Annotated in this window: 51 protein-coding genes, 1 tRNA gene, 2 rRNA genes and 1 pseudogene (1 of these 55 cut by a window edge); 27 read left to right on the top strand and 28 right to left on the bottom strand. The window is 62.5% G+C overall.

Translation table 11 applies throughout. From position 1 onward, the window contains the following. The 5 genes from def to KW825_RS17140 form a co-directional block, all read left to right on the top strand. Positions 1–295 carry the 3' portion of a peptide deformylase gene (def, locus tag KW825_RS17160; protein ID WP_218292507.1) on the top strand. The gene continues 218 nt to the left of window position 1, outside the view, so only the last 295 of its 513 coding nucleotides appear in the window; its start codon lies beyond the left edge, outside the window; it ends in the stop codon at positions 293–295. Positions 296–307: 12 nt separating this feature from the next. Beyond that, positions 308–1,252 (top strand): methionyl-tRNA formyltransferase, encoded by a 945-nt coding sequence (gene fmt, locus KW825_RS17155; RefSeq protein WP_218329899.1) that lies wholly within the window; start codon positions 308–310, stop codon positions 1,250–1,252. A gap of 51 nt (positions 1,253–1,303) precedes the next feature. Further along, positions 1,304–2,596 carry a 16S rRNA (cytosine(967)-C(5))-methyltransferase RsmB gene (gene rsmB / locus KW825_RS17150; RefSeq protein ID WP_218329898.1) on the top strand — a complete coding sequence of 431 codons (1,293 nt, stop codon included), beginning with the start codon at positions 1,304–1,306 and terminating at the stop codon, positions 2,594–2,596. Between the two features lie 160 nt (positions 2,597–2,756). Further along, positions 2,757–4,133, top strand: a complete 1,377-nt coding sequence (gene trkA, locus KW825_RS17145; RefSeq protein ID WP_042652919.1) for a Trk system potassium transporter TrkA — start codon at positions 2,757–2,759, stop codon at positions 4,131–4,133. Positions 4,134–4,226: 93 nt separating this feature from the next. Next, a complete protein-coding gene (locus KW825_RS17140) occupies positions 4,227–5,669 on the top strand; it encodes a TrkH family potassium uptake protein (protein WP_042652920.1) in 1,443 nt (480 codons plus the stop codon). A gap of 72 nt (positions 5,670–5,741) precedes the next feature. On the opposite strand, the gene rmuC is transcribed toward KW825_RS17140, so the two are convergent. Together rmuC and KW825_RS17130 are read right to left on the bottom strand one after the other, a co-directional pair. Further along, a complete protein-coding gene (gene rmuC / locus KW825_RS17135; RefSeq protein WP_218329897.1) occupies positions 5,742–7,073 on the bottom strand; it encodes a DNA recombination protein RmuC in 1,332 nt (443 codons plus the stop codon). Beyond that, positions 7,070–7,285, bottom strand: coding sequence for a hypothetical protein (locus tag KW825_RS17130; protein WP_218329896.1), 216 nt, complete (start codon positions 7,283–7,285; stop codon positions 7,070–7,072). Before KW825_RS17130 ends, rmuC begins: the two co-directional genes overlap by 4 nt. Before the next feature lie 138 nt (positions 7,286–7,423). Here KW825_RS17130 and KW825_RS17125 point away from each other — a divergent pair, with 138 nt between their 5' ends. After that, positions 7,424–7,936, top strand: coding sequence for a ferredoxin-type protein NapF (locus tag KW825_RS17125; RefSeq protein WP_042652923.1), 513 nt, complete (start codon positions 7,424–7,426; stop codon positions 7,934–7,936). Positions 7,937–8,003: 67 nt separating this feature from the next. On the opposite strand, the gene KW825_RS17120 is transcribed toward KW825_RS17125, so the two are convergent. The 6 genes from KW825_RS17120 to KW825_RS17095 all read right to left on the bottom strand — a co-directional run bounded on the left by KW825_RS17120 (position 8,004) and on the right by KW825_RS17095 (position 14,521). Then, a complete protein-coding gene (locus tag KW825_RS17120; protein WP_042652924.1) occupies positions 8,004–8,456 on the bottom strand; it encodes an Rrf2 family transcriptional regulator in 453 nt (150 codons plus the stop codon). Between the two features lie 288 nt (positions 8,457–8,744). Beyond that, the gene (locus tag KW825_RS17115; RefSeq protein ID WP_218292501.1) at positions 8,745–9,584 is read right to left on the bottom strand and encodes a PfkB family carbohydrate kinase; all 840 of its coding nucleotides are present in this window, start codon (positions 9,582–9,584) and stop codon (positions 8,745–8,747) included. Between the two features lie 62 nt (positions 9,585–9,646). Then, positions 9,647–10,618 carry a LysR substrate-binding domain-containing protein gene (locus KW825_RS17110; RefSeq protein WP_042652926.1) on the bottom strand — a complete coding sequence of 324 codons (972 nt, stop codon included), beginning with the start codon at positions 10,616–10,618 and terminating at the stop codon, positions 9,647–9,649. Positions 10,619–10,772: 154 nt separating this feature from the next. Beyond that, positions 10,773–11,501, bottom strand: coding sequence for a glutamine amidotransferase (locus tag KW825_RS17105; protein WP_042652927.1), 729 nt, complete (start codon positions 11,499–11,501; stop codon positions 10,773–10,775). An 83-nt stretch (positions 11,502–11,584) separates the two neighbouring features. Then, complete coding sequence (locus KW825_RS17100) at positions 11,585–13,081, bottom strand: CoA-acylating methylmalonate-semialdehyde dehydrogenase (protein WP_218329895.1); 1,497 nt, start codon at positions 13,079–13,081, stop codon at positions 11,585–11,587. A gap of 108 nt (positions 13,082–13,189) precedes the next feature. Continuing rightward, on the bottom strand, positions 13,190–14,521 hold the full coding sequence (locus KW825_RS17095) for an aspartate aminotransferase family protein (RefSeq protein ID WP_218329894.1): 1,332 nt from the start codon (positions 14,519–14,521) through the stop codon (positions 13,190–13,192). A gap of 173 nt (positions 14,522–14,694) precedes the next feature. On the opposite strand from KW825_RS17095, the gene KW825_RS17090 reads away from it, so the two are divergent. From KW825_RS17090 to KW825_RS17060, 7 genes are all read left to right on the top strand, one after another. Continuing rightward, entirely contained in the window at positions 14,695–15,237 is a 543-nt protein-coding gene (locus KW825_RS17090) for a cupin domain-containing protein (protein ID WP_042652930.1), read from the top strand. Between the two features lie 180 nt (positions 15,238–15,417). Then, positions 15,418–16,914, top strand: a complete 1,497-nt coding sequence (locus KW825_RS17085) for an aldehyde dehydrogenase (protein WP_042652931.1) — start codon at positions 15,418–15,420, stop codon at positions 16,912–16,914. A gap of 125 nt (positions 16,915–17,039) precedes the next feature. Beyond that, positions 17,040–17,213, top strand: coding sequence for a hypothetical protein (locus tag KW825_RS17080; protein WP_170176021.1), 174 nt, complete (start codon positions 17,040–17,042; stop codon positions 17,211–17,213). 120 nt (positions 17,214–17,333) lie between these two features. Continuing rightward, entirely contained in the window at positions 17,334–18,230 is an 897-nt protein-coding gene (gene rarD, locus KW825_RS17075) for an EamA family transporter RarD (RefSeq protein ID WP_218329893.1), read from the top strand. Positions 18,231–18,301: 71 nt separating this feature from the next. Continuing rightward, positions 18,302–19,120, top strand: coding sequence for an AraC family transcriptional regulator (locus tag KW825_RS17070; protein ID WP_218329892.1), 819 nt, complete (start codon positions 18,302–18,304; stop codon positions 19,118–19,120). 293 nt (positions 19,121–19,413) lie between these two features. After that, positions 19,414–20,055 (top strand): LysE family translocator, encoded by a 642-nt coding sequence (locus tag KW825_RS17065; RefSeq protein ID WP_042652934.1) that lies wholly within the window; start codon positions 19,414–19,416, stop codon positions 20,053–20,055. Between the two features lie 103 nt (positions 20,056–20,158). After that, on the top strand, positions 20,159–21,268 hold the full coding sequence (locus KW825_RS17060; protein WP_232018886.1) for a YeeE/YedE thiosulfate transporter family protein: 1,110 nt from the start codon (positions 20,159–20,161) through the stop codon (positions 21,266–21,268). Positions 21,269–21,362: 94 nt separating this feature from the next. Here the strand turns inward: KW825_RS17060 and KW825_RS17055 are convergent, their stop codons facing one another. Further along, entirely contained in the window at positions 21,363–21,983 is a 621-nt protein-coding gene (locus KW825_RS17055; protein WP_218329891.1) for a LysE family translocator, read from the bottom strand. 101 nt (positions 21,984–22,084) lie between these two features. On the opposite strand from KW825_RS17055, the gene KW825_RS17050 reads away from it, so the two are divergent. Further along, on the top strand, positions 22,085–22,981 hold the full coding sequence (locus KW825_RS17050) for a LysR family transcriptional regulator (RefSeq protein ID WP_218329890.1): 897 nt from the start codon (positions 22,085–22,087) through the stop codon (positions 22,979–22,981). A 15-nt stretch (positions 22,982–22,996) separates the two neighbouring features. Here KW825_RS17050 and KW825_RS17045 read toward each other — a convergent pair whose 3' ends face one another. After that, positions 22,997–23,665, bottom strand: coding sequence for a chromophore lyase CpcT/CpeT (locus KW825_RS17045; protein ID WP_218329889.1), 669 nt, complete (start codon positions 23,663–23,665; stop codon positions 22,997–22,999). 144 nt (positions 23,666–23,809) lie between these two features. After that, positions 23,810–24,304, bottom strand: a complete 495-nt coding sequence (locus KW825_RS17040; protein WP_218329888.1) for a GNAT family N-acetyltransferase — start codon at positions 24,302–24,304, stop codon at positions 23,810–23,812. A gap of 303 nt (positions 24,305–24,607) precedes the next feature. Between KW825_RS17040 and KW825_RS17035 the strand changes: the two genes are divergently transcribed. Together KW825_RS17035 and KW825_RS17030 are read left to right on the top strand one after the other, a co-directional pair. Next, on the top strand, positions 24,608–25,264 hold the full coding sequence (locus tag KW825_RS17035) for a hypothetical protein (RefSeq protein ID WP_042652938.1): 657 nt from the start codon (positions 24,608–24,610) through the stop codon (positions 25,262–25,264). Positions 25,265–25,396: 132 nt separating this feature from the next. Continuing rightward, positions 25,397–25,843 carry an SRPBCC family protein gene (locus tag KW825_RS17030; protein ID WP_218292492.1) on the top strand — a complete coding sequence of 149 codons (447 nt, stop codon included), beginning with the start codon at positions 25,397–25,399 and terminating at the stop codon, positions 25,841–25,843. 187 nt (positions 25,844–26,030) lie between these two features. On the opposite strand, the gene KW825_RS17025 is transcribed toward KW825_RS17030, so the two are convergent. Beyond that, entirely contained in the window at positions 26,031–26,531 is a 501-nt protein-coding gene (locus KW825_RS17025) for a DUF1993 domain-containing protein (protein WP_218292491.1), read from the bottom strand. 262 nt (positions 26,532–26,793) lie between these two features. Between KW825_RS17025 and KW825_RS17020 the strand changes: the two genes are divergently transcribed. Together KW825_RS17020 and fabF are read left to right on the top strand one after the other, a co-directional pair. Beyond that, complete coding sequence (locus tag KW825_RS17020) at positions 26,794–27,321, top strand: helix-turn-helix domain-containing protein (protein ID WP_218329887.1); 528 nt, start codon at positions 26,794–26,796, stop codon at positions 27,319–27,321. Continuing rightward, on the top strand, positions 27,318–28,595 hold the full coding sequence (gene fabF / locus KW825_RS17015; protein WP_218329886.1) for a beta-ketoacyl-ACP synthase II: 1,278 nt from the start codon (positions 27,318–27,320) through the stop codon (positions 28,593–28,595). The genes KW825_RS17020 and fabF overlap by 4 nt, the downstream gene beginning before the upstream one ends. Positions 28,596–28,794: 199 nt before the next feature. On the opposite strand, the gene KW825_RS17010 is transcribed toward fabF, so the two are convergent. After that, positions 28,795–29,307: a hypothetical protein gene (locus tag KW825_RS17010; protein WP_218329885.1), complete on the bottom strand. Its 513-nt coding sequence runs from the start codon at positions 29,305–29,307 to the stop codon at positions 28,795–28,797. A 186-nt stretch (positions 29,308–29,493) separates the two neighbouring features. Between KW825_RS17010 and KW825_RS20760 the strand changes: the two are divergent. After that, positions 29,494–29,681: pseudogene (locus KW825_RS20760) on the top strand (hypothetical protein); the annotation flags it as partial. Positions 29,682–29,763: 82 nt separating this feature from the next. On the opposite strand, the gene KW825_RS17000 reads toward KW825_RS20760, so the two are convergent. The 3 genes from KW825_RS17000 to uvrD form a co-directional block, all read right to left on the bottom strand. Further along, complete coding sequence (locus KW825_RS17000; RefSeq protein WP_218329884.1) at positions 29,764–30,708, bottom strand: sce7725 family protein; 945 nt, start codon at positions 30,706–30,708, stop codon at positions 29,764–29,766. A 24-nt stretch (positions 30,709–30,732) separates the two neighbouring features. Continuing rightward, positions 30,733–31,599 (bottom strand): sce7726 family protein, encoded by an 867-nt coding sequence (locus tag KW825_RS16995; RefSeq protein ID WP_218329883.1) that lies wholly within the window; start codon positions 31,597–31,599, stop codon positions 30,733–30,735. 321 nt (positions 31,600–31,920) lie between these two features. Then, positions 31,921–34,092, bottom strand: coding sequence for a DNA helicase II (gene uvrD / locus KW825_RS16990; RefSeq protein ID WP_218329882.1), 2,172 nt, complete (start codon positions 34,090–34,092; stop codon positions 31,921–31,923). Positions 34,093–34,502: 410 nt separating this feature from the next. Here uvrD and KW825_RS16985 point away from each other — a divergent pair, with 410 nt between their 5' ends. From KW825_RS16985 to KW825_RS16970, 4 genes are all read left to right on the top strand, one after another. Then, positions 34,503–35,501, top strand: coding sequence for a BMP family protein (locus KW825_RS16985; protein ID WP_042652944.1), 999 nt, complete (start codon positions 34,503–34,505; stop codon positions 35,499–35,501). A gap of 86 nt (positions 35,502–35,587) precedes the next feature. Continuing rightward, positions 35,588–37,156 carry an ABC transporter ATP-binding protein gene (locus KW825_RS16980; protein ID WP_042652968.1) on the top strand — a complete coding sequence of 523 codons (1,569 nt, stop codon included), beginning with the start codon at positions 35,588–35,590 and terminating at the stop codon, positions 37,154–37,156. Beyond that, entirely contained in the window at positions 37,153–38,271 is a 1,119-nt protein-coding gene (locus KW825_RS16975; RefSeq protein WP_042652945.1) for an ABC transporter permease, read from the top strand. The genes KW825_RS16980 and KW825_RS16975 overlap by 4 nt, the downstream gene beginning before the upstream one ends. A gap of 2 nt (positions 38,272–38,273) precedes the next feature. Continuing rightward, a complete protein-coding gene (locus KW825_RS16970) occupies positions 38,274–39,239 on the top strand; it encodes an ABC transporter permease (RefSeq protein WP_042652946.1) in 966 nt (321 codons plus the stop codon). 72 nt (positions 39,240–39,311) lie between these two features. Here KW825_RS16970 and KW825_RS16965 read toward each other — a convergent pair whose 3' ends face one another. Then, entirely contained in the window at positions 39,312–40,217 is a 906-nt protein-coding gene (locus KW825_RS16965; RefSeq protein ID WP_218329881.1) for a LysR substrate-binding domain-containing protein, read from the bottom strand. A gap of 118 nt (positions 40,218–40,335) precedes the next feature. Between KW825_RS16965 and KW825_RS16960 the strand changes: the two genes are divergently transcribed. The 3 genes from KW825_RS16960 to KW825_RS16950 are packed head-to-tail and all read left to right on the top strand — an operon-like array spanning position 40,336 to position 42,928. Further along, entirely contained in the window at positions 40,336–41,463 is a 1,128-nt protein-coding gene (locus KW825_RS16960; protein WP_218329880.1) for an S-(hydroxymethyl)glutathione dehydrogenase/class III alcohol dehydrogenase, read from the top strand. A 50-nt stretch (positions 41,464–41,513) separates the two neighbouring features. Next, positions 41,514–42,362: an S-formylglutathione hydrolase gene (fghA, locus tag KW825_RS16955; RefSeq protein WP_218329879.1), complete on the top strand. Its 849-nt coding sequence runs from the start codon at positions 41,514–41,516 to the stop codon at positions 42,360–42,362. Between the two features lie 59 nt (positions 42,363–42,421). After that, positions 42,422–42,928 carry a DinB family protein gene (locus KW825_RS16950; protein ID WP_218329878.1) on the top strand — a complete coding sequence of 169 codons (507 nt, stop codon included), beginning with the start codon at positions 42,422–42,424 and terminating at the stop codon, positions 42,926–42,928. A 64-nt stretch (positions 42,929–42,992) separates the two neighbouring features. Here KW825_RS16950 and KW825_RS16945 read toward each other — a convergent pair whose 3' ends face one another. Continuing rightward, positions 42,993–43,715, bottom strand: coding sequence for a head GIN domain-containing protein (locus tag KW825_RS16945; RefSeq protein WP_218329877.1), 723 nt, complete (start codon positions 43,713–43,715; stop codon positions 42,993–42,995). 362 nt (positions 43,716–44,077) lie between these two features. On the opposite strand from KW825_RS16945, the gene ovoA reads away from it, so the two are divergent. Continuing rightward, positions 44,078–46,228, top strand: a complete 2,151-nt coding sequence (gene ovoA / locus KW825_RS16940; RefSeq protein WP_218329876.1) for a 5-histidylcysteine sulfoxide synthase — start codon at positions 44,078–44,080, stop codon at positions 46,226–46,228. A gap of 66 nt (positions 46,229–46,294) precedes the next feature. Here ovoA and KW825_RS16935 read toward each other — a convergent pair whose 3' ends face one another. The 10 genes from KW825_RS16935 to rrf (KW825_RS16890) all read right to left on the bottom strand — a co-directional run bounded on the left by KW825_RS16935 (position 46,295) and on the right by rrf (KW825_RS16890) (position 56,533). Beyond that, the gene (locus tag KW825_RS16935; protein WP_218329875.1) at positions 46,295–47,272 is read right to left on the bottom strand and encodes a bile acid:sodium symporter family protein; all 978 of its coding nucleotides are present in this window, start codon (positions 47,270–47,272) and stop codon (positions 46,295–46,297) included. A gap of 279 nt (positions 47,273–47,551) precedes the next feature. Next, positions 47,552–48,994 carry an amino acid permease gene (locus tag KW825_RS16930; RefSeq protein ID WP_218329874.1) on the bottom strand — a complete coding sequence of 481 codons (1,443 nt, stop codon included), beginning with the start codon at positions 48,992–48,994 and terminating at the stop codon, positions 47,552–47,554. A gap of 148 nt (positions 48,995–49,142) precedes the next feature. Next, positions 49,143–49,481 (bottom strand): tRNA-binding protein, encoded by a 339-nt coding sequence (locus KW825_RS16925; protein ID WP_042652955.1) that lies wholly within the window; start codon positions 49,479–49,481, stop codon positions 49,143–49,145. A gap of 98 nt (positions 49,482–49,579) precedes the next feature. Continuing rightward, complete coding sequence (locus KW825_RS16920; protein ID WP_218329873.1) at positions 49,580–51,025, bottom strand: amino acid permease; 1,446 nt, start codon at positions 51,023–51,025, stop codon at positions 49,580–49,582. Between the two features lie 103 nt (positions 51,026–51,128). Beyond that, the gene (locus KW825_RS16915; RefSeq protein ID WP_218329872.1) at positions 51,129–51,584 is read right to left on the bottom strand and encodes a beta-galactosidase subunit beta; all 456 of its coding nucleotides are present in this window, start codon (positions 51,582–51,584) and stop codon (positions 51,129–51,131) included. Beyond that, the gene (gene ebgA, locus KW825_RS16910) at positions 51,581–54,655 is read right to left on the bottom strand and encodes a beta-galactosidase subunit alpha (RefSeq protein ID WP_218329871.1); all 3,075 of its coding nucleotides are present in this window, start codon (positions 54,653–54,655) and stop codon (positions 51,581–51,583) included. Before ebgA ends, KW825_RS16915 begins: the two co-directional genes overlap by 4 nt. Positions 54,656–54,974: 319 nt before the next feature. After that, the gene (gene ebgR / locus KW825_RS16905) at positions 54,975–55,940 is read right to left on the bottom strand and encodes a transcriptional regulator EbgR (protein WP_042652959.1); all 966 of its coding nucleotides are present in this window, start codon (positions 55,938–55,940) and stop codon (positions 54,975–54,977) included. A gap of 156 nt (positions 55,941–56,096) precedes the next feature. Then, positions 56,097–56,211 (bottom strand): 5S ribosomal RNA (gene rrf, locus KW825_RS16900). Positions 56,212–56,237: 26 nt separating this feature from the next. Further along, positions 56,238–56,313, bottom strand: a tRNA-Thr gene (locus KW825_RS16895). A gap of 105 nt (positions 56,314–56,418) precedes the next feature. Continuing rightward, positions 56,419–56,533: ribosomal RNA gene (rrf, locus tag KW825_RS16890) — 5S ribosomal RNA — on the bottom strand. Positions 56,534–56,536 lie beyond the last annotated feature (3 nt).

Genomic DNA, 56,536 nt, shown 5'->3' with positions numbered 1-56,536 from the left:
GATCAACCCGGAGATCCTCGAGCAGTCGGGCAGCACCGGCATCGAAGAGGGTTGCCTCTCCGTCCCCGGCAGCCGCGCTCTGGTGCCGCGCGCCGAGTGGGTCAAGGTGCGGGCGCTGGATCGCAACGGCAAGCCGTTCGAGCTGGAAGCGGACGATCTGCTCGCTATCTGCATACAGCATGAGATGGATCATCTGGTCGGCAAGCTGTTTGTGGATTACTTGTCCCCGCTCAAGCGCCAGCGCATCCGTCAGAAGCTGGAAAAGATGGCTCGTGAAGATCGCAAAGCCCTCTGAGGATCTGCCCCATTGAATAAGCTGAAACTGATTTTTGCCGGTACTCCCGACTTCGCCGCCCGTCACCTGGCGGCGTTGTTGTCTTCCGACCACGAGGTCGTCGCCGTTTATACCCAGCCCGACAAGCCGGCGGGCCGTGGTCAGAAGCTCAGCGCCAGCCCGGTCAAGGAGCTGGCCCTCGCCCACAGCCTGCCGGTCTACCAACCCGCATCCCTGCGCAACGAAGCCGCCCAGGCCGAGCTGGCCGCCCTCGGCGCCGATCTCATGGTGGTGGTGGCCTACGGCCTGATCCTGCCCAAGGCGGTACTCGACACCCCACGGCTGGGTTGCATCAACGTGCACGGCTCCCTGCTGCCACGCTGGCGCGGCGCGGCTCCTATCCAGCGTGCCATCTGGGCGGGCGATGCCGAAACAGGCGTGACCATCATGCAGATGGATGTGGGGCTGGATACCGGCGCCATGATCCGCAAGGTGAGCTGCCCCATCGCCTTTGATGAGACCTCTGCCAGCCTCTATGACAAGCTGGCCGAGCTGGGACCGCAGGCGCTGGTCGAAACCCTCAACGCCATGGCCGCCGGTGATACCGCCGCCGAGGCGCAGGACGATGCCCTGGCCAACTACGCCCAGAAGCTCTCCAAGGAAGAGGCCCGCATCGACTGGTCCATGGAGGCCGTCGCCATCGAGCGCTGCATTCGCGCCTTCAATCCCTGGCCCATCAGCTGGTTCGAGGTGGCGGAGCAGACCATCAAGGTCTGGCGGGCCGAGGTGCTCGAGCAGGAACATGGCCAGGCGGCCGGTACTCTGCTCAAGGCCGACAAGCAGGGGATCGACGTCGCCACCGGCAAGGGGGTGCTGCGTCTGCTGACCCTGCAACCGCCAGGCAAGAAGGCCATGTCCGTCCCGGATCTGCTCAACTCTCGCCGCGACTGGTTTGCACCCGGCACGCAATTGAACTGAATTGACACAAGGCGGGGCCCGGGCCCCGACTTGCGCATCTAAGGTAACTCTATGAAAACACGTGCACAGGCCGCTCTCGTTATTCAACAGGTGCTGGATCAGGGCCAATCCCTCTCCGCTGTTCTGCCTGCTGCCCAGGAGAAGGTGGCGCCTCGCGACCGCGCCCTCCTGCAAGAACTCTGCTACGGCACCCTGCGCTGGCTGCCCCGCCTCGATGCAGCGGTGAGCGAGATGATGGACAAGCCGCTCAAGAACAAGAGCCGCATCTTCCACTATCTGATCCTGGTCGGTCTCTATCAGCTCATCTACACCCGCATTCCGGCGCACGCCGCGGTGGCCGAGACCGTCAACGCCGTCAAGCTGCTCAAAGGCACCTCCCTGCGCGGCCTGATCAACGGCGTGCTGCGCAACTTCCAGCGCAGCGCCGAAGTCATACTGCTGCGCATCGACCGCGTCCCCAGCATCCGGCTCGGCCACCCAGAGTGGCTCACCAAGCGGCTGCGTCAGGCCTATCCCGAGGATTGGGAGTTCATCATGGAGGCCAACAACCAGCGCCCCCCCATGTGGATCCGCAATAACGGCCAGCGCCAGAGCCGCGAGCAGATGCTGGCCCGCATGGCCGAGGTCGGCATCAATGCGGTGGCTGGCGAGGAAGGGGACGACTGCATCCTGCTGGAGCGCCCCTGCGACGTGACCAAACTACCCGGCTTCGAGCAGGGCGACTGCTCGGTACAGGACGGTGCCGCCCAGCAGGCCGCCCGCCTGCTCGACCCGCAACCGGGTGAATGGGTGCTGGATGCCTGCGCCGCCCCCGGTGGCAAGACGGCTCACCTGCTGGAGTTGCAACCCGCCCTCGCCGGCGTCATCGCCGTCGATGCGGACGAGAACCGCCTCAAGCGGGTGCAGGAGAACCTGGATCGCATCGGCATCAAGGCCCGGGTGATCCATGGCGATGCCAGTACGCCGGACCAGTGGTGGCCACAGGGTCAGTTCGATCGCATCCTGCTCGATGCCCCCTGCTCCGCCACCGGCGTCATCCGTCGTCACCCCGACATCAAGTGGTTGCGCCGGGATCAGGACATCCGCGAGCTGGCCGAGCTGCAGCGCCGCATCCTCAACGCCCTCTGGGCCAAGCTGAAGAGCGGCGGCACCCTGCTCTACGCCACCTGCTCGGTGCTGCCGGAAGAGAACCGCGACCAGATCCGTGCCTTCCTGGCCGACACCAGGGACGCCAGGCTGGTGCCCCTGCACGAGCAGGACACCCCGGCTTGCCCGGGTCGCCAGTTCCTGCCGGGCGAGGCCGAGATGGACGGCTTCTATTATGCCAAGCTGATCAAGCAGTAAGCAGCAACTGTCGAGGCTGTATCCGGGCGCCCTCCCGCTGGCTGGCGCCCTCTCTTCGAAGCAACAGCGTTGAGTAAGATTTCCCTATGCAGATCATCATGTCGGGCATCAGACTGGCTGGCCACCTCAGTAACGGAACAACCTTGGGTAAGATCTCCCTATGAAAATCATCATTCTGGGTGCGGGTCAGGTCGGCGGCACGCTAGCCGAGAACCTCGCGGGTGAAAACAACGACATCACCATAGTCGATACCGACAGCGACCGTCTGCGGGAGCTGCAGGACAAGTTCGATCTGCGGGTGGTGAACGGTCACGGCGCCCACCCCAGGGTGCTGCGCGAAGCGGGCGCCCAGGATGCCGACATGCTGGTGGCGGTCACCAACAGCGACGAGACCAACATGATCGCCTGCCAGGTGGCCTACTCCCTGTTCAACACCCCGAACAAGGTGGCGCGCATTCGCTCCCCGGCCTATCTGGTGGAGCGGGATCGGCTGTTCCTGCCGGAATCCGTGCCGGTGGATCATCTGATCGCCCCCGAGCAGTTGGTAACCGACTACGTGCGTCGGCTGATCGAATACCCGGGTGCGCTGCAGGTGGTGGACTTCGCCGGTGGCAAGGTGGGGCTGGTGGCGGTCAAGGCCTACTACGGCGGTCCCCTGGTGGGCAATGCGCTCTCCACCCTGCGGGATCACATGCCCAACATCGAGACCCGGGTAGCTGCCATCTTCCGTCAGGGCCGCTCCATCCGCCCCCAGGGCACCACCATCATAGAGGCGGATGACGAGGTGTTCTTCGTCGCCGCCGCCGGCCATATCCGCGCCGTGATGTCGGAGCTGCAGCGGCTCGAGAGCCCCTACCGCCGCATCATGATAGTCGGGGGTGGCAACATAGGTGCCGGCCTCGCCCGCCAGCTGGAGAAGCGCTACAGCGTCAAGCTCATAGAGCGCAACCAGAAGCGGGCGGAGCAGCTGTCGGAGCTGCTGGAGAACACCATCGTCTTCTGCGGCGACGCGGCGGATCAGGAGCTGCTGGCGGAGGAGCACATCGATCAGATCGACGTCTTCATCGCGGTGACCAACGAGGACGAGTCCAACATCATGTCGGCCCTGCTCGCCAAGAAGATGGGCGCCAAGAAGACCATGGTGCTGATCCAGCGCAGCGCCTACGTGGATCTGGTGCAGGGCGGCTCCATCGACATCGCCATCTCGCCCCAGCAGGCCACCATCTCGGCCCTGCTGACCCACGTGCGCCGGGCGGATATCGCCAACGTCTACAGCCTGCGCCGCGGCGCGGCCGAGGCCATCGAGGCCATAGCCCACGGGGACGAGAACACCTCCAAGGTGGTGGGCAAGACGGTGGGTGAGCTCAAGCTGCCGCCGGGTACCACCATAGGCGCCGTGGTGCGCGGCGACGAGGTGCTGATCGCCCACGATCGCACCCAGATCCAGCAGGATGACCACGTGGTGATGTTCCTGGTGGACAAGAAGTACATTCCGGAAGTGGAACGCCTGTTCCAGCCAAGTCCCTTCTTCCTGTAACCTGCCCATGCATCAGGCGACAGCATCCAGACCCGGACCTTTCTCCAAGGAATCGTCCGGGTCTTTTGTTAATCAACGACCAGGTTATCTCCCATGATCAAGCTGCGTCCCATCGTCTTCACCCTCGGGCTGGTGCTCTCCAAGCTGGCCCTGTTCATGTGGTTGCCCACCCTGCTGGCGCTGCTCACCGGTTCCGAGGGCTTCGTCGAATTTCTCAAGTCCGTGCTGATCACCCACGGCGCCGCCCTGCTCTGCCTGCACTACGGACGCAAGGCGGAATTTCACCTCGGGGTGCGGGAGATGTTCCTGCTCACCACCTCGGTCTGGGTGGTGGCCTGCATCTTCGGCGCCCTGCCCTTCTTCTTCATCAACCACATCGACTTCACCGACGCCTACTTCGAGACCATGTCCGGCGTCACCACCACGGGTTCCACAGTGCTGTCCGGGCTGGACGGCATGGCCCACAGCATACTGCTGTGGCGCTCCATCCTGCAGTGGCTGGGGGGCGTGGGCTTCATCGTGATGGCGGTGGCCGTGCTGCCCTACCTCAACGTAGGCGGCATGAAGCTGTTCCAGACCGAGAGCTCGGATTGGTCCGACAAGAGCGCGCCGCGCGCCAAGACGGTGGCCAACAACATAGTGGTGGTCTACCTGGTGCTCTCCATGCTCTGCTTCCTCGCCTACTGGGTGAGCGGCATGACGCTGTTCGAGGCGGTCAACCACTCCATGACGACGCTGAGCACCGGCGGCTACTCCACCTCGGATCAGTCCATGTCCCACTTCTCCAACTCGGCGCACTGGATCGGCACCCTGTTCATGTTCCTCGGCGGCCTGCCCTTCCTGCTCTACATCCAGAGCCTGAACCGGCGCGACAACAGCCTGCTCAAGGATGCCCAGGTGCAGGGCTTCTTCTGGCTGGTGGTCTGGGTGACCGTCATCGTCACCTTCTATCTCTGGGTCAGGGACATCTACGGCTTCATGGATGCCCTGCGCATCAGCAGCTTCAACATAGTCTCTGTGCTGACCACCACCGGCTTCGGCCTCGGTGACTTCGGTACCTGGGGGCCGCTCACCAGCATCATCTTCATCATTTTGCTGGCTCTTGGCGCCTGCTCCGGCTCCACCGCCGGAGGGCTCAAGATCTTCCGGGTGCAGGTGGCCTTCGCCCTGTTCAAGAAGCAGATGCGCCAGCTGATGCACCCCTCCGCCGTCTTCCCCCAGAAGTACAACGGCCGCCCGGTCAACGACGCCATCATCCGCTCCATGATCTCCTTCGTGCTGGCCTATTTCGCCATCATCTTGCTGATCGCCGCCCTGCTCGCCGCCATCGGCCTGGATCCGCTGACCGCCATCTCCGGCTCCATCACGGCGGTGGCCAACGTGGGTCCCGGCATGGGCCCCATCATAGGACCCAGCACCAACTTCGCCACCCTGCCGGATGCGGCCAAGTGGATCCTCTCCTTCGGCATGCTGCTGGGTCGACTCGAGATCCTGACCGTCGCGGTGATCTTCTTCCCCTCCTTCTGGCGGCAGTAAGGCCGGAGCGGCGGATCCTGATGACAAAAAGGGCAGCCTATGGGCTGCCCTTTCCATCTGCTTTCGACCATCTCAGTCGGCGGAATCTTCCCGCTCCAGCGCACGGTTGATCAGCGGCTCCGGCAGCGGCTTGGTCACCTCCACCCCCAGCTCGCGAAAGCGCTCGGCCTGGGCGATCAGGTTGCCGCGGCCGTTGACCAGCCGACCCATCGCCTTGTCGTAGCTCTCCTGCGCCTTGTGCAGGCTGCCCCCCATCTGCTGCATCTCCTCCACGAACAACCGCAGCTTCTCGTACAGCCGTCCGGCCCGCTCGGCGATCTGGCGCGAGTTCTGGTTCTGACGCTCGTAGCGCCACAGGTTCTCTATGGTGCGCAGCGCCACCATCAGGTTGGTGGGGCTGACCAGCAGGATGTTGTGATCCAGCCCGTATCGCACCAGGGAGGGATCGGCCTCCAGCGCGGTCAGGAACGCCGGCTCCACCGCCACGAACATCAGCACATAGTCCAGGGTGCGTACCCCGGGCAGTTGCTGGTAATCCTTGCGGCCCAGCTCGCGGATGTGGTTGCGCACCGAGGCGATGTGCTCCTTGAGCGCCACCGCCTTCTCCAGCGTGTCGTCGCTGTTGTACCAGCGCTCGTACGCGGTCAGCGACACCTTGGCATCGATGATGATGTCTTTCTCTTGCGGCAGGTGGACGATCACGTCCGGCTGGTAGCGCTTGCCCTTGTCCACCTCGATATTGACCTGAGTGTGGTACTCGTGCCCCTCGCGCAGGCCGCATTCGGAGAGGATCCGGGCCAGCACCACCTCACCCCAGTTGCCCTGCTGCTTGCTGTCGCCCTTGAGGGCCCGGGTGAGCGCCGCGGCCTCCTCGGTCATGCGGGCGTTGAGCTCGGCGAGGCGCTCCAGCTCGAACTTGAGGCTGTGGCGCTGGGCCGTCTCCTGGGCGTGGGTCTCTCCCACCTGGCGGCGGAATCCCTCCAGCTGCTCCTTGAGCGGGGTCAGCAACAGATCCAGGCTGTGCTGGTTCAGCTCGCGGAAGTTGCCGGAGTTCTGCTCGAAGATGCGGTTCGCCAGGTTCTCGAACTGCTGGCTGAGACGGGCCTCGGCCTGCTGCTGCAGCTGCAGCTTCTCGGCGCTGGCGATGCGCTCGCTGCGCAGGGTGGCTTCGGCATCCTTGAGGCGGGCGGTGAGCTTGAGCAGCAGGCTCTGCTGCTGCTCCAGCTTCTGCTGGCCCAGCATCTTCTCGTCCTGCAGCTCGTCGAACCTGTCTTGCAGCGCCTGATGGCGCTCCTCGGTCAGCAGCGTCTCCTCCCGGGCCGCGCGGCGGCCCACCAGCCAGCCGAGCCCCAGGGCGAGCAGACCCGCCAGCAACACAGGCAGCCAGCTCGTCATCGGGATCATCGCCGACTCCGCTGGCGCAGGAAGAGTTCGAGGTAGCGGTTGAGCAGCAGCCAGAGCAGGACATAGATGAGGTAGGCGGCCAGCACCACCCACTTGTGGCTATTGACCCCGGTGTCGAGCTCGGCGAACTCGATATCCTTGATGCGGCAATAGGCCCACATCAGCAACGGGAAGACATAGAGCAGGGAGGCACGCCAGAGAAATAACCACATGTGTATGTTCGACCACGCAAAAAGATCTGCCTAGCTTACACAAGGCCAACCCGGCTTGCGATCCTGCGCCACGCTATTCTCTGGCTTGCCGGCGGAAATCTGGCTAAAATTAACCCCTAATAGGTATTCGGGGTAGGCATGACTCACTTTTTCTGTCGCTGGTTGATGCACGCACTGGGAAGCCCCGCCAAACCGGCCGTGGCTTGCCATGAGGCACGCCCGCCCTGGGCCATAGAGGAATCCCAATACCTCGCCCTCTGCAACCGTTGCGGTGAATGCTTCAAGGCCTGCCCCAACGGCCTGCTCAAACCGGCCGATCAGCCGGAATACGACGGCACCCCCATCGCCGGCACCCCGGTGCTGGATCTCGCCTGCGGCCAGTGCAGCTACTGCGGCAGTTGCGCCAGAGCCTGCCCCACGGGGGCGCTGGATCTGCGGCTCGGCCGCCAGGTGCAGACCCGGGTCAGGATCGAGGCGAGCTGCCAGGCCCGCCAGGGCTTCTACTGCCTGCTGTGCGAGGATGCCTGCCCCCAGCAGGCGATCAAGGCCAGCAGCGAGGGGGTGAGCGTCAACATGGCGGCCTGCGACGGCTGTGGCGCCTGTGGCCTCGCCTGCCTGCATGGCGCCATCACCCTGATCCCGCAACCCTAGCCCGCACAACCCCCGGATGCCAGAAAGCACAGAGGGGCCCTTGGGCCCCTCTTGGTCTGCCTCGGCCTTATGCCATGGCCAAGACGTTGTCCTGCTCTATCCCCAGCAGGTGGCAGAGCCGGGTCGGATCCCGCACCGCATCGGCCAGGGTGTATTCCCCCAGCACCTCGAGGAAGGCATTCATGGCGCGGCGCAGTATGCCCTGGATGCGGCAGCCGCCGGAGAGGCGGCAGTTCTCGCGCTTGCAGTCCACCGGACAGAGCACGTGCTCCATGTCCATCACCACGTCGCGCAGGTTGATGGAGACCGCGGAGCGACCGAGGCGGATGCCGCCGTGCTTGCCACGGATCGTCTCGATGTAACCCTTGATGCCGAGCTGATGCACTATCTTGACCACGTGGTTGCGGGAGATGGCGAAGGTGTCGGCCACCTCGGTGATGGTCGACAGGCGATCTCCCGGCTGGATTGCCAGAAAAGTCAGGGTCCGCAGGGCATAGTCGGTAAATCGTGTCAGTTGCATGGTCGCACTTGCCTCTTACTACAAGCCAGAAATCAGGACGACAACCAGGGGCCAAGGGACGGGGATGGTGCGTGCGCCCGCACAGGATCCGCATCTTGAGCCGAGTCGTGGAGTGACAAGGTTAAGAGCAGCCCGGACGGGTGTCGACGAAGATGTACATAAATCGGCACTTTCTTTGATTGATCGCAAACTTGCCGGCTTGGAGCGGGGTTTCGGCCATTTCTGGTGGCTAAATCCCAGCGGCCGGCGCGGGGTCAAAGACGGGAGAATCTGGTCGGAACCTCACCCTCAGTGGGGCTGTCTCAGCCAGTTTTTCAGGGCCTGGGAGGGGATGGAGCTCTCCGACGCCACCGCGAAGGCGCCCCAGTCCACCGCGCACTGCAGAGCATCCTGGATCGCCATGCCGCGGGCCAGGCCGTGGATGAGGCCACCGGCGAAGGCATCCCCCGCCCCCGTGGTATCCACCACCGACACCGGCCGCGCCGCGACCCGGATCTCCTCCTCGCCGTGGATGGCCACGGCCCCCGCCTTGCCCTCGGTCAGCACCAGCCACTCCAGCTGCTCCCCCGCCAGGCCGCGGGCATGCAGCCAGGGATCGGCCACCTCGGCGAGATCCGCGCGGGAGGCCACCAGCACATGGCAGGGACGGCGGGCCTGGCCGCCCTTGGGGTACTGGGCCACCACGAAGCTCTTGCCGAGCATCTGGCGCATGTAACCTATGATGGCGGTGCCGGGGTAGTTGACGTAGAGACAATCCACCCCCTCCACCGGCAAGTCGCCGGGCAGATCGGGGCGACGGGGACGGCGCAAGATGGTGCGCTCGCCGGTGGAGTCCACCAGGATCAGCAGCTCGCCGGTCTCGCCACCGAAGCGCTCCACCTGGCTGCAATCCAGACCATGGCTCGCCGCCTGCTCCAGCAGCCAGTCACCAGTCTCGTCCAGCCCGATGCGCGAGGCAATGCGCACCTCGTGCCCCGCCCACACCAGGCCGATGCCGGTGTTGGCGGCGCCGCCCCCCAGCCTGCGCCCCTGATCCAGGTACTGCAGACGGGCCCCCGCCACCAGCGGTTCGCCCAGGGAGAGCACATGGTCACAGTTGAGGTTGGCGAGCAGCAGGATGCGGGACATGGGTACCTCTAAGACAGGAGGACATGACGGCATCATCGGCCGGGGCCGATGATGCGAGAGGGTCAGTAGACGGGTAGTTCCACCCCGGTCATCAGCTCGTCGATGCGCGCCTGGGTCGGCTGCTGCATGACGTTCTGGATCACCTCCTTGGTGAGGTGCGGCGAGAAGGAGCTGATGAAGTCATACATGTAGTTCTGCAGCAGTATGCTCTTGCTGAAGCAGAGCTGGGCCGGGCAGGGCGCGAACAGGTACTCCAGGTTGATGGCCACCAGGCCGGGGGCATCGGTGTCGTCGGCCACCAGCGACGAGATGATGCCGATGCCGAAGCCCAGCTCCACGTAGCGCTTGATGACGCCGGCATCCATCACCGTCATGTAGTAGTTGGGGGTGAGACCGGCGGCCTGGAACACCTGATCCTGCACCTGACGCCCGGTGGCGCCACTCTCGTAGCTGAGGATGGGGTACTGACAGAGCTGCTCCAGGCTCGGCTTCTTCACCTTGGCCAGCGGGTGATCCTGCGGCACCACCAGCGACAGGGTCCAGAGGTAGGCGGGCAGCGCGATCAGCTCCTTGTCGAAGCCGATCTCGTGGGCCACGATGGAGAAATCGGAGTAGCCCTTGCTGATCTGCTCCTTGTTGGCCGACATCACCGGGTGCAGATGGAACGAGATCTTGGGGTACTTCTTGGTGAAATAGGTGACGCTCTTGGGCAGCAGGTAGCGCGCTATGGTGTGGGTGGTGTGGATGTTGAGCGTGCCCACGGTCGGATCCAGGTACTCGCGGGAGATGGCCTTGATCTTGCCCTCGATGTTGAGCATCGCCTCGGCACACCTGATGATCTCCTCGCCCACCGGGGTGATGCGATGCAGGTGCTTGCCGCGGCGCTCGAAGATACGCACCCCCAGCTCGCTCTCCAGCAAGCCGATCTGCTTGCTCACCCCAGGCTGGCTGGTATAGAGCGCATCGGAAGCGACGGAAACATTGAGATTGTGGTCCCGCACCGCGATCAGATACTTCAACTGCTGTAGTTTCAAGGCTTCACCCTCACAGGCTGGCGCGGCTGTCATTGGATGGACAAGGCCGCCACAAATGGCGGCCAGTGTATCATCCGAACTTGGCATATCACCGCTTGATCCTTCATTTTGCTACAAAATCTAGCATCTGCAGGGGTTATATGACAAACGGGGTTCAGCGCACGGCGGGCCCGACCGGCAGCATGCCGAGAAACTGCAGCAGCCACTGCATCATGGTGGCCGAATCGACCTCCCCTTCCAGCGAGGAGAGGCTGCTCTGGTAGTGCTCATCGGGCAGCCGATCCCGTCGCCGCTCGATCAGCGCCCGGTTGTACTCCACTGAGAACTCGGGGTGGCCCTGAATCGCGACTATGTGATCCCCCTGCAGGAACATGAAGTTCGGGCAGAAGTCGTTGCCCGCCAGCAGGGTCGCCCCCGGCGGCAGCTGCTCCACCTGATCCTGGTGGCTGGCCAGGATCCGGATCGTGTCCAGGCCGGGCTGCATCCAGGGCTTCGCCTCCTGCATGGGGTGGACGGAGACGCCGAGCCCCCAGCCCTTGGTGGACTTCATCACCTCCCCCCCCAGCGCCTGGGCGATCACCTGATGGCCGAAGCAGATCCCGGCCAGCTTGACGTTCTGATCGTGGGCGCGCCGGATCCAGTCGCGCAGCGCCAGGATCCAGGGCAGATCGCTGTAAGCATCGTGGCGCGAGCCGGTGATGAGCCAGGCATCGCATTCGTTCAGGTCGGCCGGCAGCTCGCCATCGAGCGCCGACCAGACCCGGTATTCCAGCGCCGGGGCCAGCGCCCGGAAGCCCTTGATAAACATCTCGGAGTAAACGGGGCCAAAACTCCCCGCCAAATCGGGGTCCAGCCGGTCACAATCGAGAATTCCCAGTCGCATCTGTCACTCCTTCACAGGGATAGCGGGGCACTCCGGCGGATCCCTCCGCCGGGCCATGCCTGGGCTAGCTACTGCATGGTTGGTCATTTCATGGTCGGCATGGAGAACTCGGCGCCGGCCCGCAGGCTCTGTGGCCAGCGCGCGGTGACTGTCTTCATCCGGGTATAGAAGCGTACCCCATCCGGCCCGTGCATGTTGAGCGGCCCGAAGATGGACCGTTTCCAGCCACCGAAGCTGTGAAACGCCATGGGCACCGGGATGGGAACGTTCACCCCTACCATACCGACCTGAACCCGGGTGGTGAAGTCCCTTGCGGTATCGCCGTCGCAGGTAAAGATGGCGGTGCCATTGCCGTACTCGTGATCGTTGATGAGCCCGAGCGCGGTTTCATAGTCCGGCGCCCGCACTATGGCGAGCACCGGCCCGAAGATCTCCTCCCGGTAGATGCGCATCTCGGGGGTCACCCGATCGAACAGGCTGCCGCCGATGAAGTAGCCTTCGCCATGGCTGACGCCACGCCCATCCACCCGCAGCTGGGCCCCCTCGGCCACCCCCTGATCCACGTAGCCGCGCACCTTGGCCAGGTGCTCACGGCTGATGAGCGGCCCCATCTCGTTCTCCGGGCTCGCGCCCAGACCCGGGCCGACCCGCAGCGCCTCCACCAGCGGTGTCAGCTTGGCCACTAGGGCATCGGCGGTGACCTCGCCGACCACCACGGCCACCGAGATCGCCATGCAGCGCTCGCCGGCCGCACCGTAAGCCGCTCCCATCAGGGCGGAGACCGCCTGCTCGAGATCCGCATCCGGCATCACCAGCATGTGGTTCTTGGCGCCGCCCAGCGCCTGCACCCGCTTGCCGTGGGCCGAGGCGGTGGCATAGATGTATTCGGCGATGGGGGTGGAGCCGACGAAGGAGATCGCGGCCACCCGCGGATCGGTCAGCAGCACGTCCACCACCTCCTTGTCACCATTGACCACGTTGAGCACCCCGTCCGGCAGACCGGCCTGCTTGAGCAGCTCGGCCATGCGCAGGGAGAGCGAGGGATCCTTCTCGGACGGCTTGAGGATGAAGCTGTTGCCGCAGGCCAGCGCCACCGGGAACATCCACAGCGGCACCATGGCCGGGAAGTTGAACGGCGTGATGCCGGCGCAGACCCCCACCGGCTGCATCATGGAGTGGCTGTCCACCCCGCGGCCCACGTTGAGGGAGTGCTCCCCCTTGAGCAGATGGGGGATGCCGCAGGCAAACTCCACCACCTCCAGCCCCCGGGTCAGTTCGCCCTGGGCATCGGAGAACACCTTGCCATGCTCGCGGCTGATGAGCCGGGCCAGCTCGTCGCGATGCTCCTCCATCAGCTCCTTGAAGCGAAACATCACCCGCGCCCGGACCAGCGGCGGAGTCTGGGACCAGTCGGCGAAGGCCTGCTCGGCGATGGCGATGGCCTCGGCGCACTCGGCGGCGGTGCTGAGCACCACCTGACCCTGCTGCTGGCCGGTGGCCGGATCGAAGATGGCGCCGAAGCGCTCGCTGTGGCTCTCTTTCGTCTCACCGCCGATGAAGTTGCTAACCCGGTATGTCATATATCCTCCTTGATGGGTAATTCGTCTCAATCCTGCGTGGCGTCATGAGATCGGCGCGCAGGAAGATGGCGCCCGCAGCGCGGGCACCATGAAAAATAAGGTGAAAAATCAGTCCTGTGCCTGCAGGGCATCCTGCAGCAGGGTGAAGAGATCGTCGATCTGGCTGCGCTCTATGATGAGGGGTGGCGACAGGGCGATGATGTCGCCGGTGACGCGGACCAGCGCCCCCTTCTCGAAGCAGCGCACGAACACCTCGTAGCCACGCTTGCCCGGTGCATCCGGCATGGATTCCAGCTCGATGCCCGCCACCAGACCGTAGTTGCGCACATCCTTCACATGCTTGCAGCCCTTGAGGGAATGGGCCGCCTCCTCCCAGTAGCCCGCCAGATCGGCGGCGCGATTGAGCAGATTCTCGTTGCGGTAGATCTCCAGGGTTGCCAGACCGGCGGCGGCGGCCACCGGGTGACCCGAGTAGGTATAGCCGTGGAACAGCTCTATGGCCCCCTTGCCCGCCGCTATCATGTCGTCATAGATGTGGTTCTGCACCAGCACGGCCCCCATGGGGATGGCGCCGTTGGTGAGCCCCTTGGCACAGGTGATCATGTCGGGCATGACATCGAACTCCTGGGCGGCGAAGGGGGCACCCAGTCGGCCGAAGCCGGTGATCACCTCGTCGAAGATCAGCAGGATGCCGTGCCTGGTGCAGATCTCCCGCAGCCGCTTGAGGTAGCCCTTGGGCGGCATGATGACGCCGGTGCTGCCGGCAATGGGTTCGACGATGACGGCGGCTATGTTGCTGGCGTCATGGAGGAAGACGATCTTCTCCAGCTCGTCGGCCAGGCTGAGATCCTCCTCGGGCAGGCCCTTGGTGAAGGCATTCCTGGCGATGTTGAGGGTATGGGGCAGATGATCCACCCCGGTCAGCAGGGAGCCGAACCACTTGCGGTTGCCGGGGATGCCGCCGACCGAGATGCCGCCGAAGCCGACGCCGTGATACCCACGCTCGCGGCCGATGAGGCGGGTGCGGCTCCCCTGGCCGCGCGCCCGCTGCCAGGCCAGCGCTATCTTCAGCGCCGTATCGACGGCCTCAGAGCCAGAGTTGGTATAGAAGACGTGGCCGAATCCCTTGGGGGCTATCTCCACCAGCTGGTTGGCCAGCTCGAACGGCAGAGGGTGGCCCATCTGGAACGTAGGGGCGAAATCGAGGTGGGAGATCTGCTGGGAGACCGCCTCGGCAATCTCGCGCCGACCATGGCCCGCGTTGCAACACCAGAGCCCGGCGGTGCCATCCAGTATCTTGCGGCCATCCTCTGAGTGATAATACATCCCCTCTGCCGACTTCAGGATACGCGGCGCCGCCTTGAACTGCTGGTTGGCGGTGAAGGGCATCCAGAAGGCGGACATGTCGGAGGGAGTATTGATGTCGCTTATCGGTTTCATGGTCACCTCATCCTTAAGGCGTTTAGTAACGCTTGGCTTGTGCCTATTAAATTAAACACCTGAATCCATAAAAAAGGGCCATTTATCGCCCCTGCTTGGTGTCACCCTCTTGGGGTGGTATAAGATATTTAACACAATTTTAATAATAGTAAACAGTCAAGGAGTGTCTATCGATGGATATCGGTCACCGCCTCAAGGCGGTTCGCACCAAGGCGGCCCTCTCCCAGCGCGAGCTGGCCAAGCGCTCCGGTGTGACCAACGGCTTTATCTCCCAGATCGAGAAAAATCAGGTGAGCCCGTCCGTGGCCTCGCTGCGCAAGGTGCTGGAAGGCATTCCCATGTCGCTCGCCAGCTTCTTCACCGATGAGACGGAGATGGATTCCGAGGTGATCTTCCGTGCGGACGACATGCCGGATCTCGGCACCCACCCCATCAGCTACCGGCTGGTGGGTCACAGCCGTGCCAACCGCGCCATCGGCATGATGCAGGAGATCCTCCCCCCCGGGGCCGACACCGGCGACGACATGCTGAGCCACGAAGGGGAAGAGTGCGGCATCGTCATCCAGGGTCAGGTCGAGGTGACCGTCGGCGAGCAGATCCACCTGCTGGCGCCGGGGGATGGCTACTACTTCGACAGCCGCACCCCACACCGTTTCCGCAACGTGGGCGAGCAGGAGTGCGTGCTGATCTCGGCCAACACCCCGGCCAGTTTCTGATGACGGAGCGGCCGCCTTTGGCGGACGGGCGGGCCCACCAGCCCCGGTGATATCCCCGTCCGTTGCCAAAGGCTGACGGGGGCAAATGTTTAACAAAGTTGTACACATATGATTTACAAGCGGCAGGATGTTTAGCATATTGATACGCGGAGACTATCTTTGCCGGTTCAAGGAGTGAACATGAGTGACCTGACCCTGGCCCAGTGGCAACACAAGGCCGCCCATCTGACCCTGCCCTCGCAAGCCTTTATCGACGGCAGCTACCGGGACGCCGTCAACGGCGCCACCTTCGACTGCATCAACCCGGCCAACGGCCAGCTGCTGACCAAGGTGGCATCCTGCGATGCCGCGGATGCCGAGCTGGCGGTGCAAGCCGCCCGCGCCGCCTTCACCGACAAGCGCTGGAGCGGGCTGGCCCCGAAACAACGCAAGCAGATCATGCAGCGCTTCGCCGATCTGATGCGCCTCAACAAGGTGGAGCTGGCGCTGCTGGAGTCGCTGGACATGGGCAAGCCCATCGGCGACGCCATGGGCTATGACGCCCCCGCCGCCGCCAACTGCATCGCCTGGAACGCCGAGGCCATCGACAAGATCTACGATCAGGTCGCCCCGGTCGAGGAGAGCGCGCTGGCGCTGGTGACCCGCGAGGCGCTCGGGGTGGTGGCCGCTATAGTGCCCTGGAACTTCCCGCTGGTGATGGCCTGCTGGAAGCTGGGACCGGCGCTCGCCACCGGCAACTCCGTCATCCTCAAGCCGTCCGAGAAATCCCCCCTCACCGCCCTGCGCATCGCTGGCATCGCGAAAGAGGCGGGCATCCCGGATGGAGTCTTCAACGTGCTGCCAGGCTTTGGCCACACAGTGGGTGAGGCGCTGGCCATGCACATGGACGTGGACTGCATCACCTTCACCGGCTCCACCAAGATCGGCAAGCATCTGGTTCAGTGCTCCGGCAAATCGAACCTGAAACGCGCCTTCATGGAGTGTGGCGGCAAGAGCCCCAACATCATCATGGCGGACGTGCCGGATCTGGACGCCGCCGCCAAGAGCGCCGTCGGCGCCATCTTCTACAACCAGGGCGAGGTGTGCACCGCCGCCTCCCGCCTGCTGGTGCAAAACAGCATCAAGCCGCAGTTCATGGCGCGGCTGCTGGCCCATGCCCGCGAGTGGATCTCCGCCAACCCGCTGGATCCCGCCACCCGCATCGGCGCCATGGTGGACAACATCCAGCTGGAGCAGGTGCTGCGTTACATCGAGATCGGCCAGCAGGAGGGCGCCAAGCTGCTGCTGGGGGGCCAGCGCACCAACCAGGAGAGCGGCGGCTTCTATATAGCCCCCACGATTTTTGATGAGGTGACGCCGCAGATGCGCATCTTCCGCGAGGAGATCTTCGGCCCTGTGCTGGCGGTGAGCGGCTTCGATACGCTCGAAGAAGCCATAGCGCTCGGCAACGACAGCGACTACGGCCTGGCCGCCGCCATCTGGACTGCGGACCTCAACCAGGCGATCAAAGGCTCCCGCGCCCTGCGCGCCGGCACTGTGTTCGTCAACAACTGGGATGGGGGCGACATGACGATGCCGTTCGGCGGCTTCAAGCAATCCGGCAACGGCCGCGACAAGTCGCTGCACGCGCTGGAGAAGTACACCGAGCTGAAGAGCACCTGGATCCAGCTCGATTAATGTCAGAAATGAGCCGATGTGACGAAAGAGGGGGAGAAATCCCCCTTTTCCATTTTTACCCTTTCATCACCCGCCTCAATCGATATAATCGTCAAATAGACAAGCTGTTAAATATAAAGATAAAAATGCTGTTTTTCCTGGGAAGTGTACTGTTTCTGGTGGTGGGATTGCCGCTCCTGTTCTTCGTGCTGGGCCAGGGTGAGGCCTATGTGACTTGGGGCCCCTGGATCTCCGCCATCGTACTCATGCTGTGGCTGCTGATGGATGTGGAGAAGATCCGCCGCGGCGGCGGTCGCTGAGCCGGTTCCATGCTGTAAAAATCTCGCCAAGCCTCGTTTATTCACTTCTTTCCCCCCAAAAGTATCGCTACACTGATTTTTTGCGATGTTTTCCAACATCCGATTCTGAAGGTTATCCACATGCAGCAACAAATTCAGCGCCAGGGCGTCATCTATGCCCTGTGTGCCTATACCCTTTGGGGCCTGGCGCCCATCTACTTCAAGACCATTTCCGCCGTCCCGGCCGCCGAGATCCTGACCCATCGCATGATCTGGTCCTGCGTCCTGCTGCTGGTGCTGACCCTGCTCGGCCGCCAGTGGCACAAGGTGCGGGTGGTGCTGCGCCAACCCAAGGTGCTGCTCACCCTGGCCTTCACCTCGGTCACCGTCGGCGGCAACTGGCTGCTGTTCATCTGGGCCATCAACAACGGTCACATGCTGGATGCCAGCCTCGGCTACTACATCAACCCGCTGTTCAACGTGCTGCTCGGCATGCTGTTCCTGAGCGAGCAGCTGCGCCGCCTGCAATGGTGGGCCGTGGGGCTGGCGGTGATCGGTGTCGCCGTCCAGCTCATCGCCTTCGGCTCCCTGCCCTGGATAGCGCTGGTGCTGGCCTCGAGCTTCGCCATCTACGGCCTGATCCGCAAGAAGCTGGCCCTCGATGCCCTCACCGGCCTGCTGATCGAGACCCTGATCATGCTGCCCCCCGCCGCCATCTACCTGTGGGGATTCGCCGACAGCCCCACCAGTCATCTCACCGAAAATGACTGGCACCTCAACCTGCTGCTGATCGCCGCCGGGGCCGTCACCACGGCGCCGCTGCTCTGCTTCACCGCGGCCGCCACCCGCCTCAAGCTCTCCACCCTGGGTTTCTTCCAGTACATAGGCCCCAGCCTGATGTTCATCCTGGCGGTGACCCTGTACGGGGAGTATCTGGCGCTGGACAAGATGATCACCTTCGGCTGCATCTGGAGCGCGCTGGTGCTGTTCAGCCTGGACGGGCTGCGCAGTGGCAAGCGCCGTCAGGCCGCGGGTTGAGGCCCAGGGTACGCTGTGGTCGACGCAATAATCTACAAGCCAATCGCCGGCTTTCGGGTTATCAATAGCCGATGAGCGCCCCCCCATCCCGCATCCATTACTGGCAATCCCCGCTGCTGCCGGGGGTTGAACTCTCCCACTCCCACCACCGGGAGTTCAGCTATGGCCGCCACGTGCACCTGGACTATCACATCGGTCTGGTGCAGCAGGGTGGCCAGAAGTTCATCCACAAGGGCAGCAGCCACAACCTGGTGCGCGGCGAGCTCTCCACCGTCAACCCGGACGAGATGCACGACGGCCTCAGCCTGCTGCCGGAAGGCTACGAGGTGCGGGTGTTTGCCATCGCCCCCGAGCAACTGGCGCGCTGGCTGCCAGACAACCCTGAGCCCTTCTTCGACAAGGGGTTGCAGGCCAGACCCGACCTCTATCAGGGCTTCGCCCGGCTGCACATGTACCTGGATCGCCCCCAGCCGGACGGCCTGCTGGCGGAGAGCCGGTTGCTGGCCCTGCTAGGCGATCTGCTGCGGCTGGCACCGGAGCGCCACGCCCTGGCGGATCCCCAGCTGCGCTACCTGCGCGATTATCTGCTGGGTCAGCTGGATCAGCGCCACAGCCTGGAGGATCTCGCCGCCCAGTTCGGGCTGGATCGCTTCGCCTTCCTGCGCCAGTTCAAGAAGAAGACCGGCATGACCCCCTATGCCTGGCTCAAGCGGCTGCGCCTCGAGCGCGGCAAGCTCCTGCTCGCCCGCGGCCTGCCGGTGAGCGAGGTGGCGCTGGCGGTCGGTTTCTTCGATCAGAGCCACTTCCACCACGGCTTCCGCCAGGCCTTCGGCCTCACCCCGGCGGACTACCGCCAGCAGATGCAGTCGCTCACAGGCCAGTCGAGCTGACGGCCACCGGCCCGACCGATTACCACCGGCAGATGCTCTCTTTCACAGGCTAAGCAGGCTGACGGCCACCGGCCCGACCGATTACCACCGGAAGATGCTCTCTTTCACAGGCCAAGCAGGCTGACGGCCACCGGCCCGACCGATTACCACCGGAAGATGCTCTCTTTCACAGGCTAAGCAGGCTGACGACCGCCGGCCCGGCCAAATACCACCGGCAGATGCAATCTTTTACAAGCCAGCCCCCGCCCCTATCCCCCATGCTGCCACCTCGTCGTCTTTCCTGGAGTTATGTCATGTTCACCAGCCTGTTTCTGACCATAGGTCTCATCCACCTGATCGCCCTGGCGAGCCCGGGCCCCGACTTCGCGCTGATCCTGCGCACCAGCCTGCACAGGCCCACCGCCCTCGGGGCGGCGCTCGGCATAGCGCTCGCCATCTTGCTGCACGCCACCCTCAGCCTGACCGGCATCAGCCTGCTGATCGCCAGCCAACCCTGGCTGTTCATGGCGGTGAAGATAGTGGGTGCCCTCTATCTGGGCTGGCTCGGCTGGGGGGCGATCAAGGCGGCGCGGCAGGAGAGCGCGACGCTGGCACTCAGGGCCGGCGGCGAGCTGCAAGGCTGGAACCGGGGGCTGCGGGCCGGGCTCGCCACCAACCTGCTCAACCCCAAGGCGCTGCTGTTCTTCATGGGCCTGCTGGCGGCCATGGTGACACCACAGGTGGACGGCCTGACCCGTGGCCTGCTGATCCTGGAGTTGTTCCTGCTGTCCCTGGCCTGGTTCGGGCTGCTGGCCTGGAGCCTCTCCACCGCGCGGGCCCAGCACCTGCTCGGCCGGGTGCAACGACCGCTCAATCTGGTCACCGGCCTGCTGTTTGGCGCCGTAAGTTTATCCATCCTGGTGGAGCTGGCCGGCGAGGCGAGTGCCTATATCTGAGCCATGCCAACCACGCCCGCCGTAGAGCGGGCTGGTGTCGGACTCATTGTGGGATTAGGATGCAGGCCGTCAACTCACCACAATAGTTTAAGGATGCATCGGCATGACTCGAAAATGGTCGCTCCCCATCGTGGCACTCGCGGGGGGAGCGTTACTCTGGCTCGGCAACACCTTTGGTATGAAATGGGCCCTGATGGCCCTGATCGGATTCGGCTTCGGCTTCACCCTCTCCTTCAGTCGCTTCGGCATAGTGTTCGGTTGGCGCGAGATGCTGACCAAGCGCAACAGTTACTATGTGCGGGTTCACCTGCTCACCATCGCCATCGAAATTCTGCTGTTCACTTGCTTCCTCTCCTTCAGTCACGCCCTGTTTGGCGATGCCATGGTCGGCAACGTGATGGCCATCGGCATTCCCTTCATCGTCGGCGCCTTCCTGTTCGGGATCGGCATGCAGCTGGCGGGGGTCTGCGCCACCGGCACCCTCTACTGCTGTGGCGAGGGCCAGCCCCGCTTCTGGCTGGTGCTGCTCTGCTACGGCATAGGCACTCTGATCAGCAACCAGTTCCGCCCCACCTTCGACGCCACCTTCTCCAGCCAGGTCGTGCTGGCCAAGGATCTGACCGGCAATATCTGGAGCGGCATGTTGCTCAACCTGGCGCTGGTCGCCGTGCTGTTCCTGCTGTTTCGCAAGAGTGAATTGAAGCGCACCGGCGAGATCAAGCCCATCTTCGGCGGCGGCAACCTGTTCTGGCGCGACGGTCGCTTCACCGTGCTGACCGGCGGCATCCTGATCGCCCTGCTCAACTCCGCGGTGGTGGCCCTGCACGGCTCGGCCTGGACCATCACCGGCGCCGTCTATGACATGGCGCTGCGCGGCGCCTCCCTGTTCGGCCTGTTCGAGGGCAACCCGAAATTGGCCCAGCCGCTGTTCACCAACCCCATGGTCGGCATGTTCTGGCTGGGGATCCTGGGGGCGGCGCTGGCTCGCTGTCTCAGCGGGGGCGGCAGCCACACCCCGATCCGCCTCGGCAACAGCCTGGCGGCCATCCTCGGCGGTCTGCTGATGGGGATGGGCGCCATGTACAGCGCCTGCAACCTCGGCGGCTTCTTCGACGGCACTGCGTCGGGCAGCCTGCACGGCTGGGTCTGGATGCTGATGGCCCTCGGCGGCAGCCTGATCGGCATCCGATTGCGGCCACTGTTCAAACTCTGATGCAAGCACGGGATGGGGCCGATCTGGGTCGGCACCATCCCGCGCTTCCTCGCCAAACGGGTTCCCCCTGCCGGCACTGCCTCCCTAGCCCCTCTCAGCCCAATGCCCTTATCAGCAACAAGAGCGCGAAGCCGGTGAACATCACCGCCGACAACCGGTTGATCCCCCTGGCGAAGCGATCGCCATAACCCTGCAGCCCCACCCAGCGAAACACCAGGCAGTAGCCGCCGTGCACCAGCAGCACCACGGCGCTGAAGCTCAGCGCCAGCAGCATGCACTGGCCCAGCGCCCCCTGGCGAAAGTCGATGAACTGGGGGAACAGGCTGGTGAAGAAGATGATCGCCTTGGGATTGAGCAGGCTGATGAGCACCCCCTTGGCGAAGCTGCGCCGGCAATCCCGATCCGTGGTCGTGCCCACCACTGGGCTGACCCCGCGCTGACGCCAGGAGTTCACCCCCAGGTAGAGCAGATAGAGGGCGCCCCCCAGGGTGAGGATCTGCTGGCCCCCGGCCAGCCAGTGGGTAAACCAGAGCACCGCCAGCGAGGCCAGGGTTGCCACCAGCAGTATCCCCACCGCCACCCCGACGAAGCCGGCGATGGCGTGGCGGGTGCCCCGGGTCAGGGTGTTGCCTATGGTGTAGATCACCGCGGGGCCGGGACTGAGCACAGTCCCCAGGGCGAGCAGCAGGTAGAGGGCGTAATATTCGAGACTCATCGCAGGGCATTCCGTGGTCGATTGGATGCCGCCCAGTATATTGACAGCCTCTTCGCCAGCCAGACATAGTGGCGCTCGGCTTTATAAACTAGGAGTTTAGAGTGGATCGCCTGACTGCCATCGAGATCTTCGTCGAGGTCGCCCGCGCGGGCAGCTTCAGTGCCGTGGCGGATCGCTTCGAGATGACGCCGGCCATGATCGGCAAATACATCAAGTGGCTGGAGGCCAGGGTCGGCTCCCGCCTGCTCAATCGCAACACCCGCTGCCAGAGCCTGACCGAGGCGGGCAGGGAGTACCTCGGCGGTTGCCAGAGCCTGCTGCAACACTATCGGGAGCTGGAGCAGAATACCCAGGCCCACACCGGCCAGGCGACGGGCAAGATCCGCATCAATGCCCCCATCACCTTCGGCAGCTATCGGCTGACCCCCCTGCTGTGCCGCTTCATGGCGCAATATCCGCAGATCCGCATCGAGCTGGATCTCTGTGATCGGCTGGTCGATGTGATCGGCGATGGTTTCGATCTCATCTTCCGGGTCGGCACCCCCAAGGACGCCGCCTACATCGCCCGTCCGCTGAGCCACTCGGCCTCGGTGTTCTGCGCCTCCCCTCTCTATCTGCAACGCCACGGCACCCCGCTCGAGCTGGCGGATCTGGCCCGCCACCACTGCCTGGGCTTCGCCCCCTGGCTGACCCAGTCCGGCCTGGCCGCGGAGTTTCCCCTCGAGCAGCTGCACCTGTGGGACAGCCCCTTCATCAGCAACCATGGCGGCGCCCTCAAGGTGGCCGCCCTGAACCATGCGGGCATAGTGCTGCAACCGCGCGCCCTGCTGAGCCAGGAGCTGGCCAGCGGCGCCCTGATGGAGATATTGGCGGATGCCCTGCCCGCCCCGCGCCCCGTCAACATGCTCTACCCCGCCAGGGAGCCCATGCCGCTGCGGCTGCGGCTACTGATCGACTACCTCAGCGAACACCGCCACGAGCTGGACATAGCGGCCTGACGCGGGCCGGCCGGCTCATTCCCCGCGCTGTTTCACCCTGCGCAGATAGACATAGCCCTCGCCGGGGCTGCCCCAGCGCTGATGGGCGTCGTTGTCGTAGGCCCTGTCCAGCAACCTGACGCTGTTGGGACCGATCCAGAGGTATTGCACCAGGGTGCTGGCGCCGCCGAAGTTGGTGGCACAGCTGCCGACCCTGCTGTGGCCCGCGTATTCTCCGGAGGGTTGGCGGGTCAGCCAGATCTCGCAGCCCTGGCGCAGGGAGAGTTGTTGCGGGGTGAGGGAGTCGAGCAGTTCGGGCTTGCGCCAGGCGCCGGCGAAGTCGATGGCCCTGGGCATGGTCAGCTCGGCCATCAGGATGCGGCCGTCCGGCAGCGGGGAGAAGCGGTAGATGCGCTGACGAAACGGGCGCACCGCCCGCTCGGTCAGGAATTGCTCGGCATAGACCCAGCGAAAGCCGCTGTCACCGGGCCAGATCTCCACCAGCCGCAGCTCGGCGCTGGTGAAGCGGCGATCGTAACCGGCCTGCTCCTGACTGGAGAACTCGCCGGTGAACCAGGAGAGCAGCGGCTCCATGCTGGCCTGGCTCGCCAGGGTGGTCGCCGGCGCGGCAACAAAGGGGGTCGGCGCCGCCCACACCAGGCTGGCGTAAAACAACCCGAACAGGGCCGCCATCAGCTGTATCATCGAATCCTTCCGAGTCGCTTGCATGGCGGCGATTATATGAGCGAACGGCGGCAATAACCTCTACCTTGATCAACTCCTTGCAGATCTATCGAAAAATCACTCGGTTAGCGAAAGAAGCTGACGGCAGGGGCCAGCCTCGCCGCCTCAGCCAAGATAGGAGAGCACCGCAAACTCGTTGCCGCCAAATTCGAACGCGGCCACCTCGTGCATGCCCATCTTCTCGTGGGCGCGCAGCGAGGCGATGTTGTCACACCGAATGAAGAGGATCCCCTCTCGCGCCGGCAGCTGTTGCCGCAACGCCGAGAACATGGCCTGCGCCAGGCCCTGGCCCCGCTCCTCGGCGGCCACGCAGATGGGGCCGTACACATAGGCATCGGGCGCCCCCTCATAGACGGAGAACATGGCCCTGACCAGGGGCACCTCTATGGTCATGGCCCGCGAGCCGGTCATCAGAAAGCCGGTCACCCGCCCCTCGCGGCGCGCGACTATCAGCGGCATGGCACCCATCATCTCGGCAATCTTGTCCCGCGGCATACTCGCCGCCAGGGAGCCGCCCCTATCGGCCTGATTCTCGGCCTGCAGCGCCGCTATGCCATCCAGATCGCCCTCGACCGCGCACCCGATCACGACCTCGCTCATGTTCACACTCCTGCCAATCTCTGTCTGTGTTGAGGGCCACCCCGCACCAGCCGGTGCTGGGTCGCCGTATCAGCAAGGCCGTATGAGTCGCTTGCATGGCGGCGATTATATGAGCGAACGGCGGCGATCGCCTCCCCCTGCTGCAAATACAGTGGCCGCCACCACCCCCTGATGCCGGCCAGGGTGATGCCGTTTGACCAGGAGGCCGAGGCGGCGTCCGGCCTGCGGCTATGGCGCCTTGACCGCGGATGAAAAGCCGACCCATGCTTGTCCATATCCGAGTCACAAGGAAGTGAGTCTGCCATGAGCCAATCCCGCTTTTCCCCCCTCGACCCCATCTCCCGCCACTCCGAGATCCTGTTCGGCCTGCTGATGGTGCTCACCTTCACCGGCTGCTTCAACGCCCTGGAGGCGGGGCAGGCGGAGGTCAAGGAGCTGCTGATCGCCGGCATCGGCTGCAACATCGCCTGGGGCATGATCGATGCCATCGTCTACCTCATCACCACCCTGGCCGAGCGCGGCCGCTCCCTGCGGCTGCTGCAACAGCTGCGCCTGCTGCCGCAGGGGGAACCGGCGGCCCTGCTGGCGATCCGCGATGCGCTGCCGCAACTGCTGGCCGAGATCAGTCGCGACGAGGAGCTCAGAGGCTGGCAGGCTCGCCTGAACGAGCACCCCACCACGGCGCTGGGCCGCATCTTCTTCTGGAACGATCTGCGCAACACTCTGGGGGTCTTCCTGCTGGTGTTCCTCTCCACCTTCCCCGTGCTGCTGCCGTTCATCTTCCTCGATGACACCGTGCTGGCGCTGCGCCTCTCCCACGCCATCGCCCTGCTGATGCTGATGCTGATCGGTCGTGGCCTGGCCCACTACGCCGGCTCCCCGCGCCCCTGGCTGATCGGCATCCTGTTCGCCGCGGCGGGCGCCGTGATCGTCGTCATCACCATCGCCCTTGGCGGCTAAGCCGCCTCCCATCCCGCCACCATCTCCCTGCGCCTGCCCTTCTCCCCTCGCCCCCTGGCGGCCAGGGGTGGGGCGGGCACGGCGCCCATGAGCGGCTATCCTTGTGCGGGACCCCAGGAAGAGGAATGAATCATGACGACAGGAACGGTACGACTGCACAGGGTAGTCAAGGCCCCGCCGCTGCGGGTCTATAGAGCCTTCATCGAGGCGGATGCGCTGGCCAAGTGGCTGCCGCCCCACGGCTTCACCTGCCAGGTACACCAGCTAGACGCCAGCGTCGGCGGCACCTTTAGGATGTCGTTCACAAATTTCGGCACCGGCCACGGCCACTCCTTCGGCGGCGAGTACCTCGAGCTGGTGCCAGGTGCGCGCATTCGCTACACGGACAGCTTCGATGACCCCAACCTGCCGGGGGAGATGCGGGTGACCATCAGCCTCAGCCCGGTGCTGTGCGGCACCGACCTCGCCATAGTGCAGGAGGGGATCCCCGCGGTGATCCCGGTCGAGATGTGTTACCTCGGCTGGCAGGAGTCCCTGACCCAGCTGCTTGCCCTGGTCGAGCCCGAGATACCGGGTTAGCGGCGCGGGCGGCGCACCCATATATTTGGCCAAACGGCGACCCTGGGTCGCCGTTTTCTATCTGCCTGTCGCCACACATATGGTCCGGCGCTCGACCGGCGGCGGCCCTGCCCGCCACGCCTGTTGCTCCCCCCAAACGCAGAGAGCCTGCCGACATGGCAGGCTCTCTGGCGAAGGGCTGGAGCGCTTATTGCAGGTTCAGGCCGCCCAGGTAGTCCTTCTTGCCGAGATCGACCCCCGCCTGACGCAGCAGGGCATAGGTCATGGTGAGGTGGAAGTAGAAGTTCGGGATGCCGTACTCATGGACGCAGGTCTTGCCATCCATCCCCTTGCCACCGGCCCAGTAGGGGAAGTAGTGGCCGCTCTCGAAGCGGCCGTAGTCGGCGTCCAGCTTGCTCTGCAGGAAGGCGATGGTCTTTTCGACATGAGTGCGTAGATCCGCCATGGTCTTGGGCTCGTCCCCCATGACCGGCATCTCGCTGTGGCTGGCGGTGGCGACCACGGCGCGGGCCGAGTCACAGCAGATCAGCACCTGTTTGCTTAGCGGCAGCATGTCGACGATGAGGCGCTCGCCGAAGAAGTTGTCCACGTTGAACTTCTTGGCCTCGGCATGGGCGGCGGCCTTGGCCAGGCAGCCGTCGAGGTTGGTCAGCATCTTGATAAACTGGGCGGTAATGTCACGGTTCATGGTGCGTTCTCTAATCGGGTTGAAGGCGGGTTTGCACGAGCGGCCCCCACTATAGCGCATCCGTTTTCCGGTTCGAGCCCATGGCGATAAAAAGCACAGGGAGCGAGCGTGATCCGCGACAGGTTATGGCAACCATTGCAGGGGGCTCTAGGTTCGAGGTGTCGCATAGCATCGCCCACCACCGGACGGCACGAGTCACTTGCATAATGGAAGTAAGGGCCGTATGGTTACTTCCATTATGCAAGTAACCTGATGACCCCACATGCGCAAGAAGAGTCTGAGTGAACAGCAGTGCCCCATCGCCCGCAGCCTGGATCACGTCGGTGAGTGGTGGAGTCTGCTGATTATCCGCGATGCCATGCATGGCCTGTCGCGCTTCGATGAATTTCAAAAGAGCCTTGGCATCTCCCCCAACATACTGACCCGGCGCCTGACCGCCCTGGTCGAGGGGGGCCTGATGGAGAAGCGGCTCTACTCCGAGCGGCCCCCTCGCTATCAATATGCGCTCACCCCCCGCGGCCAGGATCTCAGCGCCGTGCTGATCGCCCTGCTCACCTGGGGCAATAACCACCTGGCTCCCGAGGGGGCCAGCATCCAGCTGAGGGATGCCCAGACGGGCGAGCTGGTTGAGCCCCTGCTGGTGGACAGGCGCACGGGTCAGGAGATTTCATCCTCGCGCCACACCCTGGTGCCGGGACCGGCCGCCAGTGATGGCATGAAGCAGCGTCTGCACCATGCCAATGGCGTGATGAGCGGCGATAACCCTTCGAAACAGGAATCAGAATCATGAGCTCAACTCGCATCGTGGTGACAGGAATGGGAGCGGTGACCCCGCTTGGATATGGGGTGGAAACCGTGTGGCAGCGGCTGTTGGCGGGCCAGTCCGGCTTGCGCCGCCTGCCGGAGGCCTTCACCGAAGGGCTGGCCGCCAAGGTGGGCGCCATGGTGCCCTCTCTGGCCGAAGATCCCGTGGCCGGGTTTGACCCCGATGCCGTGGTATCGACCAAGGAGCAGAAGAAGATGGATCGCTTCATCCTGTTTGCCATTGCCGCGGCCAAGGAGGCCCTGTTGCAAGCCAACTGGGCCCCCAAGACGGCGGCGGAGCAGGAGCGCACCGCCACCATCATCGCCTCGGGCATCGGCGGCTTCCCCGCCATCGTCGAGGCCGTGCGTACCACGGATGAACGGGGACCGCGCCGCCTATCCCCCTTCACCATCCCCTCCTTCCTGGTCAACATGGCGGCGGGCCATGTCTCCATCAACTTCGGCTTCAAAGGGCCGCTCGGGGCACCGGTCACGGCCTGCGCCGCAGGGGTGCAGGCCATTGGCGACGCCGCCCGACTCATTCGCTGCGGTGAGGCCGACATCGCCATCTGTGGCGGGGCCGAGGCCACCATAGACCGCGTCAGCCTGGGCGGGTTTGCCGCGGCCCGCGCCCTGTCGTCCGCCTATGCCGATGATCCCGAAGCGGCCTCCCGTCCGTTCGATGTCGACCGCGATGGGTTTGTCATGGGTGAAGGGGCCGGGATCCTGGTGATTGAATCCCTGGAACACGCCCTCGCCCGGGGTGCCACCCCCATAGTGGAGCTGGTGGGGTATGGCACCAGTGCCGACGCCTATCACCTCACCGCCGGTCCCGAAGATGGCGACGGCGCACGCCGCGCCATGATGACGGCCCTGGCTCAGGCCGGCATTCAGGCGGCGGATGTCCAGCACCTCAATGCCCATGCCACCTCGACTCCGGTGGGTGACAAGGGGGAGCTGGCCGCCATCAAACGCGTATTTGGCGCTGACAACCAGATTGCGGTGACCTCCACCAAGTCAGCCACCGGCCATCTGCTGGGGGCCGCCGGGGGCATAGAAGCCATCTTCACCGCCCTGGCCATTCGCGATCAGAGAGTGCCTGCCACCCGCAACCTGCAGCGCCCCGACCCGCTCGCCGACGGCGTGGACATAGTGCGGGGCGCGGCCCGTGACATGCGGATCGAGCACGCCATCTCCAATGGATTTGGCTTTGGCGGCGTGAATGCCAGCGTGCTGTTCAAGCGCTGGCAGGGGGCCTGATCTCGCCAGCGGGTGAACATCATCATGCCGGCTGAATGGGCGGCGAACTCCCCGCCCGGGCGCTCGCCGACTCTTTCCATCATCTTGGATACCCATCTTTTTGATGTCGAGCACCAACCTCTCTACGACTCGCTCAAAAGGAGGGGTGTCCCAGGTTTCTCGGTTCGATTAGCGAAGCGCAGTCGGACGATCCCTTTGATTACAGCCTGTCGGCAAGGGTGACAGCCTCTGACTGGGTTGCCTGTGTATCAGCAAATAGCCGCCTGCCGAGATGGCGGATCAGCAGCAGAGGGGGCAGCAGGGTGGCCAACAACCAGTGCGCCTGGGGCAGGAGAAAGGCGTGGAGTATCTCCAGCGGTAGCCAGGTCGAGGCGGTCGCCGTCATAAAGGCGATGTCGTAGGTCTGCCACAACCAGAGCCCAGCAAAGAGCGGCAGCGACAGCAGGCGCGGTGTCAGCAGAAACAGGGGCAAGAAAGCACAAGCGAGCACGGCGCTGAACTCCAGCATGGGCAGCGCCAGTTCGGTAAAGGTGTGCCCCTGAAAGTAGCCGCCCCAGTGCAGAGAATCATCCTCCATCAGCATCGGCCACCAGGAGGCGTACTGGAACAGAGTGAAGGAGAGCAAAAACAGCAGGCTGGTCAGCAGTGCCAACGCCGATTTTCGCAAAAACCACCGTCCCAGCCAGCGCAGTGTTGGCATCCATTTAGACATTAATGACTCCCATCTGGTGACGGGGCAGTATGCCGTCGTTCGCCGCACCGTCAAAGCACTCCACCATTCCGGTTAATTGTTGGAATATTGAATCCCGTCACATCGGCATCAGCCTGAGCGGTTGCGTGTCCATAAGGCCCCATGCGAACCTTTATTTGCCTTTCTTCCAACCAAAACAGAGGGGCGCCGGGCAGCCACACCCTCACCTCCAAGTCAGAGAACGATGCCACCCTGACCCTCAGCACCGAGGCGGGTAAAAACTACTACGTCTGGCAGGAGGTCAAGATGGGCTTGTTGATGGCCCGCTCCAAGCTGAGTCAGGTCAGTGAAGAGGAAGGCAAGCAAGGGGTGATGAGAGCAAGCTGGTCAAGTGACCAGATATTTTCACCTAAAAAGCACGGCGTAGCCTCATCAGCTACGCCTCTGTCGGAAAGGTGGGCGTCCTAGATATCTTTTCTATATCCACGCAGAAACATGTTGTCTGCGAAGCTCTCTATGAATCCATTCAATGTGGTGCTTTGTTGACCATCTCTTTACAGAACCTAGTCCAGGGTAATGGTGAACATTTGCACAATAATCATCTACGCCTTGAGTTGTAAAAAACGGGTGACGAGGATTTCCTGTATGCTGGATTAGCTTTGTCACAGCATTATAGTAAAGCTGGTCAATACTGTTATTTGTTGAATTGATCGATGATACAAAATGACGACATTCAACACTTTGATTTTGCAATGCTTCAGTCAAATGTAATGCTACATGGCTGGCCGCTCCACCACCTTTTGCTGCTTTCACATCGCCAATTGAAGCAAAATCACCGAAGCCATTGAAACCGTGCTGAGAAAAACTATAGAGATCACTTGGATACTGAGATGATGCTGGGTAATTTCCATTTACAGCCTGTTTTTGGAAACCATCTCGAAGGATCACCTTATGACCTTGCAATTGTGAAATTAAGCTATGAGTGCAATGGTTTATATCAAAGACATGTATTGTTGATTGCGTAGTGAAGATAGATGCAGGGAGGTTATGAGCTCGATGGACAAACAGAATTGCCCGATTCTGATACCTAGATATGAAGTTTGCCACATCGCTACTAGTTACCCCGGCTCGTACTTCAAGAGCTGGGAAAATTTTATTTGGATGAGCACTTGATAGGTTAGCCTCCATCTGAATTACGGTATTCTGTGGAGGAATTGGACTTCCTTCGTCTGTATTCAAGATGAGAGAGAGTCTAAGACCAGTACATAATATTTTATCCAGCTGTCCCTCAACCCTAGAAGAACTGCTATGTGGTTTTATTATCGGGACAACTATATTACTAATCAGAGAGTTACTGTTGCTAGCGAGTTCTCTTATTGCTAACAACTCTTCTTGTTTTGAACGAAAAAATGGCCAATACATAAATCCTCCAAATGATATTTTTAGCTAGTTCCTTAGCACACATGAAATAGGTGAGTTCAACCTATCCATTAGTAATTTCCAGTCAGACTGGTTGATTTTGTACCAATATACTGCCGCCCTCAAAGAAGAAGGTAGTTTACTTGATATTGCTTCCATCTTGGTTGCTGGAGCCCTATCTCTGAGAGCTTGAACCAATTTTATGTGAATTTCTTTAGGATTCCGGCTCGATATATAACTTCGAAGTAAATTATAAGATTCAACGGGGGATAATCCTGTAGTATCTATATCGTATTGTTCCTTGAGAAGCTCTCTTTCATTACGACGGAGAAGATAGAACATGGCTTCCGATGATAAATCATCTTGGAATATACTCGCGTCACGCAGTTTTGATAATTTATGTCTATTTGATAGTGTTAGAATGCCAACTTGTGCTGGTAATATACGTAGGGCTGTTTCAACTTGACTATCGCCAATAACAAAAACAACCTGATCAAATGCCGAGTAATATGAGGCCATTTGATTTTTTGCTCTTGAGAAATCATCTAAATTTGTTTTTATTTCAAAAACAGTAGCTTTATCTCTTACAAGAATCGCATCTGCTCTTGCAGAGCCAATCTTGAATTCATAAATCCAAGACGCTGTTGTTGGTCTGTTCACTCCAAAGACCGTTTTTGATATAAGTATGTTTTTGTATGCATATTCTGGAGTTTCGGATTTCAAAAGGTTTTGATAAGCAATGTCGCAGACCTTGTACAATGGGTCTGTCAGTTTTACTTTATCCTGATCTAGTAACCGTTCTGTTATTTCTCTTGTTGTATCCGTTGTACCATACCAAGCTGTCTCAACAAGATTTTTTGACCGAAAAAAATCTGTAAATTCTATGCTAGCCAAAACTACCCCCTGATTCTGTCGAGGTATTCTATCCACACATTCGATCATGGTCTATGGCTACTTATATGGCGGCAATGAAACACAGTTTTTTTGGAAAACTGCAAATAATGTACCCTTATGAACCCACTTCAACAACACGGAGTGACAGTTATAGACATGTTTGTACTAAAAATGTGACTTGGTACTCAGGTTTAATCGCGATTGACTACGAATGGTGATTTGAATACTAAGTGCATGGGGCAAAGTACATTAGAACAATTACGATATAGATGTATCCAACCCGGCCTAAGCCGGGTTGGATACATCAAAAGGCGAAAGAAATCAGAGCGCTTCCAACCTGGCGTAGGCGGTCACCAGCCACTTGGCGCCGACCTCGTCGAACTGGATCTGGACCCGGCTCTGCTGGCCGACCCCTTCGAAGTTCAGCACTATCCCTTCCCCGAATTTCGGATGGAGCACCCGCTGGCCGAGCTTGATGCCGCTGGCGTCGAAGCTCTGCTGCACCTCGTTCTGGCTGAAGCGGCCGTACTGGGTCGGGCGGCTGACCTGGGTGCGCAGCCGGATCTCTTCCAGGCACTCGGCGGGCATCTCGCGGATGAAGCGGCTCGGCTTGTGGAACATCTCGCGGCCATAGATGCGGCGGCTCTCCGCATAACAGATGTAGAGCTTCTCCATGGCGCGGGTCATGCCCACGTAGCAGAGGCGGCGCTCCTCCTCGAGCCGGCCCGACTCCTCGGTGGATTGCTGGCTGGGGAACATGCCTTCCTCCACGCCGACCAGCAGCACCAGGGGGAACTCCAGCCCCTTGGCGCTGTGCAGCGTCATCAGCTGCACAGCATCGGCGTATTCGTCCGCCTGATTCTCGCCGGACTCCAGCGCCGCGTGGGCGAGGAAGGCCGACAGATCGCTCATGTCTTCCAGCTCGTCCGGCCGCTGGTATTGACGGCAGGCCGTCACCAGCTCGTCCAGGTTCTCCACCCGCGCCTGGGATTTCTCCCCTTTTTCGGCCAGATACATGGCCTTGAGGCCGGAGTGCTGGATGGCGATGTCCGCCTGTTGATGCAGAGGCAATAAGGAGACCTTCTCCTCCAGCGCGTCGATGAGATCGACGAAGCCGCGCACCGCGTTGCCGGCGCGACCGGTCAGCACCTTGTCATTGAGCAGCACCCTGGCCGACTGCCACAGGTTGAGCCCCTGATCCCGGGCGTTGTTGCGCAAGATCTCCAGGGTGCGATCGCCTATGCCCCGGGTCGGGGTGTTGACGACCCGCTCGAAGCTGGCGTCGTCGCCTCTGTTGTTGATGAGGCGCAGGTAGGCCATGGCGTCCTTGATTTCCTGCCGCTCGAAGAAGCGCAGGCCGCCGTAGATGCGGTACGGCATGGCGTCCTGCATCAGCGCCTCTTCCAGCACCCGGGACTGGGCGTTGGAGCGATAGAGGATGGCGCAGTCGGCCAGCAGTCCCCCCTTCTCCTTCCAGTCCTTGAGCCGGCCGACCACGAAGCGGGCCTCGTCCACCTCGTTGAAGGCGGCGTAGAGGGAGATGGGATCCCCTTCCGCGCCCTCGGTCCACAGCTCCTTGCCGAGCCGCTCCGAGTTGTTGGCGATGACGCAGTTGGCGGCCTTGAGGATGTTGGCGGTGGAGCGATAGTTCTGCTCGAGGCGGATGGTTTCGGCGCCCTGGTAATCGGTCAGGAAGCGCTGGATGTTCTCGATCTTGGCGCCGCGCCAGCCGTAGATGGACTGGTCGTCGTCACCGACGATCATCACCTTGCCGGACTCGCCGGCCAGCATCCGCAGCCAGGCGTACTGGATGCCGTTGGTGTCCTGGAATTCGTCCACCAGGATATTCTGGAAGCGATCCCGGTAGTGTTCGAGGATGTGCGGCTTGTTCAGCCACAGCTCGTGGGCGCGCAGCAAGAGTTCTGCAAAGTCCACCAGCCCGGAGCGATCGCAGGTCTCCTGGTAGGTCTTGTAGATCTGCTGATAGGTGCGGGTGACGGGATCGCCGTAGAGATCGATGTCGCCGGGGCGCAGCCCCTCGTCCTTCTTGCCGTTGATGTAGCCCATCACGGCGCGCGGCGCCCAGTGCTTCTCGTCCAGATTCAGTGCCTTGAGCACCCGGCGGATGAGACGATACTGGTCGTCGGAGTCGAGGATCTGGAAATCCTGCGGCAGGCCGGCATCCAGATGATGGGCCCGCAGCAGGCGGTGGGCGATGCCGTGGAAGGTGCCGATCCACATGCCGCGCACCCCGTCACCGATCACCTTCTCGACCCGGCCGCGCATCTCGGCGGCCGCCTTGTTGGTGAAGGTCACCGCTATGATGGAGAAGGGTGAACAACGCTCCACCTGCATCAGCCAGGCGATACGGTGCACCAGCACCCGGGTCTTGCCCGAGCCGGCGCCCGCCAGCACCAGCAGATTGCTGCGAGGGGCCGCGACCGCGTCTCGTTGCTTGTCGTTGAGCCCGTCGAGCAGGGTTGAAACGTCCATCACCACTCCTGTTTATTTATACAGGCGGCGATTATACGGCCTGAGCGGCCAGAGACCAAATCGTCGTGCGGCCGCTCCCGTCACGGGCCGATCGCCCGCCTCCCATGCCACAGATTGGCGCCAATGGAAGCTTCCTTTTTCATCAAGGGAAGAAAACGCTTGCTTATAACACCATGAATATAAACAAAAATGTCATTTGAGCCTTATTGATCGCAGCATTTACATCTGAAAACAAGTACAAAAACAAACACTTATAAATCAATTTGCTTATATTTCAAACCGTTAACGCAAACGTTTTTCCTTTATGATCCCCTTGACCCACAGGCTGGCTCACTTACAGTTAGCCGGCGTGCTTTATGACCTGCTGATAACAGGTTGTGGACCCTCACATAACAATCAAGGATACGATCGTGACTAAAGTGCTCAAGCTGGCCACCGTGGCCGCCCTCACCCTCGCTGCCCTGTCCGCCCAGGCAGCCTCCGATCCCGCCGTCATCTATGATACCGCCGGCAAATTCGACAAATCCTTCAACGAAGCCGTGTTCCGTAATGGCGTCGAAGTCTACAACAAGGACAAAGGCGTCAAGGTCAAGGAGTTCGAACCCCAGAACGAAGCCCAGCGTGAGCAGGGTCTGCGCCGTCTGGCCAGCCGTGGCAACAGCCCCATCGTCGCCGTCGGCTTCAACATGGGTTCCGCGGTAGAGAAAGTCGCCACCGAATTCCCGAAAACCCAGTTCACCATCATCGACATGGTGGTCGACAAGCCGAACGTACAGTCCCTCATCTTCAAGGAGCATGAAGGCTCCTTCCTGGTGGGTGCGCTGGCAGCCATCGCCTCCAAGAGCGGCAAGGTCGGCTTCGTGGGTGGCATGGACATCCCGCTGATCCGCAAATTCCAGTGCGGCTACGAGCAGGGTGCCAAGTACATCAATCCGAAGATCGACGTGTACCAGAACATGACCGGCTCCACCCCGGCCGCCTTTGCTGACCCGGCCAAGGGTGCCGAGCTGGCCAAGTCCCAGTTCGCCAAGGGCGCCGACGTGGTTTACGCCGCCGCCGGCGGTACCGGTATCGGTGTCTACCAGGCTGCCAAAGATGAAGGCAAGCTGGCCATCGGCGTGGATTCCAACCAGAACCACCTGCAACCTGGCACCATGCTGACCTCCATGGTCAAGGATGTTGGCCTGGCCGCTTACAAGTCCTGGGATGACGCCGCCAAGGGCAGCTGGAAGCCGGGTATCCAGACCCTGGGTCTGGCCGAAGGCGGGGTGGATTGGGCACTCGACAAAGACAACGAGAAGCTGATCACCCCGGACATGAAGGCCAAGGTTGACGCCATCAAGGCCGACATCATCTCCGGCAAGGTCAAGGTGCACGACTACATGAGTGACAACTCCTGCAAATACTGAGTCACCGCTACTACTCTCAATCCAAGATGACCGGCCCGTACGGGCCGGTTTTTAGTCTCTAATTCATGACCCGCAAGGACTGCATCATGGACCAGACAGATCGCTATGCCATCGAATTAAGAGGTATCGATAAGCGGTTCGGCGAAGTGTACGCCAACAAGCAGATCGACCTTCAGGTTCAAAAAGGCAGTATTCACGGCATCGTCGGCGAAAATGGCGCCGGCAAGTCGACCCTGATGAGCATCATCTACGGTTTCTACCACGCCGATAAGGGCGAGATGCTGATCGACGGTAAACCGTTCAAACCCCATGGCTCACAAGATGCGATCGGCGCAGGCGTGGGCATGGTGCACCAGCACTTCATGCTGGTGAACAATTTCAGCGTGCTGGAGAACGTCATCCTCGGCGCGGAAAACGGCTGGCACCTTGGCCAGAGCCTGGCGGCGGCCGAGAAGCTGCTCGGCGAGCTGGCGCGGGACTATGGTCTCGAGGTGCCGCTGCACGAGAAGGTCGAGGATCTGCCGGTGGGCCTGCAACAGCGGGTCGAGATCCTCAAGGCGCTCTATCGCGGCGCCCGCATCCTGATCCTCGACGAGCCGACCGGGGTACTGACCCCGCAAGAGGCGGATCACCTGTTCGAGGTGCTCAAGAAGCTGCGGGATCAGGGCGCGACCATCATCCTCATCACCCACAAGCTGCGGGAGATCCTGGCCATCACGGATCAGGTCTCCATCATGCGCCGGGGCGAGATGGTGGCCCACGTCGCCACCAAGGATACCGACAAGGAGCAGCTCGCCGAGCTGATGGTGGGCCGCAAGGTGCGCCTCAAGGTCGACAAGGGCGAAGCCCAGCCGGGCGCGGCCAAGCTCAAGGTCGAAGGCCTCAGCTACATCGATGACAACAAGGTGGAGCGGGTCAAGTCCGTCAGCTTCGAGGTGCGGGCCGGTGAAGTGGTCGGCATCGCCGGCGTCTCCGGCAACGGCCAGTCCGAGCTGCTCAGCCTGCTCGGCGGCATCCTCCAGCCGAGCAAGGGCAGCTTCACCATCACCGGCGGCGGCAAGGCCCATGAGGTGAGCGTGGCACAGCCGGCCGATCCCGAGATGGTGCGCAACTTCGGTCTCGGCCATATCCCGGAAGATCGCCACAAGATGGGGCTCATCAATCGCTTCGAGGCGAAAGAGGCCTTCATCCTCGGCTATCACCGCCGCCCCCAGTACAACAGGGGCTGGCTGCAGAACAAGGAGGCGATCCTGCAGGATTGCCAGGCCAAGATGGACAAGTGGGACGTGCGCCCGCCCCATCCCGACCACAAGACCGCGAACTTCTCCGGTGGCAACCAGCAGAAGCTGGTGATCGCCCGCGAGGTGGAGCAGAACCCGGATGTGCTGCTGATCGGTCAGCCGACCCGGGGCGTCGACATCGGCGCCATCGAGTACATCCACCAGCAGATCATCGCCATGCGCGACAAGGGCAAGGCCGTGCTGCTGGTGTCGGTGGAGCTGGACGAGATCATGAGTCTGTCTGACCGGATCCTGGTCATCGCCGATGGTCGCATCGTCGGTGAGCTGGATGGCGCCAAGGCGGACGAACGCACCATAGGGTTGATGATGGCTAACATAGTCCCAGACGAGATTGCCAAGGAGGCTCGCCCATGAGCCAGACACGTATTCCTGCCTGGATCTCCGTGGGCGTGCTGCCCGCGATCAACATACTGCTGGCCTTCCTGGTGTCGGCCATCCTGTTCTATTACCTCGACATCAACCCGCTCGATGCCGCCGACATCATGTGGTACGGCGCCTTTGGCACCGGCGAGGGGATAGGCTTCACCCTCTACTACGCGACCGGCTTCATCTTCACCGGTCTGGCGGTGGCGGTGGCCTTCCACGCCGGTCTGTTCAACATCGGCGGTGAGGGCCAGGCCTATATCGGCGGCCTCGGCGTGGGACTGGTCTGCCTGCTGCTCGGCGACGTGCTGCCGTTTGCGCTGCTGCTGCCGCTCGCCATCATCGCCGGTGGCCTGTTCGGCGCGGCCTGGGCCTTCATCCCGGCCTGGCTGCAAGCCAAACGCGGCAGCCACATCGTCATCACCACCATCATGTTCAACTTCATCGCCGCCTCGCTGATGGCTTACCTGCTGGTCGATGTGTTCAAGCCGCCAGGATCCATGGCCACCGAGAGCAAGGTGTTCGCCGTGGCGAGCTGGCTGCCGAAGATCAGCGAGCTGGCGGCCGGTTTCGGTGTGGCGATGCCGAACAGCCCGCTCAACATCAGCTTCGTCTGGGCGTTGATCTGTGCCGTGCTGGTGTGGGTCTTCATCTGGCATACCCGCTGGGGTTACGAGATCCGTTCGGTCGGGGCCAGTCAGAGCGCCTCCGCCTACGCGGGCATCTCCTATCCCAAGGTGGTGATCCTGGCCATGGTGATCTCCGGCATGCTGGCGGGCTTCTTCGCCCTCAACGTGCTGCAGGGCGAGCTGCACCAGATCAAGCTCAACTTCGTGGAAGGCTTCGGCTTCACCGGCATCGCGGTGGCCCTGATGGGGCGCAACCACCCGGTCGGCGTCATCATCGCCAGCCTGCTGTTCGGCTTCCTCTATCAGGGCGGCGCCGAGCTCAGCTTCGAGTTCGGGGTGGATCGCAACATAGTGGTGGTGCTGCAGGGTCTGGTGATCCTGTTCTGCGGCGCGCTTGAGCACATGCTGCGTCCGCGCATCGAGCAGTGCTATCTGGCATTTGCCAACCGCTCAACCGCGCAAGTCAAAGGAGCCTGACCATGTTCGAAACCCTGATATTGATGCTAGATGCGACCATTCGCACCGCGCCACCACTCATTCTGGCCGCCATGGCCGGGATGTTCTGCGAGCGCTCCGGGGTGGTCAACATCGCGCTGGAAGGCAAGCTGCTGGCGGCGGCGTTCGCCAGCGGTGCGGCGGCGGCGGTCTCCGGCTCGGCCTGGATTGGGCTGGGCGCCGGGGTCGGTGTCTCAGTCCTGTTCGCCCTGCTGCACGGCTTCGCCACCATCACCCACCGCGGCGATCAGGTGGTGAGCGGCATGGCCATCAACATACTGGCGGCCGGTCTGACCGTCACCCTTGGCCGTTACTGGTTCGATCAGGGCGGCCAGACTCCGGCGCTGTCCGGCGCTTCGCGCTTCGCCCCCATCGATCTGCCCTATGCCAAGGAGCTGTATGACGTGCCTGTCGTCGGCCAGCTCTACAGCGAGCTGCTGAGCGGCCACTCCCTGCTGGAGTACGTGGCCTTTGCCGCCGTGCCCCTGGCCTGGTGGGTGCTGTTCCGCACCCGCTTCGGCCTGCGTCTGCGCGCCGTGGGCGAGGCACCGGCCGCGGTCGATACCGCCGGCATCTCAGTGGTGCGGATGCGCTACACAGCGCTGATGATCGGCGGCCTGCTTGCCGGTATCGGTGGCACCTACCTGGCCGTGGCCCAGACCGCCCAGTTCATCCCCAACATGAGCGCGGGCAAGGGCTTCATGGCGCTGGCGGCGCTGGTGTTCGGCAAGTGGAAGCCCTGGAGCGCCATGGCGGCCTGTCTGCTGTTCGGCTTCCTCGACGCCGTCGCCATCCGGCTGCAAGGGGTCAGCATCGGCGATTTCCCGATCCCGGTGCAGGCCATAGAGGCGCTGCCTTACGTACTGACCGTGTTCCTGCTGGCCGGTTTCATCGGCAAGGCGGTGGCGCCCAAGGCGCTCGGCACCCCCTACGTCAAGGAACGGGAATGACCTTCCCGCCTGCAACAAGAGGCCCACGCAAGTGGGCCTTTTTTATGGCGCCTGTTTATGCCGCCGGAGCACTCAGCCGATAGGGCGCACCAGCGCCGGCTGCTGGGGATCGCACAGCCGCTCGGCCAGATAGTCCACCAGCAGCCGCACCTTGGGGGAGAGGTGGCGGTTGTGGGGATAGAGCGCCCAGATCCCCTCCTGTGGTGCCCGCAGCTCGGGCAGCAGCTCGATCAGCTCCCCCCGGGCGAGGTGCTCGCTCACGTAGTAGTCCGGCAGCTGGATGATGCCTATCCCCTTCAGGGCCGCGTCCAACAGGGCATGGCCGCTGTTGCACTGCAGCAGGCCGCGCACCCGCACGCTGTGGGGCTGCCCGTTGAGGGTGAAGTGCCACTCATCGCCATTGCCTGCCAGGCAGCGGTGGCGGGACAACTCGGAGAGGCTGTTGGGCATGCCGTGCCGCACCGTGTAGGCCGGCGAGGCACACACATAGGGCACCCGCTGCGCCAGCTTGCGCGCCACCAGGGTCGAATCCTTGAGATGGCCGAGCCGGATCGCCAGATCGAACCCCTCGTGCACCAGATCCAGCAGCTGGTTGGTGAGGTTGAGGGTCACCTCCAGCTGGGGGAAGCGCACCATGAAGTCGTTCACCAGCGGCGCTATGCGGCTCTCGCCATAGGAGACCGGGGCCGTGATGCGCAGCAGCCCCTGCGGCTGGGCCTGATGCTGGCCGAGGGCCAGCTCGGCCTCGTAGAGGTTGTCGAGCAGCTGGCGACAGTGGCGGTAATAAATCTCGCCCAGCTCGGTGAGCCGCACCTGACGGGTGGTGCGCAGCAGCAGCTTGGCCTGCAGCCTGTCTTCGAGTTGTGCCACCTGCCGGCTGACCTGGGCCACCGACACCCCCAGCTTGCGCGCCGCCGGGGTAAAACCACCCTGCTCCGCCACGCTGACAAATTCACAAACGCCTTCCCAGCCGAACATTATTACCTATGTGTAAAAGTGATTTGAGATTTAGCCTTATTATCACCAAATCGGCGGGAAACTACACTCAACGTCCGAACCCTTTTCCGTTCACCCATTCAACAAGAGGACGTCATCCATGGCACAGGTTCAGAGCATCAAGTGTAAGGCCGCCATCGCCTGGGGCCCGGGCCAGCCCCTCTCCATCGAAGAGGTGGAGGTCATGCCGCCCCAGGCCGGTGAGGTGCGGGTGCGGATCAAAGCCACCGGCGTCTGCCACACCGATGCCTTCACGCTGTCCGGTGAAGATCCGGAAGGGGTCTTCCCCTGCATCCTGGGCCATGAGGGCGGCGGCATCGTCGAGTCCATCGGCGAGGGCGTCACCAGCGTCAAGGTGGGGGATCACGTCATCCCGCTCTACACCCCGGAATGCGGCGAGTGCAAGTTCTGCAAGTCCGGCAAGACCAACCTGTGCCAGAAGATCCGCGCCACACAGGGCAAGGGGCTGATGCCGGACGGCACCACCCGCTTCTCCAAGGATGGTCAGCCCATCTATCACTACATGGGCACCTCCACCTTCAGCGAATACACTGTGCTGCCCGAGATCTCCATCGCCAAGGTGGATCCGGCCGCCCCGCTGGAAGAGGTGTGCCTGCTCGGCTGCGGCGTCACCACCGGCATCGGTGCCGTGATGAACACCGCCAAGGTAAAGGAGGGTGAGAGCGTCGCCATCTTCGGGCTGGGGGGCATAGGCCTCTCCGCCGTGATCGGCGCCCGCCTGGCCAAGGCCGGCCGCATCATCGCCATCGACATCAACGAGAGCAAGTTCGAGCTGGCCCGAAAATTGGGCGCCACCGACTGCATCAACCCGAACGACTATGACAAGCCCATCCAGGAGGTGATCGTCGAGCTCACCGACGGCGGCGTCGACTTCTCGTTCGAGTGCATCGGCAACGTCAAGGTGATGCGCGCGGCGCTGGAGTGCTGCCACAAGGGCTGGGGCGAGTCAGTCATCATAGGCGTCGCCGGTGCAGGCCAGGAGATCAGCACCCGTCCGTTCCAGCTGGTCACCGGCCGGGTATGGCGCGGCAGTGCCTTCGGTGGGGTACGCGGTCGCAGCGAGCTGCCGAGCTATGTGCAGCGCTACATGCAGGGGGAGTTCCGCCTCGACGACTTCATCACCCACACCATGCCCCTCGAGCAGATCAACGAGGCGTTCGAGCTGATGCACGAAGGCAAGAGCATCCGCACCGTCATCCACTACTGAGCCATGACAGCCCCGCCTGCCAACGGGCCGGCGGGGCCAGGAGTCCCTCGATGAATCTGGACATCATCAGCAGCAACAAAAGCTTCGGCGGCTGGCACAAGCAGTATCGCCATCGCTCTGACCTGCTCGATTGCGAGATGCGCTTTGCCGTCTATCTGCCACCCCAGGCCCTCACCGGCCAGAAGGTGCCCGTGCTCTACTGGCTCTCCGGCCTCACCTGCACCGATGAGAACTTTATGCAGAAGGCCGGTGCCCAGCGCATCGCCGCCGAACTCGGCATCGCCCTGGTGGCGCCGGACACCAGCCCGCGCGGTGACGGCATCGCGGACGACCCCGGCTACGATCTCGGCATGGGGGCCGGCTTCTACGTCAACGCGACCGTCAGCCCCTGGCGCGACCACTACCAGATGTATGACTACGTCACCCGCGAGCTGCCCGAACTCATCGAGACCCACTTCCCGGTCTCGACCCGGCGCGCCATCAGCGGCCACTCCATGGGGGGACACGGGGCCCTGATCGCCGCCCTGCGTGAACCCGGCCGCTATCGCTCGGTGTCGGCGTTCAGCCCCATCAGCCACCCGAGCCGCTGCCCCTGGGGCCAGAAGGCACTCGGCGCCTATCTCGGCAACAACCCCCTGCTGTGGCAGGAGTGGGATGCCTGCCAGCTGCTGCGCCACCACGAGCCAACCCCCCTGCCGACCCTGGTGGACGTGGGGCTGGACGATCCCTTCCTGGAGGAGCAGCTCGGCATCGATGCCCTGGCCGAAATCGCGGCGACCAAGGACTGGCCGCTGGAGCTCAACCGCCACGCCGGCTACGATCACAGCTACTACTTCGTGGCGAGCTTCATCGAGGCGCACCTGCGCTTCCACGCCCGTCACCTCGGCGAACAGCTCTAACCGCGCTCGCGGGTCGGCAAGAGTCGAGGCCCGGCTTGGCCAAGGAACAGGAATCAAGGATGAATCTCTTTACCGCACTGCTGACCACGCCGGATCGCTTCGAGCAGCTGTTTGCTCAGGTGCCCGGCGACCGCCTGAACTGGGAGCCCGCCAACTGGGCAGGCGTCCCCTCTGAGCGCTTCTCGGCCCAGGGGCACCTCTGCCATCTGCTGGACATAGAGACGCTGGGTTATCAGCTGCGCTTCCGGCGCACCCTGGCTGAGACGCTGCCCCTGCTGGCCTCCCTCGATGGCTATCAGCTGGCGCAGGATAACGACTACCCACGGCAGGATCCCGCCGTGCAGCTGGCCCGATTTCGTGCCGCCCGAACCCAGACGGTCGACTGGCTCAGCGCCCTGCCTGCTTCGGCCTGGCGCCGACGGGCCCACTATGGCAGCTATGGCGAGGTGACGCTGGATGGGCTGGTACGCCTGCTCGCCAGCCATGACCACCAGCATCTCGCCGGCATGCAATGGCTGTTGATGCGACTCAATGCGGATCTGGGGCTGCAGCTCCCGCTGGAATGAAGCCGCCTCAGTGACGGTGCACCATAAAAAAAGGCCCTTTCAGGGCCTTTTTCTCGTGCCGTGCTCAGCTCCCCTCGCGGGTGACCGAACCTGAGCCCGCGACCCGCTGCTCGACCTTGGGATCGCCCCAGTAGGCGATGCTACCGGAGCCGGCGATGTTGATATTGAGCCGCTCCCTGGCTCTAACCTCCACGTCGCCACTACCGGCGATATTGACCTCGGCCTCGCCGCTCTCCAGCCGGCTGCCCTGCACATCACCGGTGCCGGCGATGTTCAGCTCGAGGGTCCGGACTGTGCCGGATCCCAGATCCAGTCCGCCCGAGCCGGCGATATTGCCCTCTAGGCTGTCCAGCTCCAGCCGCTGGGCCTGGATACCGCCGGAACCGGCCAGTGACAGCACCAACTTGTCGCCCTTGAAGTGACCTATCTCCCCCTGGCTGTTGCCCGCCAGGGCCAGCTCGCGCAATCTGGGCAGGGTGATGGTCAGCTCCAGCGGCTCGGTGGGGGCGAGCTTATAGCCATCCTCGACCTCGATCTCCAGCTGGTTGCCGCGCTCGGTGACGCTGAGCAGCGGCAGCAGGTTCTCCTGCCCTCTGATGCTCAGCCCCGGCTCGTCACCGGCCAGGATCCTTATGGTCGCCGGCACCATGGCCGCGACCCTGTCTATCTCGCCGAGCGGCTGCCGCTGTTCGATGACGGCTCCCGTCCCCACCACCTCGGTATCCTCCTGCCAGCTGCATCCACTCAGCAGCCCCAGGATCAATGCCATCCCCATCATCCGTGTCATGCCACATTCCTCGTTGTCATTGGTCGCATCCCATGTCTCTGTCTCTCAAGATGGCAAACTCCATGCCACATCATCAACCCTATGATTTACATCGATATCTATGGCTGAGGCGGCATGCTGACCAATAAACAGAGAGTCATTTAGACCACAAGTTGGTCAGACTGACCAGCCCCAGTCGGGGTGGCGGCTCCCGGTTGACCGCACCTCCCGGGGGCCACTACGCTGATAGGCCATGGAAGTTTTCTGTTGTGCCACCGGTCTGTTGAGCCAATAGTAATAGCCTGTTGCCCATGCGGCCCGCCATGGCGGCCTTGTCGCCATCACTGTCTTGTCAGTCTTCACTGCCAACGAGGAGTCAAAGCGTGACCCAAGCCAGCCACCAGTTCGCCAGCACCAGCGGCCTGCCTGCCCCGACCCGCACCCCGCTGCTGACCGGTGAGGATCCCGAGCTGAAACGGCGCGAGCTGCTCGACTACTTCTGCCAGACCTTCGCACTCTACGACAGCCTGTTCGACTGCCTGGCCGATGAGCGCGCCTGGTTCAACAAGGCGATCCCGCTGCGTCATCCGCTCATCTTCTACTACGGCCACACCGCCGCCTTCTTCATCAACAAGTTGCTGGCGGCCCGCCTGATCGACAGCCGCATCGACCCCCGCATCGAGGCCATGGTCGCCATCGGGGTGGATGAGATGAGCTGGGACGATCTGGACGAGACCCACTACGACTGGCCCGGGGTGGCCGAGCTGCGACACTACCGCGCCAAGGTGCGCGCCCGGGTGATCGACTTCATCCAGCAGATGCCACTGACCCTGCCCATCGACTGGCAGAGCCCGGCCTGGGTCATCCTGATGGGGACAGAGCACGAGCGCATCCACCTCGAGACCTCCAGCGTGCTGATCCGCCAGCTGCCGCTGGCCTGGGTGCGATCCCAGCCCCAGTGGCCCAGCTGCGGCGAGGCCTGCCATCGCATCGACGAGGTGCCCCTCAACGATCTGCTGCCGGTGGCGGCGGGGCGGGTACGCCTCGGCAAGCAGGACGCCACCTACGGCTGGGACAACGAATACGGCGAACGCCACATCGAGATCCCTTCCTTCCAGGCCAGCCGCATGCTGGTGAGCAATGCCGAATACCTCGCGTTCGTCCAGGCCGGTGGTTACCGCCAGCAGGCCTGGTGGGATGACGAAGGCTGGGGCTGGTGCCAGTATGCCAAAGCGCAGATGCCCAGCTTCTGGCTCGGCTCCCCGGCCGAGCCCGAGCAGCTGCAACTGCGGCTGATGACCGAGCGGGTGGCCATGCCCTGGGACTGGCCGGTCGAGGTGAATCAGCTGGAGGCCGCCGCCTTCTGTCGCTGGAAGGCGGCCCAGACCGGCCTGCCCATCCAGCTGCCGAGCGAGGCGGAGTGGGCGCTGCTGCGCGAGTCGCTGGCGGGGGATCAGCCGGACTGGATCGAGGCACCCGGCAACCTCAACCTGGCGCGCTTCGCCTCCCCCTGTCCGGTGGATGCCTGCCCGCAGGCCGGCTTCTTCGATCTGGTGGGCAACGTCTGGCAATGGACCAGCACCGCCATCGATGGCTTCGACGGCTTTCGGGTACACCCGCTCTACGATGACTTCTCCACCCCCACCTTCGATGGCAAGCACAGCCTCATCAAGGGCGGCAGCTGGGCAAGCACCGGCAACGAGGCGCTCAAGTCGTCCCGTTATGCCTTCCGCCGCCACTTCTTCCAGCATGCGGGCTTCCGCTATCTGGTCTCCCGCTATCAGGAAGCCATCACAGTGAATCCTTACGAAACCGACACCCTGGTCGCCCAATACCTGGACTTCCAGTACGGTCCGACCCACTTCGGGGTGGCCAACTACGCCAAGACCCTGGCCGATCTGGCCGGCGAGCTGTGCGGCAACCACCAGCGGGCGCTGGACATCGGCTGCGCCACCGGCCGCGCCAGTTTCGAGCTGGCCCGCCACTTCCAGCACGTGGACGGGGTCGACTACTCGGCCCGCTTCATCGACGTGGCGCTCTCCCTCGCCAGCCAGGACAGCTTCCGTTACGCCATGCCGGTGGAGGGGGAACTGGTGGAGTATTGCGAGGCGCGGCTGTCGAGTCACGACCTCGGGCCTGCGCAAGCGGATCGCATCCACTTCAGCCAGGGGGATGCCTGCAACCTCAAGCCCAAGTACGACCACTACGATCTGGTGCTCGCCTCCAACCTGATCGATCGGCTGCGCGAACCCGCCCGCTTCCTGCGCGACATAGCCCCCCGTCTGCGCAGCGGCGGCCTGCTGCTGCTCACCAGCCCCTACACCTGGCTGACCGACTATACCCCCAAGGCGAACTGGCTCGGCGGCATCCGGGAAAATGGCGAGGCACTGTCCACCCATCAGGCACTGCAACGGCTGCTGGCGGCACAGTTCGAGGAGCTATGCCCGCCCCGGGATGTCCCCTTCGTCATCCGCGAGACCGCTCGCAAGTACCAGCACACGGTGGCGCAGCTGACCGTCTGGCGCAAACGCTGAGGGCGCCCAGCCGGGGAATGCAAAGAGGGAGGCCTATGGCCTCCCTCTTTTTTCACCGCGACAAGGTCAAAGCTCCTGGTCGGGGACCAGGGGCTGGACCCCCTGCTCGTGATAGCGGCGCGCCAGCACGGCGCACACCATCAGCTGGATCTGGTGGAAGATCATCAGCGGCAGCACCATGACCCCGACGCTGGCGGCCGGGAACATGACGTTGGCCATGGGCACCCCGTTGGCCAGGCTCTTCTTGGAGCCGCAGAAGACGATGGTGATCTCGTCCGCCTTGTCGAAGCCGAGCCGACGGCTGATCCAGACGTTCCAGCCCAGCACCAGCGCCAGCAGCACGCAGCTGAGCAGCACTATGCTGGCCAGATCGTACCAGCCGACCTGGTGCCAGATCCCCTGCACCACCGCCTCGCTGAAGGCCACATAGACCACCAGCAGGATGGAGCTCTGATCCAGCTTGCCGATCAGCGGCCTGTGGCTGTCGACCCAGCGGCCGATCAGCGGCCGTGACAGATGGCCCAGCACGAACGGCAGCATCAGCTGCACCATGATGGCCTGGATGGAGTGCCAGGTGTCTATGCCTTCCCCCTGCACGTTGATCATCATGCCCACCAGCACCGGCGAGAGGAATATGCCGAGGATGCTGGAGGCCGAGGCGCTGCACACCGCCGCCGACACATTGCCCCCCGCCATGGAGGTGAAGGCGATGGCCGACTGCACTGTGGCGGGCAGCGCGCATAGATAGAGGAAACCGAGGTAGATGGCCGGGCTCAGCCATTGCGGCACCAGCGGGCTGAGCAAGAGCCCCAGCAGCGGGAACAGCAGGAAGGTGCTGGCCATCACCACCAGGTGCAGCCGCCAGTGGCCCAGCCCCGCCAGCAGGCTCTGGCGCGACAGCTTGGCACCGTGCATGAAGAACAGCATGGCCACCGCCAGCTTGGTCAGCAGCGCGAACCAGATCGCAACCTGCCCCTCGCAGGGGAAGAGGGAGGCCAGGGTGACCACCAGGATAAGCACAGAGGTAAAGGGATCCAGACGCACGAGCGGTCTCCATCAGAAAACGGATCCCGCCCTCGCGAGGAGGTCGGGACAAGGGACGACAGGCAGCAGAGCGGGAGATGTCTGGCACCTCCCGTCGAAACGGACCCAGCTTACCCCGATAACGGGGAGGCGCAAAGTTGAGGGATGCCGCCGAAATTAAACGCCTTCGGCTTGCTGCTGAGCGAGCTGGCACAGCCGGGCTCGCCACCAGGCGCAGATGGCACAAAAAAACGGGTGGCCCCTGGGCCACCCGTGCTGTTTGAAAACCGCGGTGCGGTGTTACTTGGCCAGGCTGGCACCCTGGCCAGGGGCCTTGTCGCCGGCGGCCAGCTTGCGAGCCTGACGCTTCTCGAAGCGGGAGATCCACCAGTAGGCCAGCGCCGAGAACACCGCCGTCATGAAGACGTTGATGAAGAAGGCGCGCACCAGATCCACCCCGGTCGGGAAGGCGGAGGCGCTCATGCTGATCACGAAGATGGCGATCAGCACAGACACCACGCTCATGCCGAACCCACGCGAGCCCATGCGAAACTCGCGGGGGGTGTCGTCGTGTTTCCAGCGGAACACGAAGTAGGCCACCATGATGAAGATCGGCGGCAGCATGGCGGTGCCCGCGGTGAGGTTGATGGCGGTGTTCATCATCTGCTGCACCGATTCGGAGCCGAAGCCGTTGACCACCAGCATCACGAACACGAACACAAACTGCCACCAGGCGGCGCGCACCGGCACCCCATGCTCGTTGAGCTGGGTGGTCTTCTCGCCATAGACGCCCTGAGGGATCTCGGAGAAGTGGATCTTCACCGGCGCCGAGGTCCACATCATCATGGAGCCGAACATGGCGATGAACAGCACCACCCCGACCGCCCGGCCGACCAGCGCCTCCGACAGCTGGAAGTACTGCGCCATGCCGGTGAAGATCTCCACCATGCCGCCAGCGTAGGTGAGGCTCTCCCGCGGCACGAACACGTTGACCAGCACCGAGCCGATGGCATACATGGCACCGATGATCACACCGGCGGTGATAATCACCCTGATGAAGGACTTCTGGCCGCCCTTGACGTCATTGAGGTAGGCCGCCGCCGTCTCGGCGCCACCGGCCGCCTGGAAGATCCAGCACATGATGCCGAGCGTCGCCCAGTTGATGGTTGGCGTCATGGCCGCCAGGGTGATGGGCTCGGCCGGCACGTGATCGCCCCCCAACGCCATCAGCGCCCCCAGCACATAGATGGCGAACAGGGCGAACACCCCGTAGGCCACCAGCTCGGCAATCTTGCCGAGCCAGGTCGCCCCCTTGGTGGAGATATGGGTCGCCGCCGCGAACAGCGCGATGGAGATGACCGAGGTCACCATGGGGGAGAAGCTGTATTCATACCCCAGCATGGCGTAGGAGGCGTAGGCGATGACGTTCGGCAGCAGGGAGACGAACCAGAACAGGTTAACGAACCAGTAGAGGAAGGAGCCGAGGTAGGCCATCCGGGTGCCGAGCGGCTTCTTGAGCCAGTCATACATGCCCGATTCCGAGTGCTTGTTGGCCGAGACGAACTCGGAAATGATGAACACGAAGGGGATGAAATAGACGATGGTGGCCAGCAGGAAAACGGGGGCTGAGCTCAGCCCCAGCTCGATGTTGTTGTTGACGATGTTGCGCACGTTGAACACGGCGGCAAAGGTCATCGACAACAGGGCAAACTTGCCTATGGTGCCGCGTACTGATTCAGACATATTGTCCTCCGGTGGATTCACGCCCCTTCGCATGAGGGCGCCATGACTCTGAATGTGTTCGACTCCAGCCTGCTGGCCGGGCCGTTTACTCTCTTGTTATTGTTGGCCTGGGCACCGCAAGCTGGCCCGGGCTGGCGTCATCCCGCCCTCACACTATCGGGGTGCCCGGCGCCATCGGCACCCGGGGCTGCAACAGCACGCTCTGGCTCTCGTCCGGGGTCTCGGCGCAGAGCAACATGCACTCGGATCGCTCGCCGCGCATCTTGGTCGGCTTGAGGTTGGTCAGCACCACCACCTCACTGCCCATCAGCTCCTCTTCGCTGTAATGGGGCACCAGACTGGTGACCGTCTGCAGCGGCCGCTCGCCACCCACGTCGATCTGGACGATATAGAGTTTGTCGGCCCCGGGATGGCGCACCACCTCCAGCACCCTGCCCACCTTCATCTCGACCCGTTTGAATTCGGCAAACTCGATCGTCTCGCTCATTCCATTCTCCTCATGCTCTGTGGTTCAACCGGTAACGGGTGGCCGCCGCCACCCGGTTTCTCTCTTTCTTGGCCACTCGGGCTGGTTTGCTCTGGGGATCAGGGCGCCTGGATGAACACCTGAGCGGCCGGCTGGGCTTCTTTCACCCGCGCCTCCTCGCTCAGGGAGGCTTCGTATCTGTTGTATTTCCACCAGGCGAAGCCCAGGAAGATCACTATTCCGCCCACGTTGTAGAAGACGATGGTCATGATGTCGGCGCCGGTCGGGAAGGTGGAGGCGAGGAAACCAACCGAGAAGATGGCGATCAGCACCGAGACCACGGCGATCCCCGTGGTGCGTGAGCCCATCTTGAACTCCCGTGGCAGGTGATCCAGCTTCAGGCGCAGGTTCAGGTAGGCCAGCATGATGAACAGCGGTGGCAGCATGGAGGCGGCCGCCGTCATATTGATCACCGTGTTCATCAGGTCTTGCGCGGTGTTGGAGCCCAGGGTCGGGATCAGCATCAGGGGCAGCACTATCAGGTACTGGATCCAGGCAGCACGGGCCGGCACGCCGTTTTCGTTCAGCTCGACCGTCTTCTTGCCGAAGATGCCGGCCGGGATCTCGGAGAAGAAGATTTTCACCGGAGTGGCCGTCCACATCAGCAGGGAGCCGAACATGGCGGTGAAGGAGACCAGGCCCACGAAGCGGTTCATCAAGATGGCGGGCAGACCAAAGTAAGAGGCCAGCCCCTCGAATACCTGCACCGAGCCGCCGGTATATTTCAGGGTATCGCTCGGCACAAAGACGTTGATCAGCACTGACGCGATGGAATACAGCACGCCGATGAAGATCCCGGCGATGATGATCACTTTCACGAAAGACTTGGAGCCGCCTTTGACGTCATTCACGTAGACAGCCACCGACTCGGCGCCACCGGCCGCCATAAAGATCCAGGTAGTAATACCCAAGAACGCCCAGCTGAAATCGGGGATCATCGCCTCTACCGTGATGGGATCGGCAGGCTGTACACCACCGATCAAGGCCGCACCCGCCAGCAGGATGTAGGAGAGGGTCAGCAGCAGCATCAGGGAAGAGGTCACCGAGGTGATGGGACCGAGCATCTTGGCGCCGTTGGTGGAGACATAGGTGGCAAAGGCGAACAGCACCATGCTCAGACCCGTGGTGGCGAGCGGGGTGAGTATGTATTCGTAGCCCAGGAAGGCATAAGAGGCGTAGGCAATCACCCGCGGCAACAGCGAGGTGAAGAAGAACAGGTTCACGAACCAGTAGGTGTAGGCGGAAATGAAGGCCCAACGACCGCCGAGGGAGCTTTTGACCCAGGCATAGACGCCGGCCTCGGAGTTCTTATTCAGTGACACGAATTCCGCGATGATGAGGCAGAACGGAATAAAGTAAAAAATGGTGGCCAGAAAGAACATCGGGCCTGACGCCAGACCGATTTCAATGTTGTTGTTGATGACATTGTTAAAGCTGAATACCGCCGCAAAGGTGAGCGACAGCAACCCGAACTTACCTATCGTATTCCGTTTGGAATCAGACATCGTGCATCTCCGGCGTGTAGTTATTGTGTGCGGAAGGGCGGGACATGAGGTGTAGGGGAGCCCCGTCCCTTCCGGCTTTTATCAGTACAGAAGCAGCAGGTTGTTATTTGTTCTTGAAGTAGCCGCCTTCGATGGTCACCTTGATGATCAGCTTGCGCACAGACCCATCGCCGACGAAGCGATAGGCCTCGTCATTCTCGAAGATCACCAGCTGACCGTTGCCGACCCGCTGGCGCTGTTGCACCTCGCCGGCCAGCCACTCGCGGTCAGTGGTGTCGTCGTAGGCCTGCTCGGTGCACAGCTTGCGTTTCTCGGCCCACTCCACCGTCTCTTCCCCTTCCAGGTAGTAGTGGATGTCGAAGTAGCGGCGCTGCCCCTCGAACAGGGCGGTGGCCGGGCTGGCCCCCTCCTGCAGGCGGTAGGTGAGGGAGTCACCGATGGAGTGGCAGACGCCGGGCTTGAGGTTCGGCAGGTTGTCGATGGCCTCCACGCAGCGGCCCCACTTCTTGCCCTCCCGGTAGATGTTTTTGAACAGGGTCAGGTTGTCCAGGGTGATCATGCGAGCGTCCTCCCGCCGTTGATACTGAGATCGATCCCGGCCAGCGCGGCCGGGTTGAGGTTGCCGCGGGCGATGGGCAACAGGGTCAGGCCGAAGCTGAATGGCTCGAAGCGCACCCGCCAGGAGTCCAGCACCTCGGATCCCCAGGAGTTGGAGCCCAGCCCCAGCACCCTGTGATCCAGATTGAGGGTGAGATGACCGCAGGGCTCCAGCTCGTTGATGTGCTGGGCGGCATGGATATGCTCCCAGCTGTAGGGCCAGACGCTCAGGTTGATGGGGGCATCCGGTCGCACGTAGAGACCGGCGCCGTGGCGGTTGCTCAGGGTCGCCCAGCGCACCTGCTGGCGGTTGCCGTTGTCCTGCGGGAAGGGGTAGTGCTCCCACATCTCGGCCACAGTGCTCTGGAAGCAGTCGATCCAGTTGCTCTGGCGGCTGTCCTGGTAGTTCTCCCCCGGCCCCATGCCAAAGTAGTGCACCCGATCGAGGTCCTGGCGGATCCTCAGCTCGAAGCCGATCTTGGGAATGATGTCGTCATAACCGCCATAAGGCTGGCCGCTGAGGGCCACATGCAGCTGGCCGTTCGGGCTCAGGGTGTAGACATAGCGGCAGCGCATGCCGAAGTCGAACACCGGCGGCGCGATCAGGCTCTCCACCGTCACCTCGACCGCCTCCCCCAGCTGACGCCAGCTCAGGGTACGGAAGTGCTCCTGCATGATCTGCAGGTGGTTCGGGTGCCACAGGCTCTCGTACTCCTGCTTATGGTTGTCGATCATCGGCTTGAAGAAGGTGAGGCGCGGCGCCCGCTCAATCAGCTCGATGCCATCCTGCTGCCAGCTCACCAGCTTGCCGTCGAGGCGGGAGAAGCGCAGGGCGAAGCCGCTGCCGGTCAGGGTCAGCGCGAGCCGCTCGTCGGCGATCTGCAGCGCCGTGGCGTTGGGGTTGGCAAAGGGCTGCAGCTGGCGAGTCGACTCCTTGAGCCGGAACTGGTACTGGCCCAGCTCGTGCTCCGCCGCACTGTAGCGAGTGGCGCTGGCTTTGATGACCCGCAGCTGGACAAAGGTTTCCCGCCCATCGAGGGATGGCAGCTCGAGTTGCAGCTCTGTGATGGCACCGGGGGCAACCCCTTCCAGACAGATTTGCTGGCTTCCCAGCAGCTCACCCTCGGCCTTCACCTCGACCAGCAGGCGGATGTCGTCCAGATTGGAGAACCAGTAGCGGTTTTCCAGCTCAAGCTTGCCGCTCGCCAGATCCAGCGCCCGCACCTTGACCGGGCAGATCACCTGCTTGTATTCGCGCAGGCCAGGTCCCGGGGTCTGCTCCGGGTAGATGAGGCCATCCATGCAGAAGTTGTAGTTGTTGGGGTAGTCGCCGTAGTCGCCGCCGTACTTGTAGACCGGGCGGCCCTGCGCGTCCTGATCCAGAATGCCGTGATCGCACCACTCCCAGATGTAGTGACCCTGAATGTGGGGATGACGGTCGAACACCTGCTGGTACTCGCTGAGGCCACCCGGGCCGTTGCCCATGGCGTGGGCGTATTCGCAGAGGATGCGCGGCTTCTCCATCGGGAACTCGCCGAAACAGTTCATCTGGGAGACGCGGGAATACATGGTGCTGACCACATCCACCACCTCGGCGTCGCGATCCTCCTCGTAGTGCACCAGCCGGGTTGGGTCGATCGCCTTGCAGCGCCGGTACATGGCCCTGATGTTGCAGCCGTAGCCGGACTCGTTGCCCAGGGACCAGATGATGATGGAGGGGTGGTTCTTCTGGGCGTGGACGTGGCGCTCGATCCTGTCCACGAACACCGGCTCCCAGGAGGGGTCATCGGTGATGCGGCTCAGATCGCCGACGTTGGCGAAGCCGTGGGTCTCCACGTCGGTCTCCGCCATCACGAACAGGCCGTACTGGTCGCACAGCTCGTAGAAGCGCGGGTCATTCGGGTAGTGGGCGGTGCGCACCGAGTTGAGGTTGTGCTGCTTCATCAGCACTATGTCGCGCTCCACCCGATCCATGCCGACGGCCCGGCTCTTGAGGTGATCGTTGTCATGGCGGTTCACCCCGTGCAGCTTGAGGTACTGGCCGTTGACGTAGAAAAGCCCGTCCTTGACGGTGATCTCGCGTACCCCGACCCGCTGGGGGATCACCTCCAGCAGCTCGCCCCGCTCGTTATAGAGCGACAGCTGCAGCTGGTAGAGGTAAGGATCCTCGGCGTTCCACAGATGGGGGTTCGCCAGATCCAGGCTGAAGCGGCAGTCGAGCTTGCCATCTATGGTCAGGCTGTCGAGCGCGCCGCTGGCGATCTCGCTCCCCTGATCCAGCAGGGACCAGACCAGCCGGTGATCCCGAGCCGACTCGCCGAGATTCTCAAGCGCGATGTCGCAGCTCAGGGTGGCGCTCTGGTTGTCGTCGGCCAGCGCTGTCTGGATGAAGAAGTCCTGCACATGGACTCTGGGTTTGCCCACCAGGTAGACGTCGCGGAAGATCCCCGCCATCCACCACATGTCCTGATCTTCGATGTAGGTGGAATCCGCCCACTGCATCACCCGTACCGACAGCAGGTTCTCGCCGGTTTGGGCATAGGCGCTGATGTCGAACTCGGCGGTCAGGCGGCTGCCCTTGCTGAAGCCCACATACTGACCGTTCACATAGACCTCGAAGTAGGTCTCGACCCCGTCGAACTTGATGATCACCTGCTCGCCCGCCCAGGCCGGGCTCAGCGTGAAGCCACGCTGGTAGGCGCCGGTGGGGTTGTTGCTCGGCACGAAGGGCACATCGATGGGGAAGGGAAAACCTTCGTCTGTGTATTGCAGATGGCCGTGGCCTTCCATCTGCCACATGTTGGGCACCGTGATCTGACCCCAGTCGCTCATGGGGCTGTGATAGAAGGCCTCCGGCACCTGCAGGGGATGCTCGAAGTAATGAAACTGCCACTGGCCGCTCAAGGAGAGGAAGCGACGGCTTAGCTCCCGCTGCAGGGTGGCGGCCGCAGAGCTGTCGGCATAAGAGAAGAAGTAGGCACGGGGTGCCAGTCTGTGTTCACCAACGAATTGAACGTTTTCCCAGTTATTCACATGTCCTCCCGGAACAAGGCAAGGTAGCTGGGTAAACTCTAGATAAACATTTACTAAATATCAGATGATAATCGGTAAAGTTTTAACCTGATCACATAAGATAGCCCAATTTGTGAGCGGGATCAGAAGCAGGAGATAAAAGAGGGGGCTGTCTGCCTGAATGGCATAGATATTGGCGGGGTCAGCAAGAGATAGATGTATAGTATTTAAAAACAAATACTTAAGTGTTTTTCTTAATGGTAGGAGTCAATGCAGGAGGGAGGAAGGCCGTTGCTCCATAGGGATATGGAGCAACAGGGGAAGGATAATTTTACTAAAACTACCGAGTGGTGCCGCGCAGGGTCAGTCGGCTGGGAACCAGTACCCGTAGCGGCACTTCCCGCTCGTCGCGCAGCCGCTCGACCAACAGATTGACCCCCTGGGAGCCCATCAACTCGGAGTGGATCCGCACCGTGGAGAGCGGCGGGAAAGTAAACTTGGCGGTCGGAATGTCGTTCACACTGATCAGCTCGATCTGCAGGGGAATGGCCAGCCCCTTCTCATGGATCGCCCGCAGCACGCCGATGGCGATGGAGTCAGAGGCCACGAACAGGGCACGGGGCCAGTCGCCGGCCAGCATCTCCTTCGCCAGCCGATAGCCGGAGGCGCTGGAGAAATCGCCGCGATAGAGGTCGCTCTCCCGCACCACCCCCAGCCGCTGCCCGTAATCGAGGAAGGCGAGCTCCCGCAGATCCGGTGCCTCGTCCTGACCACCGATGTAGCCGATGCGGCCATGCCCCTGGGCGATGAAGAAGTCCACCACCTGCTGGCTGATCAGCGCCAGATCCACGTCCACCGAATCGAACTCCCCCTCGGAGCGGCAATCCACAAACACCAGCTGGGCAGAAAGAGAATACAGCGCAGCGAGGCGCTCCGGCGGCAGATGGCCGATAACCAGGATGCCGTCGACGGCGGAGAGCTCACGCCCTTCGGCACCGTTGTAGAAATGGGTCAGCTCGATGTTGAGGCGGGCACACTGGGTCTCGATGCCGTAGCGGATGGCGAGATAATAGGGGTCGTTGACCTCGGTGCTCTGCGGGTAGGCGTAGACCGCCAGAAAGTGCAGCTTGCTCTTGTGCACCCCCTTGCGGGCGCTGCTGGTCTTGTACTCCAGTCGCTCGGCAATCTCGAAGATCTTCTGCCTGGTCTCTTCCTTGACGCTCAGCGTCGGATCCTCATTGAGCACCCGTGACACCGTGGCCTGGGAAACCCCCGCCTCCAGCGCTATTTCCTTCAATGTGGCCATGCATACTCCTCTGGCGATGACTCGCGACAATACCAGTCCAAGAGTAACGGGCAACATGCTGACAGCCCAGCATTTTTACTAAAAGAAACCCATCAGAACAGGAAAAAACACCAAAGCAAAAAGGCCTCCCGCATGGGAGGCCTCTTCTAAATAGGTGCCTGACAGTGTCCTACTCTCGCATGGCGAATGCCACACTACCATCGGCGCTACCGCGTTTCACTTCTGAGTTCGGCATGGGATCAGGTGGTTCCACGGCGCTATTGCCGTCAGGCAAAAGCTGTATCACTAACTTAAAACTGGTGCTGATACCCAGAGTCGAACTGGGGACCTCATCCTTACCAAGGATGCGCTCTACCAACTGAGCCATATCAGCACACTAACCGGTAAAGAACACACTGTGTGCGTTATCTAAATCTGTTGTCCGCAACAACCTTACGTCGCTGCACGACCAATCACATCGCTGTGACCGTAATTAGGAGCCTGGCAGTGTCCTACTCTCGCATGGCGAATGCCACACTACCATCGGCGCTACCGCGTTTCACTTCTGAGTTCGGCATGGGATCAGGTGGTTCCACGGCGCTATGGCCGCCAGGCAA

The sequence above is a fragment of the Aeromonas sp. sif2433 genome, from assembly GCF_019218705.1.
GTDB classification, from domain to species: domain Bacteria; phylum Pseudomonadota; class Gammaproteobacteria; order Enterobacterales; family Aeromonadaceae; genus Aeromonas; species Aeromonas encheleia.
Note: the sequence above shows the minus strand (reverse complement) of the source record. Positions and strands in the feature narration are given on the sequence as shown.

What these genes read in the sequence shown, in the direction of transcription:
- KW825_RS16975 (WP_042652945.1), top strand. Translation starts at nt 37,153, where the DNA reads ATGAGCCAGACACGTATTCCTGCCTGGATCTCCGTGGGCGTGCTGCCC.
- KW825_RS17000 (WP_218329884.1), bottom strand. Translation starts at nt 30,708, where the DNA reads ATGTATTGGCCATTTTTTCGTTCAAAACAAGAAGAGTTGTTAGCAATA.
- KW825_RS17090 (WP_042652930.1), top strand. Translation starts at nt 14,695, where the DNA reads ATGGATATCGGTCACCGCCTCAAGGCGGTTCGCACCAAGGCGGCCCTC.
- KW825_RS17040 (WP_218329888.1), bottom strand. Translation starts at nt 24,304, where the DNA reads ATGAGCGAGGTCGTGATCGGGTGCGCGGTCGAGGGCGATCTGGATGGC.
- KW825_RS16950 (WP_218329878.1), top strand. Translation starts at nt 42,422, where the DNA reads ATGAATCTCTTTACCGCACTGCTGACCACGCCGGATCGCTTCGAGCAG.
- KW825_RS17065 (WP_042652934.1), top strand. Translation starts at nt 19,414, where the DNA reads ATGTTCACCAGCCTGTTTCTGACCATAGGTCTCATCCACCTGATCGCC.
- rarD (WP_218329893.1), top strand. Translation starts at nt 17,334, where the DNA reads ATGCAGCAACAAATTCAGCGCCAGGGCGTCATCTATGCCCTGTGTGCC.
- KW825_RS17080 (WP_170176021.1), top strand. Translation starts at nt 17,040, where the DNA reads ATGCTGTTTTTCCTGGGAAGTGTACTGTTTCTGGTGGTGGGATTGCCG.
- KW825_RS17120 (WP_042652924.1), bottom strand. Translation starts at nt 8,456, where the DNA reads ATGCAACTGACACGATTTACCGACTATGCCCTGCGGACCCTGACTTTT.
- KW825_RS17115 (WP_218292501.1), bottom strand. Translation starts at nt 9,584, where the DNA reads ATGTCCCGCATCCTGCTGCTCGCCAACCTCAACTGTGACCATGTGCTC.
- KW825_RS17035 (WP_042652938.1), top strand. Translation starts at nt 24,608, where the DNA reads ATGAGCCAATCCCGCTTTTCCCCCCTCGACCCCATCTCCCGCCACTCC.
- KW825_RS17020 (WP_218329887.1), top strand. Translation starts at nt 26,794, where the DNA reads ATGCGCAAGAAGAGTCTGAGTGAACAGCAGTGCCCCATCGCCCGCAGC.
- KW825_RS16930 (WP_218329874.1), bottom strand. Translation starts at nt 48,994, where the DNA reads ATGTCTGAATCAGTACGCGGCACCATAGGCAAGTTTGCCCTGTTGTCG.
- KW825_RS16925 (WP_042652955.1), bottom strand. Translation starts at nt 49,481, where the DNA reads ATGAGCGAGACGATCGAGTTTGCCGAATTCAAACGGGTCGAGATGAAG.
- KW825_RS17130 (WP_218329896.1), bottom strand. Translation starts at nt 7,285, where the DNA reads ATGTGGTTATTTCTCTGGCGTGCCTCCCTGCTCTATGTCTTCCCGTTG.
- KW825_RS17140 (WP_042652920.1), top strand. Translation starts at nt 4,227, where the DNA reads ATGATCAAGCTGCGTCCCATCGTCTTCACCCTCGGGCTGGTGCTCTCC.
- KW825_RS17045 (WP_218329889.1), bottom strand. Translation starts at nt 23,665, where the DNA reads ATGATACAGCTGATGGCGGCCCTGTTCGGGTTGTTTTACGCCAGCCTG.
- KW825_RS16945 (WP_218329877.1), bottom strand. Translation starts at nt 43,715, where the DNA reads ATGACACGGATGATGGGGATGGCATTGATCCTGGGGCTGCTGAGTGGA.
- rmuC (WP_218329897.1), bottom strand. Translation starts at nt 7,073, where the DNA reads ATGATCCCGATGACGAGCTGGCTGCCTGTGTTGCTGGCGGGTCTGCTC.
- rsmB (WP_218329898.1), top strand. Translation starts at nt 1,304, where the DNA reads ATGAAAACACGTGCACAGGCCGCTCTCGTTATTCAACAGGTGCTGGAT.
- KW825_RS17025 (WP_218292491.1), bottom strand. Translation starts at nt 26,531, where the DNA reads ATGAACCGTGACATTACCGCCCAGTTTATCAAGATGCTGACCAACCTC.
- fabF (WP_218329886.1), top strand. Translation starts at nt 27,318, where the DNA reads ATGAGCTCAACTCGCATCGTGGTGACAGGAATGGGAGCGGTGACCCCG.
- KW825_RS17055 (WP_218329891.1), bottom strand. Translation starts at nt 21,983, where the DNA reads ATGAGTCTCGAATATTACGCCCTCTACCTGCTGCTCGCCCTGGGGACT.
- KW825_RS17095 (WP_218329894.1), bottom strand. Translation starts at nt 14,521, where the DNA reads ATGAAACCGATAAGCGACATCAATACTCCCTCCGACATGTCCGCCTTC.
- KW825_RS17085 (WP_042652931.1), top strand. Translation starts at nt 15,418, where the DNA reads ATGAGTGACCTGACCCTGGCCCAGTGGCAACACAAGGCCGCCCATCTG.
- KW825_RS16920 (WP_218329873.1), bottom strand. Translation starts at nt 51,025, where the DNA reads ATGTCTGATTCCAAACGGAATACGATAGGTAAGTTCGGGTTGCTGTCG.
- KW825_RS16915 (WP_218329872.1), bottom strand. Translation starts at nt 51,584, where the DNA reads ATGATCACCCTGGACAACCTGACCCTGTTCAAAAACATCTACCGGGAG.
- KW825_RS17105 (WP_042652927.1), bottom strand. Translation starts at nt 11,501, where the DNA reads ATGCGACTGGGAATTCTCGATTGTGACCGGCTGGACCCCGATTTGGCG.
- KW825_RS16970 (WP_042652946.1), top strand. Translation starts at nt 38,274, where the DNA reads ATGTTCGAAACCCTGATATTGATGCTAGATGCGACCATTCGCACCGCG.
- trkA (WP_042652919.1), top strand. Translation starts at nt 2,757, where the DNA reads ATGAAAATCATCATTCTGGGTGCGGGTCAGGTCGGCGGCACGCTAGCC.
- KW825_RS17030 (WP_218292492.1), top strand. Translation starts at nt 25,397, where the DNA reads ATGACGACAGGAACGGTACGACTGCACAGGGTAGTCAAGGCCCCGCCG.
- KW825_RS17125 (WP_042652923.1), top strand. Translation starts at nt 7,424, where the DNA reads ATGACTCACTTTTTCTGTCGCTGGTTGATGCACGCACTGGGAAGCCCC.
- KW825_RS17070 (WP_218329892.1), top strand. Translation starts at nt 18,302, where the DNA reads ATGAGCGCCCCCCCATCCCGCATCCATTACTGGCAATCCCCGCTGCTG.
- KW825_RS16965 (WP_218329881.1), bottom strand. Translation starts at nt 40,217, where the DNA reads ATGTTCGGCTGGGAAGGCGTTTGTGAATTTGTCAGCGTGGCGGAGCAG.
- fghA (WP_218329879.1), top strand. Translation starts at nt 41,514, where the DNA reads ATGAATCTGGACATCATCAGCAGCAACAAAAGCTTCGGCGGCTGGCAC.
- KW825_RS17060 (WP_232018886.1), top strand. Translation starts at nt 20,159, where the DNA reads ATGACTCGAAAATGGTCGCTCCCCATCGTGGCACTCGCGGGGGGAGCG.
- ebgR (WP_042652959.1), bottom strand. Translation starts at nt 55,940, where the DNA reads ATGGCCACATTGAAGGAAATAGCGCTGGAGGCGGGGGTTTCCCAGGCC.
- uvrD (WP_218329882.1), bottom strand. Translation starts at nt 34,092, where the DNA reads ATGGACGTTTCAACCCTGCTCGACGGGCTCAACGACAAGCAACGAGAC.
- KW825_RS17100 (WP_218329895.1), bottom strand. Translation starts at nt 13,081, where the DNA reads ATGACATACCGGGTTAGCAACTTCATCGGCGGTGAGACGAAAGAGAGC.
- KW825_RS16980 (WP_042652968.1), top strand. Translation starts at nt 35,588, where the DNA reads ATGGACCAGACAGATCGCTATGCCATCGAATTAAGAGGTATCGATAAG.
- KW825_RS16960 (WP_218329880.1), top strand. Translation starts at nt 40,336, where the DNA reads ATGGCACAGGTTCAGAGCATCAAGTGTAAGGCCGCCATCGCCTGGGGC.
- KW825_RS17010 (WP_218329885.1), bottom strand. Translation starts at nt 29,307, where the DNA reads ATGTCTAAATGGATGCCAACACTGCGCTGGCTGGGACGGTGGTTTTTG.